Consider the following 54,907-nt stretch of genomic DNA (forward strand, 5'->3'; position numbering starts at 1 on the left):
AACGTCGTGCCCACCTCGCGCTGCAGGCGCTTGAGCTCCTCCTGCATCTGCAGGCGCAGCTTGAGGTCGAGCGAGCTGAGGGGTTCGTCCAGCAGGAGGACGCGCGGGCGGGTCACGAGGGCGCGGGCCAGCGCCACGCGCTGCTGCTGGCCGCCGGAGAGCTCCGTCACCCGGCGGGGCCCCAGCCCCTCCAGGCGCACGAGCTCCAGCGCCTCGCCCACCCGCCGCCGCACCTCCCGCTCGGGGACCCGCCGCATCCGCAGGCCAAAGGCGACGTTCTCGTAGACCGTGTAGTGGGGGAAGAGGGCCAGGCGCTGGAAGACCATGTTCGTCTCCCGGCGGTTGGGCGGGGTCCGGCCCATGGGCCGGCCGCCGATGCAGACCTCGCCGGCGTCGGGCAGCTCGAACCCGCCGATGAGGCGCAGGGTGGTCGTCTTGCCGCACCCGGAGGGCCCCAGCAGGGAGAAGAACTCCCCCTCGGCCACGGCGAACGAGACCTCGCACACGGCCACCAGGGCGCCGAAGCGCTTGGTGACCCCCCGCACCTCGACGGCCGGGACTCCCGCTCCCTGTGCGTCCACGCCTGCCTCCCCGCCGCGCCCCCGGGGGCGCGGCGCTCTGCTTCCCCACCGCGCCCCCGGGCGCGGCGCCCTGCCTCCGCCGGCCTACAGCCGGGACTTCACCTCGCGCTCCCAGCGCTGCCGCCACACGCTGGCCTGCTGCGCCATGGTCGCCCAGTCGAGCCAGATGGCCGTGTCGAGCAGGCGGGGGTTGAGGATCTTCTCCACGGTCGGCGACAGCGGCGCCCCGGGGATCGCCGGGATGCTGTAGGTCAGCCGGGCGTAGCGGGCGTTGTTCTCGGTGGCGAGCAGCTCGTTGATGATCTCCTCGGCCACCCGCACCTGCTCGGGGGTGCTGCCCTTGACGATCTGGAGGTAGATGGGGAAGGCGATCACACCCTCCTTGGGGTTGACGAAGCCGAGGGGGGCCCCCTCCGCCGCCCAGAAGGCCCAGATGCTGGTGAACCAGGGGGCCAGGAGGGCCTCGCCGCTCACCAGCATGTTCTTCAGCTGGTCGTTGCTGGTCACCAGGGCACGGATGTTCTTGGCGTTCTCGGCCCAGATCCGGAACCCGGGGTCGATGTTCCGCTCGGAGCCGCCGTTGAGCCGCGCCGCCAGCACCAGGGGGAAGAAGTTGTTGTCGAAGAAGGTGACCTTGCCCCGCCACTTCGGGTCCCACAGGGCGGTCCACGAGTCGGGCGGGTCCTTGACCAGGTCCTTGTTGTACATCAGCCCGAGGGCGCTGATCCCGTAGCCGATGCCCCGGTTCCCGGGGCGCCGCAGGCTGGCGTGCACCGCCCGCATGTTGGGGATGCGCGCCGGGTCGAGCGGCAGCCACATGTCGTCCACGTCCCCGCGGCTGCTGGCGTCGACGTTGAAGTAGCCGAAGTGGATCAGCGGGTTGTTGGGGTTGGCCTGCTTGGCCGCCACCATGCGCGGGTAGGTCACCGTGTTGTTGGACTCCCAGAACTCCACCTCGACGTGCGGGTGGGTCCGCACGTAGCGGGCGACCACCTCGCGGGGGACCACGCCCTGGTTGGCGCCGGCCCAGATGAACATCGTGAGCCGCACGCGGGGCGCCGCGACCGCCGCCGGCAGGACCAGCAGGCCGAGGAGGAGGACGCCGACCAGGCACAGGGCGGCTCCCCGCCAGAGGGTGGTGGATGTGACTCGAGCCATCTATCGTCCCTCCCTTCCCGGGCCCGGCGGTCCGGCCGGCACGCGCGCGCCCGCGGCGGCGACGCCGTCAGGGCGATAGCCGAGCCGCGCGGACAGGCGGCTGCCGGCGCGTACCAGGGCCTCGCGCACGGCGGCCATGTGCCCGGCGCTCCAGGCGCCGGTCGACCCGGAACTGCTGAGTGCGGCCACGACGCGCCCGCGGTGGTCGCGGACGGGGACGGCCAGGCAGCGGGCGCCCTGCACCGTCTCCTCGTCGTCGAGGGCGTAGCCGAGGTGGCGCACCTCTGCCAGGTGCTCCAGGAAGCGCCGCGGCGAGGTGATCGTGCGCGGGGTCAGCCGGGCCATCCCGCGCTGACCGAGGAGCCGCCGCACCTCCTCGTCGGGCAGGCCGGCGGCCAGCACCTTGCCGAGCGCCGTGCTGTGGAGCGGGGCCCGGCGGCCGATGTGCAGGAAGAGGCGCGGGGCGTCCACGCCGCGGACCTGCTCCAGGAGCACCACCTCGCCCTCCTGCAGGGTGGCCAGGGAGATCGCCTCGCCGGTCTCCCGCACGTACGCGTGCAGGACCGGCGCCGCCTCCCGCGTCAGGTCGGTCTGCTGCAGGACGTCGGCGGCGAAGGCCACCGTGCGCGGACCGATCCGGTAGCGCCGCGTCTCCGGCTCCTGCTCCACGACGCCCAGGCGGACCAGGGTGGCCAGCAGGCGGTGGGCCGTACTGGGCGGGAGCCCGCCGCGGAGGGCCAGCGCGGAGAGGGGCTGCGGGCCGTCGCGGGACGCCAGGAGCAGGAGGAGGCGCACGCCCTTCTCCAGGGCGCGAGCGCCGTTCAGTCGCGGGGCCGGGTGTCCATTTCGCATGGCGGAAGAGGATTCTGAATTTGGAGTATGGTAGCGAACCGCGCGGAGCTCGTCAAATGGTGCGTGAGCCGACCCGACGTGGCGTGAGGGCGCGGGTCGGCGGGGCTACTCCTGCTCGCGCGAGAGGGGGTGCTCCCGGAGGCGCCGGACCACCACTTCCAGCAGGCGCACCGCCAGGTCGGGGTGCTCCTTCAGCAGAGCGCGGAAGTCCCAGCGGACCAGCTGCAGGCAGCGGGTGCGCTCCCGCGCCGTGACCGTGGCCGTGCGGGCGCGCTCCTCCATGAGGGCCATCTCCCCGAAGAACTCCCCCGGGCCCAGCTCCCGGATGCGGTGGCCGTCGTGGGTGACCTCGACCCGCCCGTCGACGATGAGGTAGAACCCCACCCCCGGGTCCCCCTGGCGGACGATGACGGCCCCGGGCTCGTAGACCCGCTCCTTCACCGAGCGGGCGATGAGGCTCAGCTCCTCCGCGGTGAGCCCGGCGAAGAGCGGGACCTTCCGCAGCGACGCCACGTAGGCGGCCGTGTCGCTCACGCGCACCCTCCCTGGCCCCACTGCCGGGCGGCTGCGACGTCCGGCCCCGACGGGACCGTTCGCGACATTCGGCGGGTCCGCCAGGCGCCCCTGCCGGCCGCCTGGTGGCGGGTGGTCTCCTACCCCTGGCCGTCGAGCCAGACCGTCTTCTCCGTCGCCGGCGTGCGCCGCTTCTGCGGGACGTCGGCGGGGTAGCCGACGTAGAGCACGCCGGTGATGCGCCGGTCCGCCGGCAGGCCCAGCAGCTCCCGCAGCGGCGGGTAGTCGCGCAGCGGCCCCGTCCGGAAGTAGCTGCCCACGCCCTCGCTCCACAGCCCCAGCATCAGCGCGTACGTCGCCGCGAAGGTGGCCCAGAAGTCCTCCTCGCGCACCTCGGGGTCTTCGGCCACGTGCGCGGTGACGACGATCACGAGCGGGGTGGCCAGCGTGTCCGCGTAGAGCTTCTCCAGCGCCGGCTGGGCCTCCGGGGCGTCGGGGTTGGGCAGGGAGGCGCGCCGGAAGTCGCGGCGGATCTCCGCGAAGCGGCGCTTGGCCGCGCCCTGCAGGACGAAGAATTGCCAGGGCTCGGTGAGGCGGTGGTTCGGCACCCACACCGCGGCGTCCAGCGCCCGCTCTACCACCTCGCGGGGGACGGGGTCGGGGCGCAGCCGGGCGATGCTGCGGCGGGTGCGGATCGCCTCCAGGACGGACATCGAGGCCACGGGCATCCCTCCTTCCGGTGCCGGGATCGGGTGTGTCCGGCGGATGTGGGCGTCCCGACCCGCGGTGGCGGCGCGCACGGCAACCGCCACCACCCTGGACGAGGCCGGAACGGGCCGCCTCGGGCATTCTAGCGCCTGGAGGTCACACCGCGTCCAGGTCCGGGCGGCGTCCGCGCTTTCCGGGGCCCGTCGGCGCTCCGGGGCCCGTCGGGCGCTCCTGGGCGCGTCACCGCGCCAGGGCGTTAGCGCTCCAGGGGCGTCAGGGTTCCAGGAGCGTCAGCGCCCCAGGGCGGCGTAGATCCGCCGGCCCTGCAAGACCCGGTAGACGTACCCGCGGGTCTCCCGGATGGGGATGGTCTCGAGCGCGGCGGGGAGGTCGTCCAGCGGGAGGGTGCGGGCCAGGCGTGCCGCCACCCCCGGCCCCGCGTTGTAGGCGATGAGCGCCAGCACCTCGTTCCCGCGGAAGCGGCGGAGCTGGCGGGCCAGGTAGGTGGCGCCCAGGCGCAGGTTCACCGCCGGGCGCAGCAGCTCGTCCACCGGGAGCGGACGGCCGGCCAGACCTGCCGCCGTGCCCGGCGTGACCTGGGTGAGGCCTACCGCGCCCGCCGGCGAGACCGCCTGCGCGTCGAAGCGGCTCTCCTCCCGGACGAGCGCGAAGAGGAGCGCCGCCGGCAGGCCCGCGCGCCGGGCCTCCTCCGCCACCGCCTGCGCGAAGAGGCGGGGATAGGCCAGGTGGAGTGCGGCAAGGTCGTCGAAGAGGAGCTCCTCGGCGATGCGGATGGCCTCGGGGTGACGGCCGGCGGCGTGCAGGGCGGTGGCCTGCGTCACCCGGTCCCCCGCCCAGGCGGCGGCTTCCGCAGCCTCACCGGAGGCCCGCGCCTCCAGAAGAGCACGGGCCAGCGCCGTGCGCTCGGCGGCGCTGCCCGCAGGGGGGCTGGAGGAGCTGTCGGACAGCGCGCCCGGCGGCACCAGCGTCGTCCCCAGTCCCAGACGCTCCCTGGCCAGCGCCGCGTAGAGGCTCCAGGGAGGGGATTGCGCGGCGGATTGGAGGAGCCGGAGGCGTTCGCTGCGGTCGGGTGTGGCCCGCGCCGCCCAGTAGAGCGCGGCCGCCGCGCGGGCCACGCGCGGCTCGGTCTGCGCGGCCTGGACCCAGCGCGCCCGCGCCTCCTCCGACCGCCCGGCGCGCCACGCCACCCACCCCAGGCGCCAGCGCGCCTCCTCGGCGTTCAGGCCCTCCCGCGCCTGCGCAGCGACCCGCAGCCACCGCTCGGCAGTGGTGAGGTCGCCGCGCCGCTCCGCCGCCAGCGCGAGGTCGAGGGCGATGCGCGCGGCCTGGCGTGCGTCGCGACGCTGCAGCCCTTCGGCGACCCGCGCGGCCCCGGCCTCGTCGCCGCCGCGCAGCAGCGCCCGCGCCTGCCAGTAGGGTGCCGTGCCCGGGTCCATGCCCAGGCGACCGGCCAGCGCCACGGCACGGGCGATCGCCCCGGCGGCCGCGCGCGGGTCCGCGCCGAGGTGCTGCACGCCCCAGACGAACCACGCCTGGGCCGCTGCGGCCGGCGCGCGGGGCGGGCGGCGCACGGCACGGACGATGGCCGTGCGCGCCTCGGCGAAGCTCCCCCGTCCCCACAGCCACACCGCCCGCGCCAGGTGCGCCTCCGCGGGCAGGTCGGCGGGGCGTGGATGACGCCCGAGCCAGGCAGTGGCGGCCCGGCGGGCCTGAGGGGCGCGGGCCTGCTCGGGGAACCCCCATCCGGCCACCATCGCCGCCCGCGCCGCCGCACGCTGGTCCGGCCCCCGGAGGGCCCGGGCCAGCAGCCACCACGCCTCCGCCAGGTCAGCCCGCTCCGGCATGCGAGCCAGCGCGGTGTCGACGACGAGCGGGTAGTACTCGGGACGCGCCACCTCCGCCCGCAGCCCTGCGGCGGCCTCCGCGGTCCGCCCCAGCCGCAGCCGAGCCTCCGCCAGGCGCAGGCGGGCGCGACGTTGGAGCGCAGGAGGAGCCTGGTCCCGCGCCACCGCCGCCAGGTCCTCCGCTCCACCGCGGACGTCGCCCACGGCCAGCCGGGCCCTCCCGCGGTGGAACCGCGCATAGGGCAGCATCGAGCCCGCGCGCACGAGCCCGTCAAAGGCGGCGACGGCCACCTGCCACTCGCCGCGCGCCGCCGACTCCAGGCCCCGGGCGTAAGTGGCGGCGGGCTCTCCATCCGTCTGCGAGCCGGCGGCCGCGCCGGAGCGGGCAGGCGGAGGGGCAGAAACAAGCTGGAGCAGGAGCAGGCAGGCGAGCGGAAGCCGCAGGCGCGACGCCACGGTGGGCCGGTCAGGTGCGGTCGAGGGCGACGACCGTCTCCACGTGGTAGGTCTGCGGGAAGAGGTCGACCGGCTGGACGGCGGCGATGCGGTAGCCGAAGGCGGCCAGTTCCCGCAGGTCGGGGGCGAGCGTGGTGGGGTTGCAGGAGACGTAGACAACGCGCGACGCTCCTGCCCGGCCGATCTTGCGCATCACCCTGGCGCCGGCCCCCGCCCGCGGGGGGTCGAGCACGATGACCTGGGGCGTGCCGAACTGCTCCAGCAGGGCCGGCAGGACCAGGCGCACGTCCCCGGCGTGGAAGGTGGCGTTGCCGATGCCGTTGTGGGCCGCGTTCTGGCGGGCCGCCGCCACCGCCGCGGCGGCCACCTCCACCCCCGCCGCGTGCCGGGCCAGGCGCGCCAGCGCCAGCGTGAAGGTGCCCACCCCGCAGTACAGGTCGAAGACCAGGCCGCCCCGCGCCGGCTCGGCGAAGCGCAGGACCAGCTCGGTGAGCCGCTCCGCCCCCCACGTGCTGGTCTGAAAGAAGGTCTCCGGACCGATGCGGAAGGTGAGCTCCCCCACCCGTTCGGCGATGGCCTCGCGGCCGTGCAGGACTTCTACCGCCTCGAGGGGGGCGCCGTCGGAGGGGGCGTCGCTCGTCCCCCGCACGACGCTGACGACGCTGGGGTCCGTGACCGCCATCCGCTCGGCGAAGGCCTGCGCCTGCGGGAAGGGGCCGCTGCGCGTGACCAGCACCACCATGGTCTCCCCGGTCTGCCGCCCCTCCCGGACCACCAGCCGGCGCAGGAACCCCTGACGCGTGCGCGGGTCGTACAGGCTCAGCCCGTGCTCCAGCGCGAAGGCCCGGGCGGCGTGCACCAGGGCGACGGCGCGCGGGGACTGGAGGAAGCAGGTCTGCAGGGCGACGATGCGGTCCCAGGCCCCGTGCCGGTGGAGGCCGAGGACGCCGTCCGGATGGAAGCTGAACTCCATCTTGTTGCGGTAGTACCAGGGCTCGGGCGGGGTGAGGATCGGCGCCAGGGGGACGTCGCCGAAGCCGCCCAGGTGGGCCAGCGACTCGCGCACGATGGCCGCCTTGGCCTGCGCCTGGGCGGGATAGGCCACGTGCTGCCAGCGACACCCGCCGCAGTCGTCCCGGACGTGGGGGCAGCGCGGCTCGACCCGCACCGGGGAGGCCGCTTCCACCGCCGCCACCACGGCCTCGGCGTGGCGGCGGCGCACGCGGCGGATGCGGGCACGCACGGTCTCCTCGGGGGCGGCCCCCTCGACGAAGACAACGAAGCCGTCCAGCCGCCCCACCCCGGCGCCGCCGTAGGCGAGGCGGTCGACCCGCACCACCACCTCCTCGCCCGGGGCCGGGGGGCGGGCGGGTCGGGCCGACGCCACGCCGCGACCGGGGCGGGCCAGCGCTACTGCGCGGCGGCCGGGCCCTCGAAGAGGCGCAACCGCGTCCAGGTCATGTACCGGTCCGCCATCACCGCCAGCGGCTTGCGGACGAGCGGGAACTCCTCGGCCAGGCGGTCGAGGACGCGGTCCAGCCGCAGCGCGCGCGCCACGCTGTGGGCGGCGGCCAACCGGTAGAAGCGCCGCCCCTCCTCCTCGTACTCGTCCAGGCCCCGCAGCCGCCGCTCGTCCATCCACAGCCCCAGCGCCTGCGCCCCGGTGCGCACCGCCCCGCGGGTGACGTGGTCGGCGAAGATCCCGGAGGTGAAGAGGGCGATGTCGGCGATGCGCTTGTACAGGGGGAAGCGCGCCTCCTCGTCCAGCAGCGCGGCCAGCTCGATCATGTCGTCGATGCTGAGCGTGCTGAGCCGCCGCCGCTCCATCCGCCCGGCCCGCCGGCGCAGGACCGTGATCGTCTCGGTGCGGACGAAGGAGGCGAGCATGTCCACCAGGTAGTCCAGCAGCCGCCGGTCGGCCAGGACGTTGCGCACGGCCCCCGCGTCGAAGACCGGCACGCGCTCGGTCAGGCCCAGCCGCTCCAGGGTGTAGCGCTGCTGCTCCAAGTCGCGCCGCACCTGGCGCAGGAGGATGGCGAAGAGCAGGCGCGGGGAGATGCGCAGGATCTGCTCTTCGTCCTCCCGCAGCCGGTTGATCAGGCGCTCGTCCTCCAGGAGGCGGTCCTGGGCCTCGGGGTCGCGGCGCAGGTCGGCCAGGAGCCGGGACCGCTCGGTGGGCGTGGCGGCGAGCGTCTCGACGATGAAGCGATAGTCGGCGTCGGTCAGCATAACGCCCGTACTACCTCCATAATACCCGGACGGCCGCAAGGTTCCCTCCGCGCTCCCCGGGCGCGCCGGGCGGGCCACCGCTCCTCGCTGGCTATACTGGACGTGATGCGGGTGGAGTTCCTGTACTGGGAGGGGTGCCCCTCCCACCCGGAGGCGCTGGAGCGGCTGCGGCAGGCGCTGCGCGAGGAGGGGATCCTGGCCGCGGTCGAGGTCGTCCACGTGGCCAGCGAGGCGGAGGCCCGGGCGCGGGCCTTCCCCGGCTCGCCGACGATCCGCATCGAGGGCCGGGACATCCAGCCGGAGACGGCGGGACGACCGGCCCTCACCTGCCGGTTGTATATCCTGGAGGATGGTCGCCCCTCGCCGCTCCCCTCGGTGGAGATGATCCGCCGGGCCCTCCGGGCGGCGGCGGGGGTGTCCTGATCCCACATCCTCGCCACGGAGGTGAACGCCATGGCCATCGCCACCGATGAGCGCCTCATCCCCTTCCGTCTGCCCGCCACCGACGGCCGGACCTACGGGCCGGAGGACTTCGCCGACGCCCGGGCGCTGGCGGTCATCTTCTGGTGCAACCACTGCCCCTACGTCCGCGCCTGGGAGGACCGCATCATCGCCCTGCAGCGGGAGTACGCCGACCGCGGCGTGCGCTTCGTCCTCATCAACAGCAACGACGCCACCAAGTACCCGGAGGACTCCTTCGACCAGATGCGCGCCCGCGCCGAGGCCAAGGGGTACCCCTTCCCCTACCTGCACGACGAGTCGCAGGAGGTGGCCCGGCGCTACGGGGCCACCCGCACGCCGGAGATCTTCCTCTTCGACGGGGAGCGCCGGCTGGTCTACCACGGCGCGCCGGACGACAACGTCGAGGACCCCACCGCGGTCCGGCACCACTACCTGCGCGAGGCCCTCGAGGCGGTCCTGGCGGGCCGGCGTCCCGAGACCACGGAGACGCCGCCGCGAGGCTGCTCCATCAAGTGGCGGTAGGAGGCTCCATCAGGCCGCCGGCGGTGGAGCGGCAGGCGCTCACGCCGGGGTCGAGGCCACCTCCAGCACCGCGGCCCCCTGCACCGCCCGGGCTTTGAGGCGGCGCAGGGCGGCGTTGGCCTCGCGGAGCGGGTAGCGCTCCACCTCGGTGCGCACCGGGATCTCTGCGGCCAGGGCCAGGAACTCGCGGGCGTCGCGCGCCGTCAGGTTGGCCACGGACCGCAGGGTGCGCTCGCCGTAGAGCAGCGCGTAGGGCATCTCCGGCAGGCGGTCCAGGTGGACGGCGTTCACGGCCAGCGTGCCGCCGGGGCGCAGGGCGGCCAGCGCGCGCGGGATGACCTGACCGGCGGGCGCAAAGGAGACGGCGCTGTCCAGCGGCTCGGGCGGGGCGGCGTCCACCGGCCCGGTCCACACCGCGCCGAGGTCCTCGGCCAGGCGGCGGTGCGCCTCGCTGCGGGTGAAGACGTAGACCCGGCACCCCCAGTGGCGGGCCACCTGGATGGCCAGGTGGGCCGAGGCGCCGAACCCGTACAGGCCCACCGTCGAACCCGGGAGGACCTCCGCCCGGCGCAGCGACCGGTAGCCGATCACCCCCGCACACAGCAGCGGGGCGGCGGAGACGTCGTCGAAGCGCTCGGGCAGCGGGAAGACGAAGCGACGGTCGGCGACCATCCAGGTGCTGTAGCCGCCGTCCACGTCGTAGCCGGTGAACTGGGCGCTGGGGCAGAGGTTCTCCTCCCCGCGCCGGCAGGCCGCGCAGGCCCCGCAGGCCCGGAAGAGCCAGGTGACGCCTACCCGCTGCCCGGGGGCGAGCCCCGCAGCTGGCCCGTCCGGGCCCACCGCCTCGACGGTGCCCACCACCTGGTGGCCGGGGATCACCGGCAGGCGGTGCGGTACGAGCTCCCCTTCCACGATGTGCAGGTCGGTGTGGCAGACGCCGCAGGCCCGCACCCGCAGCAGGACCTCGCCCGGGCCGGGGTCCGGGCGCGGCGGGTCGGCGGCGGCCAGGGGGTCCGTCTCGACGGGGGCCGGCCGGGTGAGCACCATGGCGGGCATCGCTCCGTCCTCCCTCAGGCGTCCGCGTGGCGGTCCGCCGCCGCAGGCAGGACGGCCACCCCGACGGGCTCCCCGCCAGCGAACCGCCGCATCCGCTCGGCCGCGCGCGCCACGTGATCCTCCAACTGGCGGAGCGGGAACGCCGACGGCGCGTAGATCACCATGAGGACGCGGCGGGTCCGCCCGGTCACCATCGTGCGGCGGGAGTCGCTGGTGGGGGTGCCGCAGGGCCCGGCCCCATCCGCCAGGGTGAGGCGCCCCTCCACCGAATACCACCCCTTGCCGATCGCCTCGTACCCCTCGCCGGGGCGCCCACGCCGCAGGACCAGCGGGCCGACGGCGGCCTCCAGGTCGTGCAGGCCGATGGGGAGGAGGAAGTCCAGCGAGCAGAGGTTGCTCGTGTCGACGACGGCGTTGATCTCCGGGAGGTCCTGGCCACGCAGCACGCGGCGCAGGAGCGCTTCGGAGGAGGGACGGAGCTTGGTGGGGTCGATGCCGATGCGGTGGTACAGCTCCCGCGCCGGGGCGAGCGCCTCGATCTGGGCCGGCTCCCGGCCGGCGTAGCGCCGGCGCAATGCGCTGACCAGGACGGCGATCTCGGCGGCCAGCTCGGGACTGCGCGGGCCCACCTGCACCCCGTCCACCTCGACCAGGCCCACCCGCACCAGGGGGACCACCTCCGGGGCGATCGTCACCTCGCGCATCGTCCTCCGCCATCCGCTCCGAACACCGCCGCGACGGTCACCATTAAAGGGTGTGACCGGACCCGTGTACAACCACCCTGGTGGGGAGCGTGGTCGGGCATGGCACCGCTGTGGCTCGCCGTCCTGATGGCCCTGCTGAGTGTGGCGACCGCGCAGGTCCCCCCGCGGGCGGCTGCCGCGCCGGCCACAGGGCGGTCGGCCGTGACCCCGACCCCGACCCCCGGGAAGGACGCGGCCACCGCCGCATCGGCCAGAGTCACCCCGCCCGCGGCCCCGGCGGGGCACGAGGCCAGCACGGGTGTCGCCCTGGCGCGCGGGGGGTTCGTCACGGTCACGGCGGTGTGGGTGACGGCGGGACTTGCCGCCGATCCGTACTATGCAGCGTGGGTCCCGGACGAACGGGAGCGGACGGTGCACGCCCGTGCCGCAGGTCTCTACACCGTCATGCTGGTCGAGGTCGACAACGTCAGCCCGCTCACCCTGGAGGGGTACCTGTCGGTGAACGTGCGCCTGCGCGTCGAGGGGGTGCTGCGGCGGCCCATCGCCGATGCGGCGCTGGCCCGCCTCGCCCCCTCCCTCCTCCCTCCCCGCGAGGTCGAGCAGATCCCGCCGCGGAGCCGCTTCCTGCGTGCCTACGCCTTTCCGCGGGTCGAGCCGGCGGCGCGCGACGTCCAGCTGGTCGTCCGGCCGCTGTGGCTCTTCGAGCGGCGGCGGCAGGTGGGCGCGCTTCCGGAATTCGAACTGCGCTTCCGCCCCGAGGCGCTGGCCTTCCCGCCATGAACCCGGCCCGGTCCGTGCGCCATCCCCGCCGCGTCGCCGTGCACCGGGCCGCGCCCCGATACGGTTCTGCACCGCCCCGCCGCCTGAGCCCGATGCGCCCGCTGCTGTGCGGGCTCCTGCTCCTCCTGGCGCCCCTGGCCGGGTGCGGCCAGCGCGGCCCCGCCTACGAGACCTACACCCACCCGCAGCTGGGCTTCGCCATCGCCTACCCGCGGGGATGGGAGGTCGTCGAGCGCCCCGAGGAGGGCCGGGTGTGGTTCGTCCCGCCGGGGCTGGTCGGCGAGGGGGAGGTCCCGCATCTCGAGACGGCCAGCTTCCTTGCGGTCTTCACCCTGGACGTCCCGGGGCCGGTCAGCGACGACGAGGCGCGACGCCTGGGGTTGAGCCTGCTGCCTATCCACGGCGTCTCCGGCTTCCGCCGCTTCCGCAACGACGGTGGCGTGGCCTGGCACCGCTTCGAGGTGACCGGCGCGAGCCGGGGCGGCGAGTGGGCCTCCGTCGGCCTGCTCGTCTCGGGGCGGGAGCGCGTGCGCTACGTCGTCTGCGCGCGGCCGCTGGGCGAGTGGCGCCAGGCCCAGAAGAGTTGCGACGAGATCCTCACCACGTTCCGTCCTGGCTCCCTGTGAGGACCTCCGCCCCCGCCGCCGCACCGGTGACCAGGAACCGGCCGCTGCGGCCGGTGCGCCGGCGGTAGGCCGCTCCCGCCGCCGCGACGAACGCCGCCTCCCGCCCGCGCTCCACCAGCGCCAGCACGGCTCCGCCGAAGCCCGCGCCCACGAGCCGGGCGCCCACGCACCCGGGGGACTCCTGGGCGGCGGCCACCATCGCCTCGAGCTCGGGCGTGCTCACCTCGAAGTCGTCGCGCAGGCTGCGGTGGGAGGCCCGCAGCAGCGTCCCCACCGCCGCCAGGTCCCCCCGGCGCAGCGCCTGCACCGCCTCCAGCACCCGCGCGTTCTCGGTGACGACGTGGCGGGCCCGCCGGTCCAGCGGTGCCGGCAGCGCGTGGACGAGAGGCAGGTCGCGCAGCGCCAGGTCGCGCAGCGACCGCACCCCGGGCCGGGCGGCCGCCAGCGCCCGCGCGGCCGCCTCCACCTCCTCGCGCCGGGTGTTGTAACCCGACTCCTCCAGACGGCGCGGCACGGCGGTGTCACACACGACCAGGACCGCCTCCGCCGGCAGCGGCACGGGCTCGACCTCGAGACTCCGGCAGTCGATGAGGAGGAGGTGGCCCGCCCGGGCCAGAGTCACCGCCAGCTGGTCCATGATGCCGCAGCGGACCCCCACGTGCTCCACCTCGGCGCGCTGGGCCAGGCGGGCCAGGGACCGCCGGTCGAGGGGGTGGCCGGCGCAGGCCAGGAAGGCCAGCCCCGCGGCGATCTCCAGGGCGGCGGAACTGCTGAGCCCTGCCCCCACCGGCAGGTCACCGTCCAGGCCCAGGGCCAGCCCGCGCAGCGACACCCCCGCCTCCGCCAGCACCGCCGCCATCCCCTGGAGATAGCGCCCCCAGGACGGCACCGGCCCTTGGCGCGGGGCGGACGTGGGGAAGACCGTCTCCTCGGCCTCCGCGGCGGAGACGGCGCGCACCAGGGGCTCGGGCAGGGGAGCGGCGGCGGCCCACAGCGCCGCGTCCGTGGCCGCCGGGAGGACGAACCCCTCGCTGTAGTCGGTGTGCTCGCCGATCAGGTTGACCCGGCCGGGTGCGCGGACGACGACGGCGGGGGAGAGCCCGTATCGGGCCCGCAGGAGGGTCTCGGCCCCGGCCCGCGGTGTGGTGGGCCCCGCAGCGTCGTCCATCGCCCTTCCCTTCCTGTGCGGGCGGAGGCCCTCCTGCCCGCCGGCGCGATCGGGACCCCTCCGCTCCAGAGCAAGGGCGAGGACCTCCCGCCGCGCCGCAATCGCCTGTTGAGGAGGGGATCCGCTGCGGGCCGCAGAACCCGAGCGGTGGAGCCACCCGGGCGACAATCCACGGCCAGGTCCGCAGGGGTCGAATCCTGCGCGCGACAGCCCGGCAAAGGAGGTCGAGAGCGATGTCACGGCGAGGGCATGTGGCCATCCTCCTCGCGATCGCCCTGTTGCTGGCACCGACCCTGACCGTCCAGGGGGCGGGCGCCAACCAGCTGGAGATCTTCTCCTGGTGGACCGCCGGCGGCGAGGCCGACGGGCTCAACGCGCTCTTCCAGATCTACCGGCGCAAGTACCCCGGGGTCGAGATCATCAACGCCACCGTCGCCGGTGGTGCCGGCACCAACGCCAAGGCGGTGCTGAAGACCCGCATGCAAGGGGGCAATCCGCCCGACTCCTTCCAGGTGCACGGCGGTGCGGAGCTGATCGACACCTGGGTGAAGACGGGGTTCATGGAGCCGATCACGGCCATCGCCCGGGAGGAGGGCTGGCAGCGGGTCATGCCCAGGGACCTGGTGCAGATCGTCAGCTACCAGGGCGAGATGTACTCCGTCCCGGTGAACGTCCACCGCGGCAACGTCCTCTGGTACAACAAGAAGCTCTTCGACGACAACGGTCTGCGCGCGCCGACGACCTGGGAGCAGTTCTTCCAGGTGGCCCAGACGCTGCGCAGCAAGGGGATCACCCCGCTGGCGCTGGGCGACAAGAACAAGTGGGAGGCCGCCCACCTCTTCGAGGACGTCCTCCTGGCCAGCCTGGGTGCCAACGGCTACCGCGGGCTGTGGACCGGCCAGACCCCCTGGACCGGGGAGGGGGTGCGCCGCGCGCTGGAGACGATGGCCCGCATCCTCTCCTTCGCCAACACGGACCACGCCGCGCTGGTGTGGGACCAGGCGGTGCAGCTGCTCATCGACGGGAAGGCCGCCATGAACGTCATGGGGGACTGGGCGGCGGGCTACTTCACCTCCAAGGGGTGGAAGCCCAACGTCCACTATGGCTTTGCCCCGGCGCCGGGGACCGCCGGCACCTTCGTCGTCGTCACCGACACCTTCGGGCTGCCCAAGCGGGCGCCCCACCGGCAGAACGCCATCAACTGGCTGCGGGTGGCCGGGTCGAAGGAGGGGCAGGAGGCCTTCAACCCGCTCAAGGGCTCCATCTGCGCCCGCACCGACTGCGACATGAGCAAGTTCGACGCCTACCTGCAGTCCTCGGCCCGGGACTTCTCCCGCAACGCGCTGGTCCCGAGCGAAGTGCACGGCTCGGCGGCGCCGGAGACCTTCGCCACCGAGTTCAACGACATCGTGAACGTCTTCGTCACCCGGCGCGACGTGGCCGCGGCCCAGCGCGCCCTGCAGCAGGCCTGCGTGCGGGCCAAGATGTGCCGGTAGCTGCTGGCGGCGTCCGGCCTTGCCAAGGGCGGGAGCCGGCCACCGCTCCCGCCCCCCCACCGCTGCGGCCCCGATGCGTCGCCCCCGCCGACCGCTGGTGCTCGCCCTGAGCCGCCGCGGCTGCCCGAGCCTGCGCCCGCGGTGAGCCGCGCCCGCGACCGCCTCCCGGCCGTCCTGGTCCTGGTCCCCTCCGTGGTGGCAGTGGGGGTCTTCGTCTACGGGTTCATCGGCTGGACCGCCTACGTCTCGCTGAGCGGGTGGACCACCTTCATCCCCGACCTCTCCTTCGTCGGGCGGCGCAACTACGTCGAGCTCTTCCAGACCTTCCGCTTCCAGGCCGACCTGCGGAACACCGTGGTCTTCACGCTCACCTTCCTGGCCGCCTGCCTGGTGCTGGGGTTCCTGCTGGCCGTACTGCTCGACCAGCGGGTGCGGGGCGAGGCCCTCTTCCGCAACGTCTTCCTCTTCCCCATGTCCATCTCGTTCATCGTCACGGGCGTGGTGTGGCAGTGGCTCCTCAACCCCAGCACGGGCATCAACCTGCTCCTCGAGCACGTGGGGCTGGGGGTGCTGCGCTCCCCCTGGTACACCGAACCGCGCATCGCCATCTTCTCGGTGGTGCTGGCGGCCACGTGGCAGCTCTCCGGGTTCACCATGGCCATGTACCTGGCCGGCCTGCGGGGCATCCCCGAGGAGCTGCTCGAGGCCGCCCGGGTGGACGGCGCGAGCGAGTGGGCCCTCTACCGGTACGTCGTGGTACCGCTGCTGGCGCCGATCACGCTCAGCGCGGTCATCGTGCTCGGCCACATCTCCCTGAAGATCTTCGACCTGGTCTTCGCCATGACCGGCAGCGGCCCGGCCTTCTCCACCGACGTCCCCGGCGTCTTCATGTTCGAGACCACCTTCCGCGGCAACCGCTTCGCCGAGGGGGCGGCCATCGCCATCGTCATGCTCCTCCTCGTCGCCGTGCTCATCGTGCCCTACCTCTGGTCCACGACCCGCCAGGAGGCCCGGACGTGACGCTGGCGGAAGCTGCCCTCCCCCGGTCGGCCGCCCGCACCGTCACGCCGCGGGTACGCTGGGGCCGCGTGCTGGTCTACGGCGCCCTCCTCCTCTTCGCCGCCTTCTACCTCATGCCGGTCTACGTGCTGGTGGTGAACGGGCTGAAGTCCTTCCGGGAGGTCAGCCTGAGCCGCATGTGGGCGCTGCCGGCCGACCTCTCCTTCGACTCCTTCGCCGCCGCCTACGCCCGCCTGCGCCCCAACGTGCTGAACAGCGTGCGCCTCGTGGTGCCCGCCACGGTGCTGGCCGCGGTCGTCGGCTCCCTCAATGGCTACGTGCTGGCGCACTGGAAGTTCCGCGGGGCGGACCTCCTCTTCCCCCTGCTGCTCTTCGGGATGTTCATCCCCTACCAGTCGGTGCTCATCCCGCTGGTGCAGTTCCTGCAGTGGGCGGGCCAGACGCTGGGGGTGCAGCTCTACGGGACCATCGGCGGGCTCGTCCTGGTGCACGTCGTCTACGGGATCCCCATCACCACGCTCATCTTCCGCAACTACTACGCCACCATCCCCGCCGACCTGGTCGAGGCGGCCCGCATCGACGGGGCGGGCTTCGCCGGTATCTACCGCCACGTGGTCCTGCCGCTGTCGGCTCCGGCCTTCGTGGTCGTGGCCATCTGGGAGTTCACGGCGGTGTGGAACGAGTTCCTCTTCGCCGTGACGATCACCAGCCACCCGGCCCGGCAGCCGGTGACGGTAGCGCTGCAGAACCTGGCCGGGAGCCAGATCGTGGAGTGGAACGTGCAGATGGCGGGCGCCCTGCTGGCCGCCCTCCCCACCCTGCTGGTCTACATCTTCCTGGGCCGGTTCTTCCTGCGCGGCCTGCTGGCCGGGGCCCTGAAGGGCTGAGGTCGGAAGACCAAAGATCACTCGTTTGACAGAAGGGCCTCCTCCGCGCTTCGGGGAAAGCCCTGCGCTGACGCCGACAAGGGGGGCTCTTTCGGGACCTACAGGGCTTCGGGTGGCGCGGGCCTGGCTGCCTGATCCCCTGCCGGGGACCCACATTCCTAGCGTGGCCAACCCCACGGCCGGGAGGAGGGATGGGTGTGCGTACAGGCGTGTGGCCGGTGGCGGCTCTCTTGACGATCCTCACCTTACTCGGTTTGCCAAACGTTCCCGCCGCTGCTCACGACAAGGATGACGTCCCCAGAGGGTGCACGATCGGGTTCTGGAAGAATCACACGGAGCGCTGGCCGCGTCCATACATCGCTGAACAGCCCCTCAGTGAGGTCTTTGGTGGATCGACGTCGCACGGCCTCGGCAGTGCAACTCTGCTGGACGCGTTGCGCTTCCGCGGAGGCCCTGGCACGTTGGGCGGGGCCAGAATCCTGCTCCGCCAGGCCGTGGCGGCGCTGCTGAATGAGGCCCAGTTCGTCGGCGCCTACCAGGGGGCCGAATCCATCGGCGCCCTGCAGAGTGCGGTGAACACCGCCCTGGGCGGGTCCCGGTCAGCCATGCTCTCCCTGGCCGATCGGTTGGAAGAGGCCAACGATCAGAACTGCAGCTTCCTGCCCGTCAATGGCGGGAAGTAACGGCCAACACGCGAGGACGACAGGATCCTGCAACTGTCAGAGACCACGACGGGAGCGGCCGGGCGCGCAGGCCGCTCCCCCTCGTCTGTTCGGCGGCCTGGTACCGCTCCGGGACGGCGAGGAACGCTACGGGCCGAGGACGGCCATCGCCTGTTGCAGGTTCCGCGCCACCACGATGGCGAAGGGCTGCACCTCGTTCACGTCGTTGGACTTGAGCGCCTGCAGGGCCAGGGTGTGCGCCGCGCGCACGAAGACCATCGCCCGCTCCGCGCCCCGCGCGCCGGCCGACACCGCGCGCTGCAGGTCGGGGATGATGCCGTTCCCCTGTCCCTGGCACGGGTGCCCCGCCGCCGCGCTGAAGTTGGGGCCTTCCGGCCCCTCCAGACAGTTCACCGTATGCTGCATGTGCAGCCGTGAGGCGGCCACCGCCGTGCCGCGCTGCGCCAGCTCGCTGGAGTGGAAGATCGCCGTCCGCAGCTGCACTCGCACGGCCGCCACCGGATCCTGGGCCGCGGCCTGCTGAGCCGTCACCGACACCACGACGAGCGCGGCCGGCACCACCAGTGCGGCCAGTGTCGCGACCGTCCGCCAGGCGTCACGCATCCCCATCCCTCCCCTGTCTTACAGGCCCGGGGTCATGCTGGAGGGGATTTGTAACGCTCCTGTCACCTCAGCGCCCGAACACCACTGACCCCGGGTCCGCGCTGTTCGCTCGTCGGTCGGCATAGCCTCACCGCCGCCGGATGGCCGGACCGACCGGAGGATCGGGAGGTCTGGGCCTGAGGTCGGGTGTCGGGCGAGCCGCCGGCAACGGTGGAGGAGAGGGCGTGGAACCCCCGGGACGGCCGGCTGCTGAGGCGTTCCGCAGGAAGACCTCGACCGTAGCCCGCTGCCGCCCCGTCCCGGCGCCACCCGGCGACCCCTCGATGAGGATGGCCACCCGCCGCACCTCCTCGGCCCGGGCGGCCGGAGCGCCCGAGGCGGTGAAGTAGGCGAAGGCCAGCGCGTCGATGCCCCCCGCCACGTTGGTGACGCCCCTGCCCACCCGTCGCTCCACCTCACGCTCCCGTGCGTCCCGCCGGAAGGTGACCACGTACGGTGCACCCCGTAACGGGTTGCCCGCCGGCACCTGGGCGGTGAGGCGGTCGGCACACAGCCCGCCGCAGCCGGGGTCGGGCAGGACCGCCTCCGCCCAGCGCAGCTCCTCCGCCACCCGGTCGAGCGCCGTGCGCAGGGCCTGCTGAGTCTCCCGCGCGCGGTCCAGGGCCTGGACCGACGTCGAGGCCGTGGCGGTGAGGTAGACCGCGCTGGCCGTCAGCCCCAGGAGGGCCAGGCCTGCCGCCAGCTCCACCAGGGTGAACCCGCCCGCCTGCCGCGCCCCGACCATCCGCACGTCGCCCATCCCACGTGAAAGATCGGCAGGGAGCCGGGGGTTTCGGGGGGAGGGGGAAATTTTCGAGGCCAGGTCCGGCGGGACAGCAGGAGATGGCGAGCCCGCGTCGTATAGTGGGCCTGGCAAGCGTGCAGGACGAGACCCTTTAACTTCGTCCGGAGAGGCGGAGAAGGGATGCAGCAGGAGTACGCCATCGTGCAGCGCCGGGAGACGCCTCCCGGCGCTTTTCCTGTCCCCGCCCTCGCCGCCCCCGAACGGTGACACGGCCACCGACCGCATCGCCCACGGGCATCCGGACCGGAGGGGTTCCCCGTTCGTGCACGAGTCGGGCGCAGTGCGCCCACACACCGACGGGCCCGCGTGGCCTGCAGGGAGGGATGGGAATTGCGTGACCTGGTCGAGTTCCGGGCGGCGATGATGGACGCCGTCTTCCAGTTCTGCCGCAGCGAGGGCTTCATCGAGCTCGAGACGCCCGAGATCACCCCCGGCACCGGGGCGTGCGAGAACGTCCCGACGGTCTTCCGGCTGGACTTCCTCGGCCGCACCCAGTTCCTGCGGCAGACCGCCCAGCTCGACCTGGAGGTGGCCGTGGTGCGGTGGGACCTGCCGCGGGTGATCACGCGCGGCCGCTCCTTCCGGGCGGAGCCGCGCGCGGACGGACGCCACCTGTGTGAGTTCGTGCTGGTCGAGGCGGAGGCGCGCGACTGGGACCTGGAGGACCTGGTGGCCCACGAGCACCGGCTGGTGCGCCACGTCATCCACGCCGCCCTGGAGCACCCCGCCCTGCCCGCCCCGCGCCGCGACGCCCTGCTCCAGGACCTGACCACGTTCACCGTCGTCCCCTACGAGCAGGCCATCGGTGACCTGGGGCTGCCGTGGGGCACGGACCTGAGCGCGGCGGACGAAGCCCGGCTGACCGACCGGTACGGGATCGTCTCAGTGATCCGCTACCCGCGCGAGATCAAGTTCTTCAACATGCTGGACAGCCGGCACAACGGCGGGCGGACCGTCGAGTGCTGCGACCTGCTCCTGCCGCTGAGCGGCGAGACCTTCGGCTCGGCGGCGCGGGAGCACGACGTCGCCATCCTGCGGGAGAAGCTCTACACCTCCGTGATGTACCGGCAGCTCGTCGAGGCGGGCGGCGACCCGCAGGTCTTCGAGCCCTACCTGGCGCTCTTCGAGGGCAACCCGGTCCGCCGCGCCGGCTACGGGCTGGGGTTCGACCGGCTGATCCAGTACCTGTGGGGCGCCAGCGACGTCACCACGGTCATCCCCTTCCCCGTGGACGCCCGGTACGGATTGCGGGAGTACGCGATGGCCTGAGCGGTCTCTGTCACACCGGGCCGAGTGCCGGTCACGCCAGTCAGAGAGGAGGCGAACGGATGAACAACAACAACAACAACAACAACTAGCCGCGCCAGCGGCGGATCTGCGGCTCGGTGACCTCGACGGCTCCGACGCCGCGGCGAAGGCGGCCGGGGTCGTGCGGGGTTGCCGCCGCTGTGGGGCCCAGGCGTAGCCGGGACGTCGCAGGCACGCCGAAGGCGTTCCACCCACCCTGCCGCATCACCCCGCCAGGACGACCGCCGGTCCGACCGGCGAAGAGCTGCGCGCGCCTCAAGGCTCCCCGTTTTCAGGCATCACCCATGCCCCCGCGGCGAGTGATCGCCCGCGTGGTGACGGCCGTCGCGCCCTCTGTGAGTCCCTGGGGTGGGCACGCCGGGCTATGATCGAGACAGACCAGAGTGCGGGAGGTGACGTCCGTGGAGCGCACGCAGGCTCCCGTGGAGTACCGACTCTTCATCGGCGGCCGGTGGGTGGACGGCGGTGCGCCCGATGAGGTGCGGAACAAGTACACCGGCGAGGTGCTGGGCACCCTGCCCGTGGCCCGGCGGGAGGACGTCGAGGCCGCGGTGGAGGCGGCCCAGCGGGCGGCGCCCGTCATGGCGGAGATGCCGGTCCACCGCCGCGCCGCGATCCTCCGGCGCGCCGCCGAGCTGATCGCCGCCGACCGGGAGGGGTTCGCCCGCACCATCGCCGCCGAGGCGGGCAAGGCGCTGAAGTACGCCCGCATCGAGGTGGACCGGGGGATCACCACCTTCACCATCGCCGCCGAAGAAGCCCGCCGGCTGCACGGGGAGACGGTCCCCCTGGACGCCGTCCCCGCCGGCGAGGGCTACTTCGGCTTCTGGGTGCGCCGCCCGGTGGGGGTCATCGCCGCCATCACGCCCTTCAACTTCCCGCTGAACCTGGTGGCCCACAAGGTGGCCCCGGCCCTGGCGGCGGGCAACACGGTGGTGCTGAAGCCGGCCGGCGCCACGCCCCTCACCGCGGTCCGCCTCTGCCGGGTCCTGGAGGAGGCCGGGCTGCCCGCCGGGGCGCTCAACCTGGTGCACGGCCCCGGCGGGACGGTGGGGGAGTGGCTCGTCACCGACCCCCGGGTGGCCAAGGTGACCTTCACCGGCAGCCCCGCCGTGGGGGAGCGCATCACCCGGCTGGCCGGGCTGAAGAAGGTGACGCTGGAGCTCGGCAACACCTCGCCGGTGATCATCGCCCCGGACGCCGACCTGGAGTACGTGGCCCGGCGCTGCGCCGTGGGCGCCTACTACAACTCCGGTCAGGTGTGCATCTCCGTGCAGCGCATCTACACCGAGCGCCGTGTCTACGAGCCCTTCCTCGACCGCTTCGTCCAAGCCAGCGAGGCGATGGTGGTGGGCGACCCGCTGGACGAGCGGGTGGACGTGGGCCCGATGATCGACCGGCGCGAGGCCGAGCGCATCGAGGCCTGGATCACCGAAGCCCTGCAGGGCGGCGCCCGCGTCGTCACCGGCGGCCGGCGCGAGGGCGCCGTGGTCTGGCCCACCGTCCTCACCGACGTCCGGCCGGAGATGAAGGTGGTGGCCCAGGAGGCGTTCGCGCCCGTGGCCTCGGTCATCGCCGCCGACGACTTCGAGGAGGCGCTGCGCCAGGCCGACGCCACCGAGTACGGCCTCCAGGCGGCGGTCTTCACCCGCGACCTGGGGCGGGTCTTCCAGGCGATCCGGCGGCTCAACTTCGGCGGGGTGGTCGTGAACGACACCCCGGCCTTCCGCGCCGACCACATGCCCTACGGCGGCAACCGCCGCAGCGGCATCGGCCGCGAGGGCGTGCGCTACGCCATGGAGGAGATGACGAACATCCAGATGGTAGCCATCCGCCTGGAGCCGTAGCGGCGGCTCAGCAGCGCGAGCGGACGGGCGAGCAGAGCGGCCGAGGGGGGCTGGCTCCGCGGCAGGCGGTCGAGCCGGCCCGGGAGAGCGGGCTCAGTAGAGCACGTTCAGCATCACGTAGACGACGATGCCGAGCGTCAGGCTGACCGACCAGAGCAGGACGGCCAGCCGGCCCACCCGGACGTGCGCGGAACGGGGCACGTCGCGCAGGTCGAAGGTCAGGCCCACCAGCAGGTTGTAGATGACGAGCGGCACGGACAGGATGGAGAGCACGATGTGCACCGTCAGCACCGGGAGGTAGACGTAGGTGCGCACGGCCGCCGGGCCCGGGAAGGGCTTCACCCCGCCGAGCCCCACGCGGGCCACGTAGAGGACGAGGAAGGCGGTGATGCAGGCCGCGGCCGCCAGCATGGCGCGGCGGTGGGTGGCGACCCGGTGCGCCCGGATGGCCCGGTACCCTCGCAGCAGGCAGACCAGCGCGGTGGCGTTGACCAGGGCGATGACGGTGGGCGCCGCCGCCAGGAACGCGGCCACCGCCGGGCCCGGGGCGAGCGGCCGGTGCAGGGTGAGGGCGTAGCCCAGGACGGCGTAAAGGACCGCAGTGACGGCGGCAGTCGCCAGCAACGCGCGGCGGCCTGCGCGACGCAACTGCCGGTCGTCCGCGCTGAGCCGCGCCGTCCGGGCGGTCGCGTCGAGTGGTGCTCCCTGCATCTGACCCACGGCTGACAGGGTAGCAGAGGCGCGTAGCGGGAGCGACGGCTCACACGCGCGCGGCGATGGTCCGGGAGGGCCGCACCGGCGCCGCACCCGCGGGGCTGCCCTCGCCACGGCGCAGCCTCCCGGCAGGTGGTACTGTCATGGGGGAACCGATGCGTGCAAGAGCCTTCCTGATCGCGCTGGCCGTCACCGCCGTCGTCGGCGCTCTCTTCGCCTTCGGCTTTACGCGCGACCCGCGCGCCATCCCCTCGCCCCTCATCGGCCGGCCCGCGCCGGCGTTCACCCTGCGCCTCTTCGAGGGCGGGACACTGGAGACCCCACGCCTGCGAGGCCGGATCGTGGTGGTGAACTTCTGGGCGTCGTGGTGCTACCCCGCCTGCTACGAGGAGGCGCCCCGCCTGCAGCGCGTCTGGGAGCGGTACCGGGAGCGCGGGGTGGTGGTCGTGGGCGTGAACATCCAGGACCAGGAGGCCCCGGCCCGCCAGTTCATCCGCCGGTTCGGGCTGACCTTCCCCAACGGCCCCGACCCGCTCGGGCGGATCTCCATCGACTTCGGCGTCTACGGCGTGCCCGAGACCTTCGTCATCGACCCGCAGGGGGTCATCGTCGCCAAGCACGTGGGCGCCGTCACCGAGGAGTGGCTCACCGAGCACGTCGAGCGCCTGCTGAGGAAAGGCGCGACGCCATGAGGATCCTGCCTGCGACGCTGCTCATCCTCCTCCTGGACGCAGGTGCTGCAGGGCTGAGCTGATCCCTTCGGCTACCGGATCCTGAGCAGGACCCCGTCGCGGGGGTGGCCCACCGCGACGAGCGCCCGGCGCATCCCAGGTGGGAGGCTGAGGATGGCGATCCCGTGTGCCTCGTCGAGGTCCTGCCAGAGCAGCTGGTGCTCCCAGCGCTGGCCACGCCTGGCGAAGAGCGAAATCCGCCCCGGCCGGTGTGTCACCGGGCTCCAGGCCATGAGGATCTCCCGTCCCGGCACCGCCGGGTCGAAGTCCTCGATGGCCAGGGCGTGGAGGTGGTGGAGCGTCCAGGGCGTCCCCTCGCCGACCGCGAAGACCAGCTCGCTGCGCCAGCCTTCGGGATGACGGGCCAGGAGCCAGACACGTCCACGGACGTCCGTCGCGTGCCAGTTCAGGACCACTTCCTGGCCTGGGGACGTTGGGTCCGCGTCGCCCACCACGATCGCGTTCTGGGGCACTCCCGTCCCCACCGGCGCGATACGCCGGCGGACCCATCCGCGGCCGAACCAGAGCTGGTCGGTCCGCCCCGGGCCGCTGACGTACAGTTCCGGTCCGGTGAGGCCGTGGTCGGCGTCCCCCACGGCGATGTCCCCCGGAGCGCCAGGCAGGGTGTCGGTGCGCCAGGTCCGCCCGTTCCAGGAGAGCTGCACCAGGCCGCCCGCCGACACGTACACCTCGCTCCCCGGCCATCGCGGGTCGACATCACCGACCGCCGCCCTCACGCGCACGAGGGAGGCAGCCTCGTGCAGGACCAGAGGGGAGAGCCAGGATCCCCCGCGCCAAGCGAGCATGACCAGACGACGGCCGGCGCTGAGGTAGAGCTCCGGGATCGGGCCGTTGCCCGGCCAGGCGTCCCCGCAGGCGATGCGGGCACGGTCCCCCGCCACCCGCGCGATCAGCGTGTGCGTCCACTGAGCATGGATTGGGGTCAGGGCGTAGACCTCGCCGCGCCGGGTCACCAGGTAGGCCGCCTGCGAACGGCGCGGGTCGGCGGGGCAGGCCACGATGTCCTGCTTCTCTTCGTCGGGCAGATCCAGCTCCTCGATGGCGTAGCGAGCGTACACGAAGCCCGCTGACCCGCCCTGCCCGGTGGCGCAGGCCGCCATCAGGATGGCCACGAGGAGGGAGCAGATGACGAAGCGGTGGCGCATTGTAACCTCCTCCGACGACAAGTGAGGCTTCACGGGACGAACGGCCTCTCGGTCCTGCCGACGAACGATGCTACGATAGGTTTCATGATACCGCTCCGCCCCATGCACCCGCGCACCGCACTCGTCCTTCGGGATGGTGGAATGCGAACCGAAGCCGGGAAGGCACAAGGCGGTCTGTACGGTCCCTGGCCACGAGGACGCCGGGATGCGGGTCACCATTTCGGTGGTTCCGGCCGGGTAAGAACCTGAGCAGTGGACAACGACCTGCGCGGCAGACCGGACACGGTCCTGGTCACCGGCAGCAGCGGCTACCTGGGCTACGCCGTCGCCCGGCGCCTGAGCCGGCGCTACGCCGTGAGCTCGCCCGCCAGCTCGCCCGGGACGACGAGGCCCAGCGCCTGATGGAGACCGACCCGCGGGGGCACGTCGCCATGATGCGCCCGATGCAGGAGGACGAGGCGCTGGTGCGCGAGCTGCCCGAGCAGGTGCTGCGCCAGGAGGCCGCGCTGTACCGGGAGGTCGTGCGGCTGCGCGGGCCGCAGCCTTCGCCGCAGGCGCTCCCCGACCCGCTGATGACCGGCATGGTGGTGGGCGAGCGCTGGGTGCACGTCGCCGTGACGACCCTGGGCGCCTGGCTGCTCGCCGCCCCCTCCGCCCTGGCCTACCCGCGCGCGGCCCTGGCGTGGAGCGACATGCTGAGCGGCGCCCTGGTGATCGTCCTCGCCGTGCTCACGCTCACCGGCCGCCGCTGGGCGCCCTGGGCCAACGCCCTGGTGGGGCTGTGGGTGATGTTCGCGCCGCTCCTCTTCCGGACGCCCTCGCCCGCGGTGTACGCACTCTTCGCCCGCCTCCGCAGGTCTTCCTGGGTCGTGTGCCTAAGACTCCTCCTCGTCGCACATATCCCCACCCAGGAGGACCCCTGTCGCGATGCCCGACGACACCGCCACAAGCCACGACGCCGCAGCGCTGCTCGAAGCCGACCAGGCCCACCTGATCCACCCGCTCCACCACCCCCAGGAGCACGAGGCCCCGCTGCTCCTCACCGAGGGCAGCGGCGCCGTCCTGCGCGACGCCCAGGGGCGCGAGTACCTGGACGGCCTCTCCTCGCTGTGGAACGTCAACCTGGGGCACGGGCGGCCGGAGCTGGCCGAGGCGGCCTCTGAGCAGATGCGCCGCCTGGCCTACGCCTCCGCCTACGTCGGCCTGACGAACGCGCCGGCGGCGCGCCTGGCCGGGCGCCTGATCCGCCTGGCCTACCCCAACCTCTCCGGGGTGTACTTCACCACCGGCGGTGCGGAGTCCAACGAGAGCGCCTTCAAGATCGCCCGCTACTACTGGCGACGTCGGGGGCGGCCGGAGAAGACCAAGGTCATTGCGCGCTGGCACGCCTACCACGGCGTCACCCTGGCGGCGATGTCGGCCACCGGCATCCCCGCCTACCACACGATGTTCCGCCCCACCGTCCCGGGCTTCGTGCACGTCACCCCGCCCTACCCCTACCGCCACCCGGGGCAGGCGGCGGACGCCGTGGCCGAGGCCATCGAGCGCGAGGGGCCGGAGACCGTCGCCGCCGTCATCGCCGAGCCGGTCATGGGAGCGGGCGGGGTGATCGTCCCGCCGCCGGACTACTTCCCGCGCCTGCGCCAGGTGTGCGACCGCTACGAGGTCCTCCTCATCGCCGACGAGATCATCACCGGCTTCGGCCGCACGGGGCGCTGGTTCGCCCTCGACCACTGGGGCGTGCAGCCCGACCTCGTCACCTTCGCCAAGGGGGTGACGAGCGCGTACCTGCCGCTCGGTGGCGTGATGGTCTCGCGGGCCATTCACCGGGCGATCCTGGAAGCCCCGCCGGCGGAGCGGTTCATGCACGCCGCCACCTACTCCGCCCACCCGACGTGCTGTGCGGTGGGGGTGCGGGCGCTGGAGCTCTACGAGCGGGAGGGCCTGGTGGAGCGGGCGGCGGTGATGGGCCACCGCCTGCTGGAGGGCCTGCGCAGCGCGCTGGCGGACCTGCAGGCGGTGGGGGAGGTGCGCGGGCTCGGGCTCATGTGCGGGGTGGAATTCGTCGCCGACCGGGCCACCAAGGCGCCGGCGCTGGGCTACGGCACGCGCGTGCTGGCGGAAGCCCGCCGGCGGGGGCTGCTCACGCGCATCCGGGTGGGGAGCGCAGGGGAGTACCCCATCGGCGACACCCTGCTGCTGGCGCCGCCGCTGGTGGTCACCGAGGCGCAGGTGGACCGCATCGTCGAGATCGTCCGCGACGCCATCCGGGCGGCGGGTGCGCCGGCGCGGCCGGGGCCGTGACCGCCCGATCCCGCTAGCGGTAGGACTCCAGGACGATGAAGGACTCGAAGATCCGCAGCGGCTCGGGCGTCCGGAAGTAGTCCTCCGGGCCGAAGACCAGCCCTACCAGGACCGCACCGTCTTCGGGGTGCAGTCCGGCCCCCACGTAGACTTGGCCCCGCTCGCTCCCGGCCCCGTAGGCGTACCACCCCTTGGTGACGGCCCCGATCCCCAGGAAGTAAGAAGTGCGGCTAGGCCGGACGAACGCCGGCTGCGCCGGGAAGACGCCGGCAGCCGTGAGGATGCGCAGCGTCGCTGCCACGTGCGCCGCGGTGACCTGCGGCTGGCCCGCGCCAGCGGCGAGGGCGAGCGGCGGGTGGTAGCGGAAGAGCAGCGCCCCACGCGTCCCCTCCGGGCTCACGTACCCGCCGGCGAACCCGAACGTGGACCGTCTCCAGCGCTCCCACCCCACCGGGCGACAGAGGGCCAGGTTCAGGTCGGGCAGGGCCGCCCCCTCGAAAGTGGCATCCTCCGCCGCCGCCTCGGCCGTCCCGGCCAGACGGCCGTTGCCGTACAGTTCCACCCGGTAGCGCCCCGCTGGCAGACAGCGAGGCGGCGAGGTGGCCGGTAGGTAGTGCACCTCCCAAAAGTACTCCCCCCGGCGGTTGACGCGAGGGCGTACGGCGCCCGAGACGCGGTGCAGCCCCGACCAGCCCCGCCCACCGGGATCGAGGTGGTACCACTGCACGAAGAGCGTGTCCCGGTCCGGATCGTAGCCCTCGAGCCGGCCGATCCACTGCAGGGTGGCGGGGAAGAGGTGGACGCGCAGGTCGGCCACGCGCACCTCCGCCCCCCGGGCGGCGGCGTCGGGCGGCCACACCGAGCGCACGATGAACTCCTTCATCCGCCGCACCTCGACCCCCAGGTCGGGGCGCGCCCGCAGGAGGATCTCCAGGTCGGTGAGTGCTCCCGCCACGGCGGAGCGGCGGTAGCCGCTGCCGCGCGGCTCCTCGCGCGGACCGTCGGGTCCCTGGACGCGCAGGACGCGGGTGGCCTCCACCGCCGAGGTGTAGGCGGCCTCGGCCGCACCGGTGCGCCCGGCCGCCAGCAGTGCGACGCCCAGGTTGTAGTGGAGGATGGGGTCGTCGGGCGCCAGGCGCAGCGCCTCCTGCGCGAAGCGCACGCTGCGCGCCAGCAGCGCGGCCCGGTCGGCCCCGGGGAGGAGGGCCTGGAGGAAGAACTCGAACCCCAGGTTGTGCATGACCGGGGTCGACCGCAGGCCCAGGTCGTAGGCCCGCAGCAGGTCGGCTGTCGAGGCGCGCAACTCGTTCGGCCCCGTGACGCTCAGCATCCCCATCGTCTGCGGTGAGCCGCTCCGGAAGGACGCCCGCGCCCGGTCCAGGTAGGCGCGGGCGAAGGTGGGGCGCAGCCGGATGGCCTCGTCGAAGTGGGCCCGTGCCTCCAGGTAGGCGGCGGGGGTCGTGGCCAGGGCGTGGCCCACCATCCCCTCGGCGTAGGCACGGGCCGCGGCGGCCGGGGCGCGGCGCGGCGGCGCGGCCGCGGCCAGCCCGGCCAGCACCGTCCCCACGGCGACGAGCCCCACCGCCACCCCGGCCAGCAGGCGCGTCACGCCGGTGCGCAGGGTCAGGGAGAGGCCGGCCAGGTAGACGGCCACGGCGAAGGCCGTGAGCGCCGCCGCGTAGGTGTTGGCCTGACGGCGCCAGGCCGCGTCCTCCTCGTTGGCGGCGTCCTGGAGCGCCAGCAGCTCGTGCCGGCGGGCCAGGCGCTGCACGAAGAACCGGTGGGGGAACGCAGCGTCCCGGAGCGGGCCCTCCGGCCCGGTCAGGCGGATGTCGGTCAGCTCCGCCGTGCGGGCAGCCAGCGCGCGCGACCGGGCCATCGTCCGCAGGAACGTGTCACGCGGCTGGCCCGGGGTGGTGACGTCCTGCGCGACCATCTGCAGGCGGGCGTTCGCCTCCCGGGCGCGCTGCTCGTCCACGAGCGCGTAGGTCTCCAGGTGGACGTTGGCCAGGTCCTGCGCCCGCAGCAGCTCCCCCACCGCGCGCACGCCCAGGTCCTGCGCCTCCACCGCCGCCCGGTCGGCGCGCATCTCCGCATAGCTCTCCTGGAAGCCGACCAGGGCGCCGAGGAAGGTCGTGACGACGATGAAGATGGCCAGGAACCGGGCGAAGGGCTCGCGCACCTCGTCCGGGTCCGGCAGCTCGATGCGGTCCGGCGGGCGACTCACCGCGTCACCGTCCCCACCACGCCCCAGAGGACGAGCGCCACGCCGGCCAGCCCCGTCCCGGTCCGGGCGAAGAGGCCGCGCACCCGGGCGCCGCCCAGCTCGGCCAGGGTCAGCAGGACCAGGGCGGCGACGAAGAGGGTGACGACGCCGACCAGCCACCACGCCCGCAGATGGGCGCGCTCCGCCTGGACGCGGAGCGCGTCGGGGCGCAGTTCAGCCAGCACGCTGTCGTGCGCCAGGTTCTGGCGCAACACGTAGGCCCGGTCGTACGAGAAGGTCCCGTCGCCGTCGCCGAAGCTGACCTGCGCACCGCGGAAGTAGGGGCGCAGCGCGCGGGCCAGGGCCAGCTCGGCGTGGGCCTGGGTGTCGAGGGCCCGGGCCAACGGCGGGGTCGCCCGCGCCTCCGCCGCCGCCCGGCGGAGCAGCCGCCAGGCCTTCAGGTGCTCCTGGTAGCGGACGGCAAAGCGCAGGTCCTGGTTGACGATGCCCTCCTGCTCCAGCAGGCGCAGCTCGTAGCGCAGCCGCTCCTGCACCGCCTGCTGGTCCAGGTCCGTAGCGGCGCTGGCGGTGACCGCGGCGTGCCAGGCGGCCACGGCGCCGAGCACCGAGACGGCAGCGATGGCCAGGGCGATGCGTGTGCGGAATTCATGCCAGGGACGGGCCGGAGGAGTCGTCATCGGGCCTCCTGGGGGCGATGTCGTGGAGGAACGCTCGGCACTTCGCCCCGGGCGAGGCCGGTCCCTCTTGGATCGGCGGGGCGGCGGGGTGCCGCACCAAGTGGCCGGGGACCCGGCCAGGAGTGATGAGGGGCCGGCCCCCGGTGCGGCCGGCCCCTCCGTCATCGCCGCCTGCCGCCTGACTACGGCGGGCCGACGCTGAGCCAGTAGGGGATGCGCAGGGTGGTCGTGCCGGTGAGCACGATGTCCCCCTCGTACTGCCCGCGGGCCCCGATGGCCACCCGGGCGGTGACGCGCAGGTCGGCGAAGGCCCCGGGGGCCAGCGTGATGGACGCTGCCTGGACGCTCACCGTCACCCCCGCCGCGGGCGAGCCGTCGGGACGGAAGGGACCGGTGACCGTCACGCTCCACGACCCGCCCGCGCCGACGCCGGTGAGGGTTACCACCTCCTCGTGCTGCCCGATCGCCACCACGCCGAAGTTCACGTGGGCGGGCCGGGCGGTGGCCCGCGGGTCCCGCGCCCGGGCCAGGTCGATGCGCCCGCCGCCGCGGGTCATCACGCCGGTGGGCCGGGTGCCCAGGACGTGGTCGAAGACCGGCCGCTTCCCGGTGTTCACCAGGGCGGACTTGATCTGGTCGACGTGCCAGGTGGGAAACTTCTGGCGCAGCAGGGCCGACGCCCCGGCGACGTGGGGCGTGGCCATGCTCGTCCCCTGGAAGAAGGCGAAGCCGGCGGGCTGGTTGATCGCCGAGAGGATGTTCACGCCGGGGGCGGCCACGTCCGGCTTGATGTGCAAGTCGAAGGGTGTGGGGCCCCGCGAGCTGAAGCCGGCGATGATGTCGGCGTTGGGGGTGAGGAACTCCGCGAAGGTGGGGTCCACCCGTACCGCGGCTGTGTCCTGGTGGCTCTGGAACCACTCCCGCATCCCCACCCCCTTGTCCCGCGCCACCATCAGCGCGGGGATCGTGGGGAGCGGACCCCCGGCGTGCCCCATGGCCACGGGGTCGCCGGCGACGTTGTTGTAGATGAGCACCCCGACGGCGCCCGCGTTCTGCGCGTTGGTGATCTTCTCGGTGAAGGTGCACGCCCCACGGGCGATCAGCGCGATCTTCCCCCTGACGGAGACTGCCGGTGTGGGATCGGTGGCCGTGCAGGCCGTGCCGGGGCTGTCGGTGGTCCCGGCCCACCAGGCGTAGAGGGCTTCGGTCTGCGTGTCGTACGTCCGGAAGTCCCCCGCCGCCCCGCCGAAGTTCTGCAGGTCGGCGGGCGGGTTGGCCGGCGCCGTGACCGAGACCGGCTGGCCGACGAAGTGCGGGTTCGTGCTGGCGCCGGCCGTGATGGCCCCGGGGGCCGTCCCCGGCGAGGTGATGGTCTGCGCGCCCGGACCGGAGTTGCCGGCCGCCACCGCCGGCACCACGCCGGCACGCGCCGCGTTGTTGGTGGCCTCCACCAGCGGGTCGGCGACGTTGGGCAGGGCCGCGCCCCCCAGGCTCATGTTGATGACGTGCATGCCGTCGCGCACGGCGTCCTCGATGGCTGCGATGATCTGCTCGTCGCTCGCGGACTCCGCCTCGTTGGGGAAGACGTTGTAGTTGCCCAGGAAGGCGCGCGGGGCCACGCCGCTGATCTCGAAGCGCACCCCCTGGAAGGTCGCCCGGGTGCGGTGGTTGCACGCCGCCGTCCCGGCGACGTGGCTGCCGTGGCCGTGGGTGTCGCGCGCGCTGTCCGGCCCCTCGGCCGGGTAGGCGCGCGCCACGATGACCTTGTTGTTCACGAAGGCCGCGTTCTCCGGGTTGTCGGTGCGCGGGAACCCCGCCGGGGCCTGGTACCCCTTGTCGCCGAAGCAGGGGTTGCGGATGTCGATCCCGGTGTCGATGACGCCGATGCGGATGCCCTCGCCGGCGCGCCGGGCGCCCCCCAGGTCGTTCCACAGGGCGCTGGCGTTGATGAGCGGCAGGCTGACGTTCATCACCGGGCGGAACTCCCGGGCGACGGTGACCCCGGCCACCCCGGGCACGCGTCGCAGGGCGGGGATGGCGCTGCCCGGGACGACGAGCGCGAACCCGTTCAGCGTCAGGCTGAAGCGCTGGAGCACCCGCGCCCCGGGGGCGACCGCCTGGATGCGGCTCAGGACGACCTGCTGCCGGTCCGCCAGCTGGCGGGCGTAGGCCTGCACGTCGCCCCGCGCGAGGTCCAGCCGTGGCGTGGGGCCGAAGCGGGCGGCGACGGGCGCGTCGCTCAGCCGCACGACCACCTTGACCGGACCGCCGGAGGCGGCGGCCTGGCGCAACGCAGCCTCAGGGTCGATCGGGGCGGGCACCTGGACGGGACGGTCGGCGGCCGGACCGCCGGCCACCACCGGCAGGACCGACAGCGCCGCCGCGACCGCGACGGCCACGAAGGCAAGGAGCAACCGCGGGACGCGCATGCGCTCACCTCCTGGAGAGATGGCCGGGAGCCCACCCCGCCACCGGCAGTCTCACCCCCAGGCCCGCGCCTGGCGGCGCAGGCGCACCACGGTCGTCCTGTTGACGAGCAATTCTACCATGCTGGTATACCCGAATCGTCACCATTCCACGCCTGCAGGCCCGGTCGACAAGAGGGCCGCGCTGGCCACCGCCGAAGAGGGAAACAATGCTCTACGATGCCATCGTCCTGGGTTTGGGGGCCATGGGCAGCGCGGCGGCCTGGCAGCTGGCGCGCCGCGGCCGGCGGGTGCTGGGGCTCGACCGATACCCGCCCGCTCACGACCGCGGCGCCTCTCACGGCCGCTCGCGCATCATCCGGGAAGCCTACTTCGAACACCCCGCCTACGTCCCGCTGGTGCAGCGCGCCTACGAGCTGTGGGCCGAGTTGGAGCGCGCCTGCGGCCGCCTCCTCCTCCTGACCACCGGCGGCATCATGCTGGGGCGGCCCGAGAGCGTGCTGGTGCGGGGGGCCCTGGCCAGCGCCCGCACCCACGGGCTTGCCCACGAGCTCCTCGACGGCAGGGAGGTGCGGCGGCGCTTCCCCGTCTTCCAGCCGGACGACGAGATGGCGGGGGTGCTGGAACCGCGGGCCGGCGTGCTCTTCCCCGAGGAAGCCATCCTGGCCGCCCTGCAGGAGGCGGCGCGAGCCGGCGCGGAGCTGCACCACGAGGAGCCGGTGCTCACCTGGGCGGCCGGGCCCACCGGGGTGGCCGTGCGCACGGCGCGGGGGGACTACGAGGCCGGCCTCCTGGTCCTCACCCCGGGCCCGTGGGCGCCGCACCTGCTGGCCGAGCTGGGGCTCGAGCTCACCGTGCAGCGGCAGGTGGTGCCCTGGTTCCGCCCGGCGGCCCTGCCGGAGGCCTTCGCCCCGGAGCGCTGCCCGATCTACATCTGGATGGTGGGCGAGCGCCTCTACTACGGCTTTCCGCAACTCGGGGACAGCGGGGTGAAGATCGCCGAGCACGTCACCGCCGGGGCGCCGACGACGGCGGAGACGGTCCGCCGCGAGGTCGACCCCCGGGAGGTCGAGGCGCTGCGCGAGGCGTTCGTCCGCCGCTACATGCCGGCGGCGGACGGGCGGCTCCTCGACGTCACCACCTGCCTGTACACGATGACGCCGGACGCCCACTTCGTCATCGACTCCCACCCCGACCACCCGAACGTGGTGGTGGCCTGCGGGTTCTCCGGCCACGGCTTCAAGTTCGCGCCGGTGGTCGGCGAGATCCTGGCCGACCTGGCCCTGGAAGGCCGCACGGCGCACGACATCGGGCTCTTCCGCATCGCCCGCTTCGCCGCTGGCCCGCGCGCCCACGGCGGGGCCGCGGACGGCGAGGCCCGCGCATGAAGATCCACCGGGTGGAGCCGGCCGACCCGCAGGACCTCTCCCGGGCCGTCGAGTCGGACGTGGCCCGCATCACGCCGGACCTCTACATCGGCACCGCGCCCCGGTCCGCCACGGACCTGGCGTTGCTGAAGGACGCGACGGGCATCACCGCCGTCCTGAGCCTGCAGACCCCGCGCGACCTGGACGCGCTGGGGCTGCGCCGGGAGGAGGTGGAAGGCTGGGCCCGCGCCCTGGGTCTCGTCTGGCGCAACATCCCGGTGGAGGACTTCTCGCCGGAGGCCCTCATCGAGCGGCTCGACGAGGCGGTGGCGGAGCTCACCCGGCTGTTCCAAAGCGGCCACCGGGTCTACCTGCACTGCACTGCCGGAGTGAGCCGCTCCCCGTCGGTGGCGCTGGCCTACCTCCACTGGGTGCTGGGGGAACCCTTCGAGGGCGCCCTGGCCACCATCCGGCAGCGCCGGCCCCAGACAGACCCCTACGCGCAGGTCCTGGCGGCGATCCGCCGCCGGCGCCCGGCGCGTGAGCACCGTACCGGGCGGTAGCCGCCTCCCGCGGCGATCCGCCAGGACCCTGCGGTGCAGGCGGCGTACCTCGGCAGTAAGACGGTCCGGGGCGGGGGTGGAGCGCCGACCTCCGCCGGCGGGAGGTGACGACCTGGTCTCCACGCTGCACCTGCGGCCACCGCAGCGCCCCGGCTTCACGCCCGTCGTCACGGCGGGCAAGGACCTGCGCTTCCTCTCCCTGGGCCTGCTGCGCCTCGATGCCGGCAAAAGCTACCGCCTCGTCACCGAAGCGGAGGAAGCGGTCCTGGTGCTGCTCACCGGGACGCTGGCCCTCGGCGGTCCCTACGTGAGCGGACGCCAGATCGGGCCCCGGCGCAGCGTCTTCCAGGACCGGGCCAGCGCCGTCTACGTGCCGCCCCGGCGCATCCTGCAGGTGGAGGCGGTGGGGAGCGCCGAGGCGGTGGTCCTGCGCACTCCCGTCAAGGAGGAGGTGGCTGCGGAGCGCGAGGAGCCGCCGACGGTGGTGGTCACGCCCGAGGCGGTCCGGGTGGAGCAGCGCGGCGCCCCCGGCTACCGGCGGCAGGTGCACGACGTGGTGACCGACGGCGTGGCGGCGCGGCGGCTGCTGGTGGGCGAGACCTTCACCGACCCCGGGGAGTGGTCGAGCTACCCGCCCCACAAGCACGACGAGCGGGTGCCCGGCCGTGAGCTCCCGCTGGAGGAGCTCTACTACTTCAAGGTGGACCCGCCGCACGGGTTCGGGGTGCAGGTGGTCTACAGCGCCGAACGCAACCTGGACGTGGCCTACCGGGTGCAGGACGGGGACGTGGTCCTCATCCCCTTCGGCTACCACCCCTCGGCCGCCGCGCCGGGGTACCGGCTCTACTACCTGTGGGCGCTGGCGGGCGAGGAACGCGGCCTGGCCTACCGGGACGACCCCCTGCACGCCTGGGTGCGGGCCCGCTAGCTCCCTCCGTGTTCACAGCACGACCTGACGAGGGATCCGCCCTCAGGGCAGGGTCTCGAAGATGCCCGGCCTGCCCCGGCCCCGGACGGTCAGTGTGCCCACGGCACCCCGGTCGATGCGGAAGATGCTGTGGTCGACCAGCAGGTACGTCCCCGGGACCTCCACGGTGAACTCGACGATGGCCGCGCCCCCGGGCGGGATGAGCGTCGTCTGGACGTTGGCGGTGGGCGTCCCGCCGATCCCACCCTCGAGGTAGACCCGGTCGAAGATCTCGCCGATGACGTGGAAGGCGGAGACCAGGTTGGGGCCGCCGTTCCCCACGAAGAGGCGGAGGCGCTCGCCCACCCGCGCGGTCAAGGCTCCCTTGCCCGCCAGGGCCCCCACCCGACCGTTGAACACCACGTACTCGGCCTGGCCGGCTCTGGCCTTGTCCGAGGCGTAGGCCTGAAGGCCCTGCGTGCCGAAGACGCCCCGGGTGTAGAACTCACCCTGCATGACGTAGTACTCGCGGTCCACGCGCGGCAGCCCTCCCGCGGGCTCCACCAGGATCAGGCCGTACATGCCGTTGGCGACGTGCGTCGGGATGTGCGGCGACGCGCAGTGGTAGACGTACAGGCCCGGGTTGAGGGCCTTCCAGCGAAACGCCGCCTCCCGGCCGGGCGCGACCTGCGTCAGGACGGCGCCGCCTCCGGGGCCGGTGACCGCGTGCAGGTCGATGGAGTGGATCTGCTTGCTGCGTGGGCTGTTCCGGAGGCGGAGCTCGATCTCGTCGCCCACCCGGACCCGGATCATGGGACCGGGGACCGTGCCGCCGAAGGTCCAGAACGGGTACCGGACGCCGTCGGCCAGGACCCCGGTGACCTCGGTGGTCTCCAAGGTCACGAGGACCTTCGCCGGCCCCCGCCGCACCGGCGGGGGGACCGTCGGCGGCGAGGTCAGCACGGCCTGTACCACGGACGGTACCGCACCGCTGGCGGGGACATCCCAGGCCGACCCCGCCGCCGCCAGCGCCACGACCGCCGCGACGGCCAGAAGACGAATCCCCCGAGCGCGCTGTGTCATCGCTCCCTCCGACCTGCTCGCCAGCCGGGATGAGCCCCCGGCGGCAGCCCGCCTCACGCCTATCCATAGCCGTCGGGGCAGGCCCCGCGTCATCGGTTGGTGAGTGGATTGTCCATCGGCATCGGAACCGAGGCGGGCCTGGGTTCCCGTCTGAGGGCTTCCACCGACCGGCGCGGGAGGGCCGGGAGCGGGCGATCGGGTGGTCGCCCGATGGCGGGCGGCGGCGGAGTCCGACGGCGGGTCAGCGTCCGGGCATCACGTAGACGCTGCGCGCCACGCGCCGCGGGATGGCGATCTCCCCGTCGCCCACCGCCACGCGCACGCCGTCGGGCTCCGCCCTGACCAGCCGCACGCGCCGCCCCGGTACCAGCCCCGTCGCCTCGAGCAGCCGCAGCACCTCGGGGTCCTCGTCTTCCACGCGCGTCACCGTGCCCGCCTGCTCCGGCTGCAGCTCCGAGAGGAGGTGCTCCTCGGCCGGGCGGGCCACCTCGCCTTCGGCGGTGGGGATCGGCGCGCCATGCGGGTCGGTGGCCTGCGGCCCCACCGTGCGGGCCAGCTCCTCGGTCAGGCGCCGCGGGGCGACGTGCTCCAGCCGGTCCGCGGCCTGGTGCACCTGGTCCCAGGGCATGCCGGCGCGGTCCACCAGGAACCGCTCCCACAGGCGGTGGGTGCGCACGCGCTGGGCCGCGGCGCGGCGGCCCGCCGGCGTGAGCCGCACCCCTTCCGGCGTCTCCGTGACGAGCCCCAGACGGGCCAGCTGCCGCACCACGGCGATGGCGCCCTCGGCGGAGTCGCGCACCCGTGCCGCCAGGACGGCCACCGACGTGGCCCGGGCGTCTTCGGCGAAGAGGGCCTTGAGGTAGTCGTCCAGGCGGGCCTGGGCCGCGGCGCGCCGCCGCCGCAGCGCGCGCACCACCACACCGCGCCGCGGCGCGAAGAGAGCGGCCACTGCAAAGAGCCCGGCCCCCACCAGGACCATCGTCGCTCCGGAGGCGATGTCGAGGACGTAGGCGAGCCAGAACCCCGTCACCGCGGTGAGGACGCCGACCAGCACCGCCCCCAGGATCAGCCGGTGGAGCCGGTCGCTGAACATGGCCGCGGTGGCCGGCGGCGCGATGAGCATGGCCACCACCAGCACGATCCCCACCGCCTGGAGCGCGGCCACGATGGTCAGCGAGGTCAGCAGGAGCATGAGGTAGTGGAGGCGGCGCACCGGGAGCCCCACGCTCTCGGCCATCACCGGGTCGAAGGCCCACAGCAGCAGCTCCTTGTAGAGGAGGGCGATGGTGCCCACGACCACCGCCCCGCTCACCGCGGTGAGCACCAGGTCGCCGCGGCTGACCGCCAGGACGTTGCCGAAGAGGACGTGGAAGAGGTCGACCGGACTGCGGATGCGGCTGATGATGGCCAGACCGAGGGCGAAGGCGGTGATGAAGAGCAGCCCCATGGCCGCGTCCTGCTTCAGCCGGGTGTGGCGCTCCACCACCCCGATCCCCAGCGCCGTGAGCAGCCCGGTCACCAGCGCGCCCACGACGTACGGCCACCCCAGCAGGAAGGCGAGGGCCACGCCGGGGAGGACGGCGTGGGAGATGGCGTCGCCGAGCAGCGCCCACCGCCGCACCAGCAGGAAGCTGCCCATGACCGCACAGACGGTCCCCACCACCACCGCCGCCAGCAGCGCCTGCCGGACGAAGGCGTAGCCCAGCGCGGTGGCGAGCTCCTGCAGCACGCTCACGATCCGCTCCCCGTCCCCTCGGCGCCGACCATCGCCTCAAGCGGCGCCAGGCGGCCGCCGTAGGTGGCGCGCAGGAGGTCCTCGGTGAGGACCGCCCCCGGCGGTCCCGCCGCCACGAGGCGCTGGTTCAGCAGCAGGACGCGGTCGTACGTCTCCCGCACGCGCACCAGGTCGTGGTCCACCACCAGCACCGTGCGGCCCTCCGTGCGCAGGCGCGGCAGCAGCGCCAGGATCGTCGCCTCGGTGGCGGCGTCCACGCCGATGAAGGGCTCGTCCAGCAGCAGCACCCGGGCCTCCTGGGCCAGGGCCCGCGCCAGCAGGACGCGCTGCTGCTGGCCGCCCGAGAGCTCGCCGATGTGCCGGTCCCGCAGGTCGGCGATGCCCAGCGCCTCCAGGGCGCGCGCGGCCACGGCCCGGTCGGCCGCCCCCGGCCGCCGGCCCCAGGGCAGGTGCGGGAAGCGGCCCATCAGGACGGCGTCCCAGACCACCACGGGGAAGTCCCAGTCCAGCGCCTCGCGCTGGGGCAGGTAAGCCACCCAGCGCCGCCCCTGCTCCACGGGGCCGCCGAGCAACCGCACCGTCCCCGTGGTCAGCGGCACCAGCCCCACCAGCGCCCGGAAGAGGGTCGACTTCCCGGCCCCGTTGGGGCCGACCACGCCCACCACCTCTCCCGGCCCGACCTGCAGGCTGACCCCGAGCAACACCGGGTGGCTGTCGTAGGTCACGCTGAGGTTGGTGACCTCGACGGCCGGGGCGGCAGTCCCTGCGGGCGCCGTGGCTCCTGCCGGGGTCACGGCCGCCCACCGCCCAGCCCGGCGACGAGGAGCTCCACGTTGGCCCGCATCATCCCGACGTAGGTGTCCGCGCCGCTCCCCGGCCGTCCCAGGGAGTCGATGTAGAGCGCGCCGCGAATGGGCACGCCGGTCTCCTGACTCAGCCGCTCCATGAGCCGCGGGTTCAGGGTCAGATCGACGAAGAGCGCGGGGACGCGCTCGCGCCGGATCCGCTCCACCAGCTCTACGATACGCCGTGCCGGCGGCTCGGACTCCGGGGCCAGGGTGTAGATCCAGCCCACCACCTCGAAGCCGTAGCGGGCGGCGAAGTAGTGGAGGGCGTTCTCGGTGGTCACCAGCTTGCGTCGCTCCGGCGGGATCGCTGTCACCCGCTGGCGGATCCAGGCATCCAGCGCCCGCAGCTCGGCCAGGTAGCGCTCGGCCTGGGCGCGGTAGGCCGCTGCGCCCTGGGGGTCCGTGGCGATCAGGGCATCGCGAATGGTGGGCACGTAGTGGCGGATCACGTTCTGCACGTCCAGCCAGGCGTGGGGATCGGGAGCGCCCTGGAACCGGCTCAGCGGGTCCTGGATCAGGATGGGCGTCACGCGGTCGGAGGCGACGACGATGCGCGCCCGCGTGCCGGAGCCGCGCACGAACCGGTCGAACCACAGCTCCAGGTTCAGGCCGTTGTAGAGGACCAGGTCCGCCTCGGCCAGTCGGCGGGCGTCGCCTGGCCGCGGCTCGTAGGTGTGGGGGTCGGTGCCCACGGGCACCAGGGCGTGGACCTCCGCCCGGTCGCCGGCCACCTGGCGGGCCAGGTCGGCGATGACGGAGTAGGTGGCGACGACACTGACGCGGCGGGGCGTCGCGCCGGAGGGTGCGCAGCTCCACGACGTCAGCGCCGCCAGCCCGACCGCGAGGGCGGCCGCCGCCACCCCGCGGGCGCGGGCTCCTCGGGATCCCACGGTGCGGACGTGCGATTCACCAACCCGGAAACGCATCACGGCTCCTCGATCGCCGACCGGCCGCCTGCACAGGCCCAGGAGGCAGGCGCTCGCGCGAAGCCTTGCGGCGGCATGCAGCGGCCGCCGGTCCGGTTCCACGGTACACCACTAGCGCGGGGACGGGTCGTCCTGCGCAGGTGCGGTGGAGGGGGCCTCGGGGGGCGAGGGGCGCGGCCGCGGGCGAAGGCCGCGAGGCGAGGCGCCCCGCCGGTAGACCATTACGGTGCGCTCGAACTCGATGACCACCGTCCCTTCCTGGTTGTACCCGCGCGTCCGGAACCGCACGATGCCCGCGTGCGGGCGGGAGCGGGAGGGCCGCGTCTCCAGGACCTCGCTCTCAGCGTAGATGGTGTCGCCGACGAAGACCGGGTGGGGCAGGCGCACCCGGTCCCACCCGAGGTTGGCCACCGCGTTCTCGCTGATGTCCTCGACGGAGAGGCCGACCACCAGCGCCAGCGTGAAGGCGCTGTTCACCAGCGGCCGCCCGAACTCCGTCTGGGCGGCGTAGGCGTAGTCGATGTGGAGGGGGTTGGCGTTCAGGGTGAGGGCGCTGAACCAGATGTTGTCCGCCTCGGTGACGGTGCGGCCATAGGGGTGCTCGTAGACGTCCCCCACGGCGAAGTCCTCGAAGTAGCGCCCTTCCCGCCGCGCGCGCCGCGCCGCCATGCGCCGTCCCTCCTTCCCTGACAACGACATATCTCCGTTGTGATGCGGCTCAGTAGGACCGGGGCAGCCCGAGGACGTTGTGCCCCAGGTAGGCCAGGACCAGGTTGTCCGTCACCGGCGCCACCTTGTACAGCCGCGTCTCCCGGAACTTGCGCTCGACGTCGTAGTCTGCGGCGAACCCGTAGCCCCCGAACGTGTCCAGGCAGACGTTGGCCGCCTCCCAGGAGGCCTCCGCGGCCAGCAGCTTGGCCATGTTGGCCTCGGCGCCGCACCGCTCCCCGCGGTCGAACTTCGTCGCGGCCTGCCAGCGCATCAGGTCCGCCGCCGCCACCCGGGCGTAGGCGCGGGCCAGGGGGAACTGCACCCCCTGGTACGCCCCGATGGGCCGCCCGAAGACCACCCGCTCCCGCGCGTAAGCGGTCGCGCGGTCGATGAACCACCGCCCGTCGCCGATGCACTCCGCGGCCAGGAGGATGCGCTCGGCGTTCCACCCGTCGATGAGGTAGCGGAAGCCCATCCCCTCCTCCCCGACCAGGTGGTCGGCCGGCACCTCCAGGTCGGTGATGAAGAGCTCGGTGGTGTGGTGGTTGAGCATGGTGCGGATGGGCCGGATCTGGACCGTGCCCTGCGCCACCGCCGCCCGCAGGTCCACCAGGAAGAGGGAGAGCCCGCGCGTCTTGTCGGCCACCGCCTCGCAGGGGGTGGTGCGGGCGAGCAGCAGCATCAGGTCGGAGTGCTCGGCGCGGGAGATGAAGACCTTCTGGCCGTGCACGACGTAGCGGTCGCCGCGCCGTTCCGCGCGCGTCTGGATGCGGGTGGTCTCCGATCCGGCCGCCGGCTCGGTGACGGCGAAGGCCTGCAGCCGCAGCTCGCCGGAGGCGATGCGCGGCAGGTAGGTGCGCTGCAGGGCCTCGCTGCCGTGGCGCAGCAGCGTCCCCATGATGTACATCTGCGCGTGGCAGGCTGCGGCGTTGCCGCCGGAGCGGTTGATCTCCTCCAGGACGATGGAGGCTTCGGTGATGCCGAGCCCGCCCCCGCCGTAGCGCTCCGGGATGAGGATGGCCAGCCACCCCGCGCGGGTGAGGGCCTCGACGAAGGCCTCGGGGTAGGCCTGGGTGCGGTCGAGCTCCCGCCAGTAGGCGTCCGGGAACTGCTGGCAGAGGCGGCGCACCGAGTCGCGGATGAGTTGCTGCTCCTCGGTGAGGCGGAAGGGCTCGGCCACGGTCAGCCGCGGGTGGGCGACGTCACACCTGCGCCCTGGCCTGCGCCCCGGCCTGCGCCCCACAGCGCCCCGGGTCCCAGGCGCTCCACGGCGGCCAGCTGCCGCACCGCCTCGGGGACGGCCGCGTAGCGCTCGCGCAGCGCGTCGGCGGCGAGCGTCCCCCCGGGGTCCTCAGCCGGTTGCGCTCCCACCTGCCCGACGGCCCACGCGAGCAGGTCGCGGAACTTCGCCGCCAGCGCCTCGTAGGGCACCGCCGCGCCGTCCTCTCCCGGGGCCTGCTCCACGAGCGCGCTGTGGGTGGGCCCGCCCTTCAGGCGCACGGTGACGCGGGCCGGCCAGGCCGCCGGGTAGCGCGCGTCCAAGGCGGGGTCGACCGCCACACGCACGCGCCCCAGCAGACCGCGCACCTCCGGGTCCGCCAGCGCCGCCGGCTCGAACTCCCCGAGCCCCACCCGCCCCCAGCGCAGCGCCGCCGCCACCGTGTAGGGGAGGCTGAACTTCGCCTGGTAGGGCGTCTGCGGGTCGGGGTTGCCCGTAACCTGGAGGGCTGCACTGTAGGTTGCTACCCGCACCTCGTCGATCACCGGCAGGTCCACCCCGCCGCGCGACCGGACCTCAAGGGCGGCGACGATGGCGCCGTGCGTGTGGCCGCAGCAGGGAAAGAGCTTGAAGCTGTTTTCGGTGATGGCGAACCGCTCGCCCAGGCGGTCGGTGACGCGGCCGGGATCGGCCTCGGCGGCCATGGCCCGGAAGAACCCCTGCTCCCCCTCCAGGATGGCCCGCGCGCCCGTGAAGCCTTCGCGGGCCAGCAGCGCGGCCAGCAGGCCGTCGTGGGCCGCGTGCCCGGCGTGGAGGTGCTTGGACATGGCGCCGTCCCGCAGGAACTCCCACAGCCCCGCGGCCATCGTCCCCGCCGAACCGAGGGCCTGCGCGGTGTCCCGCGGGCCCAGCCCCAGGACCTTGGCCGCCGCGGCCGCCGCGCCGAAGGTCCCGCAGGTGGCCGTGGTGTGCCAGAAGCGATAGTGGGAAGGGTTCACGGCCTCGGCGACGCGCACCGCCACCTCGAATCCCGCCACCACCGCCTCCAGCAGGCGCGGTCCCGAGACTCCTGCGCGTTCCGCCGCCGCGAGCGCCGCGGCCACCACGGGCGCGCCGGCGTGGGTCGTGGAGGGACGGTGGAGGTCGTCGACTTCGACGATGTGGGCGGCCAGGCCGTTGAGCAGCGCGGCCCGCAGGGCATCGGTGCGTGCGGCCGTAGCCACCACCTCGGCCTCCGGTCGGCCGCCCAGCGGCAGCAGCGCCCGCCGCGCCATCGCCGCTGGCGGCTGAGCCGCCCCCGCCAGGACCGCCCCGGCCCAGTCGAGGACGGTCTTCTGCGCCATGGCCCGGACCGCGTCCGGCAGGGCGTCGTAGCGCACCGTCACCACGAACTCCGCCAGGTGTTCGGACAGCGTCGCCATACGGGAAGCCTCCGTCTCCAGCACCTTTCGCCCCCGGCGCCGCGTGGTCCCTGCTGCGGCCGACGGGTGCCGCAGCCGGCGCGCGTCTACTTCACGGGCGGGGCCACGGCGCTCCTCTACGGGTGGCGGGAGACCACCCTGGACGTCGACGTGAAGCTCGTCCCGGGAAACTCGACGCCCTGTCCGCAGGCCCCCGGCCCCTGGGCGGCGAAGAGCCTGGATGAAGCCAACCCCCAGGAGTGGTACGATGGCTCGAGTCTTCCGGTCCCGTGACGAGGAACTCGCCTACCTGCGACAGGTGAAGGCGGACCTGGACGCGGCCACCACGCGCGAGGAGGTGGCGGAGGTGTGGCGGCGCCACTACCTCACCGTCGGCCACCGCAAGCTCGGCCGCCTGCTGCTCGGCCAGACCCCGGAGCAGGTGATGCGCGTGCGCGGCGGGACGGAAGCGTCCGGCGCGGGCGGGAGCGCCGACCGGGACGACCGCCAGGGGTAGGCGAGCCCGTGCGCCTCGGGGCCATCTTCCCCCAGACCGAGATCGGCAACGATCCCGGTGCCATCGCCGACTTCGCCCGCGCCGCCGAAGCGGCCGGCTACGACCACCTGCTGGCCTTCGACCACGTGCTGGGCGCCGTCCCCCGTCCCGGCTGGCGCGGCCCCTACACCGTCGAGCACCCCTTCCACGAGCCCTTCGTCCTCTTCGGCTTCCTGGCCGGGCTGACGCGCCGCCTGGAGCTGACCACCGGGATCGTCATCCTCCCGCAGCGCCAGACCGCGCTGGTGGCCAAGCAGGCCGCCGAGGTGGACGTCCTCTCCGGCGGCCGCCTGCGCCTGGGCGTGGGCATCGGGTGGAACGAGGTGGAGTACGAGGCGCTGGGGATGGACTTCCACACGCGCGGCCGGCGCATGGCCGAGCAGGTGCGCGTCCTGCGGCTGCTCTGGACGCAGGAGGTCGTGACGTTCCAGGGGCGCTGGCACCGCATCACCCAGGCGGGGATCAACCCGCTGCCGGTGCAGCGGCCGATCCCGCTCTGGATGGGCGGGCACGCCGAGCCGGCGCTGCGCCGCGCCGCCCGACTGGCCGACGGGTGGATGGCCGGGGGGACGCTGCGCACCTCCACCGTCCAGGGACCGCCCGCCAACCTGGAGACCTACCGCGGCATCGTGGAGCGGCTGCGGACCCTCTTGCGCGAGGCGGGGCGCGACCCTGCGGCCTTCGGGATCGAAGGGCGCATCGCCTACCAGTCGGGCCCGGACGGGTGGCGCGCGGGGTACGAGGCCTGGCGCGCCATGGGGGGAACGCACCTCAGCGTGACGACCATGGGCGCCGGATTGGACTCGCCCGCGAAGCACATCCAGGCCATCCAGGACGTCGCCGCCACCCTGCGCGGGTGAAGGCGCGTGCCGGCCATGCGCAGGGGCGCCGGCGGGGGGCCCCAGGCCCCGTGATGCCCCCGACGTCGCCCCGGGGCGGTGGAGCGCGCTCGCCGTGCTGACCGCCACCCTGGTCCAGGGGATGTCCCCTGGTTCTCGGACCCCTTCCCCTTCCCTCGCGCCACCTTCGACCCCAGGCAGGGAGCCCCGAGGCGAGCGCCCCCTGACCCACCTCTGACAGGCTGCGGGACAAGACCCCAGGGCCAAGCCGGCACACGCATCGGAAACCCGGAGGAGGAATCGCCGGGCTGGTTGCTGAATGGAACTATTCCAGGATGCTCTCAGATTGAAGAGATGCATTCACGATGCCTGCCCGGCCTCATCTCACAGCTGCCCCGTCGACTACCCATCCGGTAGAGTCCGAGCGTTTCTCTGCGCTGCTCGCCCGCGCGTACCAACGGCTGCCCGCTGCCCAACGCCGCGTCGCCGACCTCCTCGCACGCCAGTACCGACGGCTGGCCTTCCTGTCCGCCGAGGAGGTCGCCGCCCTGGCCGGAGTCAGTGACTCCACCGTGGTACGCCTCGCCATGGCGCTGGGCTACCGGGGGTACGCAGACCTCCAGCGGGCCGTCCGGGAAGTGCTGGACGAGGACCTCCACCCCGTGGACCGGATCCGTCGCGACCTGCATGGCGTCCGGGCCGAGGGAGAACTGTTCGACCGCTTGATGGCCGTCGACGAGGCCAGCATCCGTGAGACCCGGTCGAGGCTCGCGGTCGCCAGCGTCGTGCGCGCGGCGCAGACGCTGGCGCAGGCGCGCGTCGTCTACATCATGGGGCTCCGCGGATCATACCCGCTGGCCTTCTTCCTCGCCTTGCACCTCGGCCAGGTCCGCCCGCACGTGCTCCTCCTTGAAGCCCGCGGGGGAACGGCTCTGGACCCGCTGGCCTCCGCCCAGGGCAGTGGCGTGCTCGTCGCCATCGCCATGTCGCGCTACTCCAGCCTCACTGTCCGGGCGGCCGAGTTCGCCCGCCAGCGAGGGCTCCACGTCCTGGCCATCACCGACAGCCCCGGCAGCCCGCTGGCCCCGCTCGCACACCAGCTCCTCCTGGTCAGTGCGGATGACGTACCCGCCGCGTGCGTGGCGGGCCTCAGTCTCTGCAACGTCCTGGCCTCGCTGGTCCGCCGGCGCCTGGGAGCCGAGGGGCGGCGAACCAGCCTGACTCTGGAGACCATGCTCCACCGGGCCGGTCTGCTGGAGAGGGGGTGAGGAGCCGACACACAGGCAACGGACTGGCCGCTGGCGTCCCCGGCCCGTCAGGGCTCGGGAACCATGATGCGCTTGAGAAGGGAGGCGGTACAGCGTGAACCGTACGTGGCTGGCGCTCTGGGTGGTGGCAGCGCTTCTCCTGGGGCCGAGCGGACTCGCTGGAGCGGCGGACGGGTCCCTCGCCCGTGTCAAGAAGGCCGGGGTCCTCACCGTCTGTGCCGTGGACGGCCTCCTTCCGTACTCGAGCTCCGACCAGCGCACGCCGGGGTTCGAGGTCGAAATCGCGCAGGCGATTGCGCGCGAGCTGGGCGTGGCCGTGCGCCATCACTGGACAACCTGGGACGGACTGATCCCCGCACTCACGAGCAAGCGTTGCGACGCCATCATCGACGGGATGTTCATCACGCCTGAACGCCAGAAGGTCATTGCTTTCTCCCGCCCGTACTACGGGTCGGGTGAGACCATCCTCGTGCGCAAGGACAATACGACGATCCGGGGGCTGGCAGATCTGAAGGGCAAGCGGGTCGGGGTGCTCTCCGGCTCGGTGACCGTCGAGTACCTGCGCAAGAAGGGCATCGCCACGCTGGTCGTCTACCCGGACCAGAACACGATCATCCTCGAGTTGAACAACGGGCGCATCGAGGCCGCGTACCTCGAAGCTCCCAGCGCGGCGTGGGCGCTGAAGAAGGACCCGACGCTCAACATCAAGATCGTCAAAGAGTACATCCCCGAGGAGCGCTTCAACGCTGGCGTCGGGCTCCGGAAGGCGGACCGAGAGCTGCTCGAAGCCATCAACACCGCCGTGACCAAACTGGTGCAGAACGGCACCATCGCCCGCATCCTGGGCAAGTACGGGGTCCCCTTCTACCCGGCGAAGTAGATGCTCGAGGTCATCCGTGATGCCCTCCCCTTCCTGATGGCGGGTGCCATCACGACGATCAACATCTCCATCGTCGCCATGGGGGTGGGCCTCGTCCTCGGGCTCGTGGCAGCCCTCTGCCGCATGAGCCGGGCGCGCGTCGTGCAGTGGGGTGCCGTCGGGTACATCGAGCTCATCCGCGGCACCCCGCTGCTGGCGCAGCTCTTCCTCCTGTACTACGGCCTGCCGCAGTTTGGGATTCGCCTCGAACCCTTCACGGCCGCTGTCCTCGGACTGGGCATCAACTACGGGGCCTACCTGGCCGAAGTGTATCGCGCGGGCATCCTCTCCATCGACCGGGGGCAGTGGGAAGCCGGGTTCTCCATCGGCATGTCGTGGTGGGTCCTGATGTACGTCATCATCCTGCCGCAAGCCATCCGCGTGATCCTCCCACCGGTCGGAAACTACTTCATCTCCATGCTCAAGGACTCGGCCTTGACCGCCACCATCGCCGTCTCCGAACTCCTGCGCCAGGCCCAGCTGCGGGTGGCCGTGACCTTCCGGAGTTTTGAGATCTACGCCCTGGCGGCCCTGATCTACTTCATCATGAGCTACCCCCTCTCGCTGGCGGTGGGTGCGCTGGAACGACGGACCACCCAAGGCACGAGGGCCTAGTCGTGGCTCCTCTCCTCGAACTGCAGGGACTCTCGAAGCGGTTCGGCGGGGTGCAGGCTGTCGAGGAGGTCTCCCTCAGGCTCGAGGCGGGGGAGGTGGTGGTCATCATCGGCCCGAGCGGATCGGGGAAGAGCACGCTCCTTCGGTGCGTGAACCTGCTGGAGCTGCCGGACGAGGGGGAGATCCGCCTCAACGGTGAGAGGGTGTTTCGGCGAGCCCGGGGAGAGACGTTGACGCACCGCCAGATCGACGAGGCGCAGCGGCAGCTTCGACGTGCCACGGGCATGGTCTTTCAACGCTTCAACCTCTTCCCGCATCTGACGGCCCTGCAGAACGTCACCGTCGGGCTGACCTGGGTGAAGGGCCTTGGCCGCGACGAAGCTCACCGTAAGGGACTGGAGCTGCTCGGCCAGGTCGGCCTGGAGGACAAGGTGGAAGCCTATCCCGCCCAGCTCAGTGGTGGGCAGCAGCAGCGGGTGGCCATCGCCCGGGCGCTGGGGATGAATCCCCGCATCATGCTCTTCGACGAACCCACGTCCGCCCTGGACCCCGAGCTGGTCGAGGAAGTCCTTCACGTGATCAAGCGCCTCACGAAGACCGGGATGGCCAAGATCATCGTCACCCATGAGATGGGATTCGCCCAGGACGTGGCCGACCGCGTCCTCTTCATGGACCTGGGACGCATCGTCGAGGAGGGCCCGCCGCATAGGATGTTCACCGCGCCGGCCAACCCTCGGACGCGTGCCTTTCTGCGTAAGATCATCCACCGGAATGTGATCCTCGAGGATCACGCGAACATCAGAGGCTAGGACCGCCGACGATGAGGATGACAGGTCTCGTGGACCCGGCGACGGTGACCATTCTCCAGCACGCCCTCCATCGCATTGCCGAGGAAATGGGCGTAAATCTCCTCCACGCCGCGCGGTCGACGGTGATCCGCGAAGCGCGCGACTGTTCTTGCGCCCTCCTGGACGCGCAAGGACGGATCATTGCCGAGGCGGAGCACATTCCCGTGCAGATGAGCTCCCTCTCCCTCCCACTGACGGCGTGTCTGCGGAAGTTCGGCACCATTACCCCGGGGGAAGTCTTCGTCATCAATGACCCCTTCCAGGGAGGCCAGCACCTGCAGGACATCATCATCTTCACCCCGGTCTTTGTCGACGGAGAGCTCCTGGGCTTCGCGGGAAGCATTGCCCATCACGTGGACATTGGAGGTGCGTCTGCCGGTTTGACCTTCGACGCCACCGAGACCTTCCAGGAAGGGTTGCGACTGCCGGGCTTGAGGCTCAACGCCGACCGGGACTTCGCCCCGGGCGGCATCTTCTACGATTTCGTCGCGGCCAACGTCCGTGCACCCCAGACGACCATCGGCGACCTTCGGGCCCAGTTGGCTGCCAACCACGTCGGTGCGACCCGGCTTCAGGAGCTGGCACGCCAGTATGGCCTCTCCACCCTGCGCCTCGGGATCGAGGCCACCCTGGACTATGCCGAGCGGCTGATCCGGCAGGGCATCGCCGGCATTCCGGATGGCGTGTACCGTGCGGAGGACGTCATTGACAGCGGAGTCTTCACCCGGCACCCGATCCCGATTCGGGTGACGCTGACCGTCCAGGGGTCCGACCTGCTCGTCGACTTCACGGGGACGCACCCCCAGGTCCCCGAGTTCATCAATGTGCCCCTGGGCTCCACCTACTCGACGACCTACAGCGTCATCAAGATGGCGCTGAGTTCAGGTGGCCGGCGCATTCCCGCCAATGCCGGATGCTATCGCCCTATCCAGATCCTCGTCCCGGAGGGCTCGTTGCTCAACCCCACGCCGCCCTTCGCCGTGCGCGCCCGGATGTGCGGAGCCTATCGCATCTTCGACGCGGTCCTGCTGGCGTTGGCCCAGGCGATGCCGGATCGGGTCCCGGCTCTCGGGTTCCACGTCAACACGACCAGCGGATTCTCACGATTTGCGGACGGACGCTACTGGATCTTCATCGAGGACCTGGGCGGCGGGTGGGGCGGAACGCCCGTGGGCGACGGGGCGGACGGTCTCGATGCCCCCCTCTCCAACTGCCGCGTGACGCCGGTGGAAGCCCTGGAGCTGGACCACCCATACCTGCGCGTGGAGCGTTACGCGCTGCTCCCCAATTCGGGAGGGGCGGGGAAGTTCCGCGGCGGGTTGGGGGCGGTGCGCGAGTACCGGGTGCTGGCCGACGGCGTCGAGTTCTTCGGATACGCGGACCGGCACCGCTTCCCTCCGAGGGGTCTGGCGGGAGGGGGAGATGGCACCTGCGGGGCCTTCCGGCTCATCCGCCGCGGACGCGGCCGACGGCTTCCGTCGAAGATCAAGTGCCCCGTCCAACCCGGCGACCTCGTGCAGGTACGCCTCGGGGGTGGCGGCGGCTACGGGCCTCCCCTGGAGCGGGACCCCGCGCGGGCCCAGGAGGATGTCCGGCTGGGGAAGGTCACCCGGCCCCGACTCCGCCGTCGAGGGGAGCCAGACCCGTGAAGGCGGGCGCGGAGCAGGTTCTGATCCTGGCCATCGATGTGGGCGGGACGTTTACGGATGTCGTCGGGCTCGATGCGGACGGCCAGCTTCGCGTGGAGAAGATCCTCACGACCCCCGACGATCAAGCCGCCGGCGCTGTCACCGGCGCGCGGACGCTGGCCGGTTCCCTCGAGGGTGTCACGACGATCGTGCACGGCACAACAGTGGCCACGAACGCGATTCTCGAGCGCAAGGGCGCCCGGACCGCCGTCGTCACCACGTGGGGGTTTCGGGACGTCCTGGAGTTCCAGACCCAGGAGCGCACCGACATCTGGGATCTCTTCTACCGCAAACCCGAGCCTCTCGTCCCTCGGGACCTGCGGTTCGAGGTCCGCGAGCGCATGGCCGCCGACGGCCGTGTCGTGCATCCCCTCGACCCCGCCTCCCTCGCCCGGGTCCTCAGAGCCCTCCGCCGGGCCAGGCCACAGTCCGTGGTCGTCGCGTTCCTCAACAGCTACCGCAACCCCGCCCACGAGCGGGCGGCCCGCGCCGCCATCGCTGACGCGCTGCCGGGGGTGTACGTCAGTGCCTCGGCCGACGTCCTCCCGCGCTTCCGCGAGTACGACCGGTTCAGCACCGCCGTGCTCAATGGGTACGTCGCTCCGGTCGTCCAAGGGTACCTCCAGAGCTTTGCCCACCTCTTCCGCGCGGCGGGCTTCCGGGGGGAGGTCCTCCTCATGCAGTCCAATGGCGGCGTGCTCCCCGCCAGGGCCGCCGCTGAGCTCGCCGTCTGGACCTGTCTCTCCGGCCCCGCCGGAGGCGTGCTGGGTGCGGTGGCTCTGGGACGGCTCCTCGGTGAGAGCCACCTGATCACCTTCGACATGGGCGGCACCAGCACGGATGTCTGCCTGATCACCGGGGGGCGACCTGAGGTGGCCATGCGCTCGAGCCTCAACGGCTACCCGGTCGCGCTGCCGATGTTCAACATCCTCACGATAGGCGCAGGGGGAGGGTCCCTGGCCTGGGTGGACCCGGGGGGGTTCCTGCAGGTCGGCCCCCAGAGTGCCGGGGCCCACCCCGGGCCCGCGTGCTATGGCCGTGGGGGAGAGCACCCCACCGTCACCGACGCGAACTGCGCCCTGGGCATCCTCCGCCCCGGTCGCCTGCTGGGCGGGCACCTCTCCCTCGACGGCGACGCAGCACGTCGAAGCCTGAGACCCATCGCTCAGCGTCTCGATCTGCCGGTCGAGGAGACCGCCGAGGCGGTGCGGCGGATTGCGGACGCCCGCATGGCGCAGGCCGTTCGCCTGGTGTCCGTCGACCAGGGATACGATCCGCGTCGCTACACCATGATGGCCTTCGGGGGAGCCGGCCCCTTGCACGCGGCAGCCGTCGCCGAGGACGTGGGGATCCGGCGCGTCGTCATCCCGGCCTTCCCCGGGGCGTTCTCGGCCTACGGGCTGCTCTGTGCGGACTTCCTACGGGAGTACGAACGCACCGTCCTGGCCGGCGACTCGCTGACCTCCGACGGTCTCAGGAGGATCCTGCAGGATCTCGCCCGGCAGGCGCAAGACGACTTTGCGCAGTGGGGGGTCGACGGGCGCCCGGAGGTCGCCTTCGCCCTCGACATGCGATACGAAGGCCAGGCCTACGAACTCCCGATCCTCGTCGACCCGGACCGGCTCGAGGACGCCGTCCAGCGCTTCCACCACGCCCACCAGACTCGCTTCGGCTTCGCCGAATCAGAGTCCCGGGTGGAGGTCGTGAACGCCCGGGTGCAGGCGCGCGTGCGCCGCCATCCCCCCAGACTGCAGGCCGACCTGGCCCACGACCGCCCCCCGGAGGCGGAAGGCGTGGTCCGACACCAGCGACCTCTGACGTGCCGGTTCCTCCCCAGAGCCGCCGTCCCCACGACGGGGTCGCTCGAGGGACCCGTGGTGGTCGAGGAACGGACCGCGACCACCTGGGTGCCCCCCGGGTGGGGCGCCCGGCGCCTCGAAGGCGGGCACCTCCTGCTGGAACGGAGGACGTAGGCATGTACGCTCGCGCGGGACGCCTGGGGCTGATCGTGCTCGAAAGCGATCAAGTCCTCGAACCGGAGATGCGCCGGGCGCTCCCCGAGGACGTCGACTACCATGTCGCCCGGGTCCGCTACACGGGGGTCCACGACGCCGGACTCGCCGCCGCCACCCGGGGGGTGGCGGGGGCGATCCGGACCCTGTTGCCTGTCCACCCCGACGTGATCGTGTGGGCGTGCACCAGTGCGAGCTTCTACCGGGGACGGCGGGGCCATGAGATCCTGCTCAAACGCCTCGCGCTGCTCGCTCGTGGGGTGCCCACCCTCACGGCCTCGGCGGCGGTGGTTCGCACGCTCCATCGCCTGCGGGCGGTCCGGCTGGGCGTCGTGGCCCCCTATCCACCGGAGATCAACGCACGCCTCACCACCTTCCTCCAGGAGGAAGGCTTCGTGGTCGAGCGCCTGCTCGGCCTGTATGACTCCGCCGTGGACGACGACACCCTCCAACGGACCCCCGGGCCGCGCCTTCGGGAGGCCATCGAGACCGCGGCTCGTGATGTCGACGCGGTGCTGGTGAGCTGCACGGGCCTGGTGACCCTCCCGCTGCTGGATGCCGTCACTGAAGCCGTGGGGCGGCCCGTGGTGAGCAGCAACGCGGCCATCCTGGCCGAGGCCCTGGCGGTGCTGCCCTCCCCCGGGCCGGTTCGCGGATTCCACGCCCTCTTACGGGCGCTGGCTCTGCCGGCCGCATGAGCGCCGGAACACCTGGCCGATCCCGCGCCGGCGTTGCCGGCCGCAGCGCCGAGAGTGCCCGACGGCGCCTCCTCCGCGACCTGGCCCAGCTGGTGCGTATTCCGAGCCCCTCCGGTGGCGAGGCACGGATCGGTCGGTGGATGGCCAGGCGGCTGCGGGAGATGGGGCTCGAGGTCCAGCTGCAACGCGTGGGCGAGCGCTTCAACGTCCTGGGCCGGCTGCCCGTCGGCACTGGCCGCGGTCCCACCGTCATGCTCAATGGTCACCTCGACACCCTGCCGCTCCCGCCGGGATGGCGGACCGCGCCCTACCGCCTCCGCGTGCGCCGGGACGAGCTCATCGGCGCCGGCGTGAACAACATGAAGGCGGCCCTGGCGGCCTACCTTGAGGCCATCCGCCGGCTCCACCGCGTCCCTCGTGGAGCCTCCGGGACGGTCCTGCTGGCTGCGGTGGTGAGCGAGTGCGATGCCCTCGGGCTGGGCACCCGTGCCCTCCTGGCTGCCGGCATCCGGGCGGATTGGGCCATCGTGGGTGAGCCCACCGCCCTGACCGTCTTGACGGCGCACGGAGGCGTGACGCAGGTCCGGGTGGTCGTGGAAGGGCGCTCGGCTCACGTCTCCCAGCGCGCGTCGGGCCGCAACGCCGTCGAGGCCATGGTCCGCATGCTGTCGGGGCTGGATGCGTCCGTGCTTCGGTATCGGCCGCACCCCTCGTTCCCCGGACTCCCGACCCTGAACATCGGTGTCCTCCGGGGGGGCACCCTGCCGTCCATGCTGGCAGAGCGGTGCGAAGCCCTGATCGACGTCCGGACGGTCCCAGGGATGACGCCGCACTCGGTGCGCCGAGACCTGCTGCACCACTTGAGGCCCGCCGCCCACCGTGCCCGGGTGCGCGTGGAGGTGGTCCTGAGCGAACCGCCCGCGTTCTGCCAGCAGTACCCCTTCCTCGTCCCGGCAACCTCGCCGGTCGTGCGCGCTGTCGTCGCGGCGCACCGCCATGTCGTCGGCCGCACCCCGCGCGTAGGGGCCTGGCAGCCGCTGGTCTTCTACGGCACGGACGGATCCCACCTCGCCCGGGCGGGCATCCCCGTGGCCATCTACGGCCCTGGGACCACGGCGCAGGTGAATCGCCCGGAAGAGTCGATGGCGCTCTCCGACGTCCTCGCAGCGGCAGAAGTCTACTACCTCGCCCTGCGAGGGCTCCTGGGCGGGGACCCGCCGGAGGCCGGTTGAACGCCATGGGGGTGGGGGCGGACCTCCGGGCCCGGCTCAGCAGCCTGCCGCGCCTGGGTCTCCTCCCGGGCCCCACGCTCCTGGAGCCCCTGCCGCGGCTGTCGGCGGAGCTCGGCCGCGAGGTGTGGATCAAGCGGGAAGACCTGACGCCGATCGGCCTGGGCGGCAACAAGGTCCGAAAGCTCGACCTCATCCTCGGCGAGGACCGCCGCGCCGACCTGGTGATCACCCGGGGAGGCCTCCAGTCCAACCATTGCCGCCTCACCGCGGCGGTGGCCGCCCGGCTCGGCATCGCGTGCGCGCTCGTCCTCACCGGCAGCCGCCCTCAGGACCTTCGGGGCAACCTCCTGCTCTCGCACCTGTTCGGCGCACGCGTCCACTACCTGGGCGAGGCCCCCGACGCCGAAGCGGACGAGGCCATGGAGGCCCTGGCCCGCGCCCACCGGGAGCACGGCGGTCGCCCCGCAGTCGTGCCGCTGGGAGGAGCAAACCCCCTTGGAGTCCTGGCCTACCTGGAGTGCGCGCTGGAGCTGGCGGACCAGTGCGCCGAGCGGGGGCTTCGTCCCTCCGCTGTCATCGTGGCGGTGGGCACCGGATCGACCTGTGCCGGTCTCGCCCTGGGCGTCGCGGCGGCGCTCCCCGACTGCCAGGTGGTGGGCATCAGCGTGAGCCGGTCTCGAGAGCGGCTGCTTCGAGAGATCCCCACACTCGCGGCCGCCGGGTGGGCCCGGTTGGGCGAGGAGACACCCGTCCAGGCGGCTGTGCAGGTCTACGACGACTACATCGGGCCCGGCTACGCCCGACCCTCGGATGCGGGGCTTGACGCGATCCGGCGTCTGGCGCGGCTCGACGGCCTCCTG

Annotated in this window: 53 protein-coding genes (1 of these 53 only partly in view); 28 read left to right on the top strand and 25 right to left on the bottom strand. The window is 73.1% G+C overall.

What is annotated here, in order from left to right:
* The 8 genes from RB146_03205 to RB146_03240 form a co-directional block, all read right to left on the bottom strand.
* Positions 1-581, bottom strand: partial view of an ABC transporter ATP-binding protein gene (locus RB146_03205; GenBank protein ID MDQ7827987.1) — the start only. 619 nt of this gene lie to the left of the window's left edge; 581 of the gene's 1,200 nt are visible here — the first part of the coding sequence; its start codon is at positions 579-581; its stop codon lies beyond the left edge, outside the window.
* An 84-nt stretch (positions 582-665) separates the two neighbouring features.
* Complete coding sequence (locus RB146_03210) at positions 666-1,739, bottom strand: extracellular solute-binding protein (GenBank protein MDQ7827988.1); 1,074 nt, start codon at positions 1,737-1,739, stop codon at positions 666-668.
* Complete coding sequence (locus tag RB146_03215; GenBank protein ID MDQ7827989.1) at positions 1,740-2,591, bottom strand: IclR family transcriptional regulator; 852 nt, start codon at positions 2,589-2,591, stop codon at positions 1,740-1,742.
* Positions 2,592-2,696: 105 nt separating this feature from the next.
* The gene (locus RB146_03220) at positions 2,697-3,125 is read right to left on the bottom strand and encodes a cyclic nucleotide-binding domain-containing protein (protein MDQ7827990.1); all 429 of its coding nucleotides are present in this window, start codon (positions 3,123-3,125) and stop codon (positions 2,697-2,699) included.
* A gap of 119 nt (positions 3,126-3,244) precedes the next feature.
* Positions 3,245-3,817 carry a nitroreductase gene (locus tag RB146_03225; protein ID MDQ7827991.1) on the bottom strand — a complete coding sequence of 191 codons (573 nt, stop codon included), beginning with the start codon at positions 3,815-3,817 and terminating at the stop codon, positions 3,245-3,247.
* 285 nt (positions 3,818-4,102) lie between these two features.
* Positions 4,103-5,968, bottom strand: coding sequence for a lytic transglycosylase domain-containing protein (locus RB146_03230; protein MDQ7827992.1), 1,866 nt, complete (start codon positions 5,966-5,968; stop codon positions 4,103-4,105).
* Positions 5,969-6,143: 175 nt separating this feature from the next.
* Positions 6,144-7,469, bottom strand: coding sequence for a 23S rRNA (uracil(1939)-C(5))-methyltransferase RlmD (rlmD, locus tag RB146_03235; protein MDQ7827993.1), 1,326 nt, complete (start codon positions 7,467-7,469; stop codon positions 6,144-6,146).
* Between the two features lie 74 nt (positions 7,470-7,543).
* Complete coding sequence (locus RB146_03240) at positions 7,544-8,362, bottom strand: hypothetical protein (GenBank protein ID MDQ7827994.1); 819 nt, start codon at positions 8,360-8,362, stop codon at positions 7,544-7,546.
* A 105-nt stretch (positions 8,363-8,467) separates the two neighbouring features.
* Here RB146_03240 and RB146_03245 point away from each other — a divergent pair, with 105 nt between their 5' ends.
* Positions 8,468-8,785: a hypothetical protein gene (locus RB146_03245; protein ID MDQ7827995.1), complete on the top strand. Its 318-nt coding sequence runs from the start codon at positions 8,468-8,470 to the stop codon at positions 8,783-8,785.
* Between the two features lie 30 nt (positions 8,786-8,815).
* On the top strand, positions 8,816-9,346 hold the full coding sequence (locus tag RB146_03250; GenBank protein ID MDQ7827996.1) for a thioredoxin family protein: 531 nt from the start codon (positions 8,816-8,818) through the stop codon (positions 9,344-9,346).
* 39 nt (positions 9,347-9,385) lie between these two features.
* Here RB146_03250 and RB146_03255 read toward each other — a convergent pair whose 3' ends face one another.
* The gene (locus RB146_03255) at positions 9,386-10,402 is read right to left on the bottom strand and encodes a zinc-dependent alcohol dehydrogenase family protein (protein ID MDQ7827997.1); all 1,017 of its coding nucleotides are present in this window, start codon (positions 10,400-10,402) and stop codon (positions 9,386-9,388) included.
* 14 nt (positions 10,403-10,416) lie between these two features.
* The gene (locus tag RB146_03260; protein ID MDQ7827998.1) at positions 10,417-11,106 is read right to left on the bottom strand and encodes a phenylalanine--tRNA ligase beta subunit-related protein; all 690 of its coding nucleotides are present in this window, start codon (positions 11,104-11,106) and stop codon (positions 10,417-10,419) included.
* Positions 11,107-11,205: 99 nt separating this feature from the next.
* Between RB146_03260 and RB146_03265 the strand changes: the two genes are divergently transcribed.
* Both RB146_03265 and RB146_03270 read left to right on the top strand, forming a co-directional pair.
* The gene (locus tag RB146_03265) at positions 11,206-11,886 is read left to right on the top strand and encodes a hypothetical protein (protein MDQ7827999.1); all 681 of its coding nucleotides are present in this window, start codon (positions 11,206-11,208) and stop codon (positions 11,884-11,886) included.
* 92 nt (positions 11,887-11,978) lie between these two features.
* The gene (locus tag RB146_03270) at positions 11,979-12,512 is read left to right on the top strand and encodes a hypothetical protein (protein ID MDQ7828000.1); all 534 of its coding nucleotides are present in this window, start codon (positions 11,979-11,981) and stop codon (positions 12,510-12,512) included.
* On the opposite strand, the gene galK is transcribed toward RB146_03270, so the two are convergent.
* Positions 12,484-13,680: a galactokinase gene (gene galK, locus RB146_03275; protein ID MDQ7828001.1), complete on the bottom strand. Its 1,197-nt coding sequence runs from the start codon at positions 13,678-13,680 to the stop codon at positions 12,484-12,486. The two genes, RB146_03270 and galK, sit on opposite strands and share 29 nt — an antisense overlap.
* Positions 13,681-13,913: 233 nt before the next feature.
* Between galK and RB146_03280 the strand changes: the two genes are divergently transcribed.
* From RB146_03280 to RB146_03295, 4 genes are all read left to right on the top strand, one after another.
* On the top strand, positions 13,914-15,176 hold the full coding sequence (locus RB146_03280; protein ID MDQ7828002.1) for an ABC transporter substrate-binding protein: 1,263 nt from the start codon (positions 13,914-13,916) through the stop codon (positions 15,174-15,176).
* Positions 15,177-15,317: 141 nt separating this feature from the next.
* Complete coding sequence (locus RB146_03285; GenBank protein ID MDQ7828003.1) at positions 15,318-16,196, top strand: sugar ABC transporter permease; 879 nt, start codon at positions 15,318-15,320, stop codon at positions 16,194-16,196.
* Positions 16,197-16,309: 113 nt separating this feature from the next.
* Complete coding sequence (locus RB146_03290) at positions 16,310-17,083, top strand: carbohydrate ABC transporter permease (protein MDQ7828004.1); 774 nt, start codon at positions 16,310-16,312, stop codon at positions 17,081-17,083.
* 461 nt (positions 17,084-17,544) lie between these two features.
* Positions 17,545-17,766, top strand: a complete 222-nt coding sequence (locus RB146_03295) for a hypothetical protein (GenBank protein ID MDQ7828005.1) — start codon at positions 17,545-17,547, stop codon at positions 17,764-17,766.
* A 126-nt stretch (positions 17,767-17,892) separates the two neighbouring features.
* On the opposite strand, the gene RB146_03300 is transcribed toward RB146_03295, so the two are convergent.
* Together RB146_03300 and RB146_03305 are read right to left on the bottom strand one after the other, a co-directional pair.
* The gene (locus tag RB146_03300) at positions 17,893-18,369 is read right to left on the bottom strand and encodes a hypothetical protein (GenBank protein MDQ7828006.1); all 477 of its coding nucleotides are present in this window, start codon (positions 18,367-18,369) and stop codon (positions 17,893-17,895) included.
* Positions 18,370-18,496: 127 nt separating this feature from the next.
* The gene (locus tag RB146_03305) at positions 18,497-19,159 is read right to left on the bottom strand and encodes a prepilin-type N-terminal cleavage/methylation domain-containing protein (protein MDQ7828007.1); all 663 of its coding nucleotides are present in this window, start codon (positions 19,157-19,159) and stop codon (positions 18,497-18,499) included.
* Positions 19,160-19,543: 384 nt separating this feature from the next.
* Here RB146_03305 and RB146_03310 point away from each other — a divergent pair, with 384 nt between their 5' ends.
* Both RB146_03310 and RB146_03315 read left to right on the top strand, forming a co-directional pair.
* Entirely contained in the window at positions 19,544-20,482 is a 939-nt protein-coding gene (locus RB146_03310; protein ID MDQ7828008.1) for an amino acid--tRNA ligase-related protein, read from the top strand.
* 440 nt (positions 20,483-20,922) lie between these two features.
* Positions 20,923-22,368: an aldehyde dehydrogenase family protein gene (locus tag RB146_03315; GenBank protein ID MDQ7828009.1), complete on the top strand. Its 1,446-nt coding sequence runs from the start codon at positions 20,923-20,925 to the stop codon at positions 22,366-22,368.
* A 93-nt stretch (positions 22,369-22,461) separates the two neighbouring features.
* Here the strand turns inward: RB146_03315 and RB146_03320 are convergent, their stop codons facing one another.
* Positions 22,462-23,016, bottom strand: a complete 555-nt coding sequence (locus RB146_03320; GenBank protein ID MDQ7828010.1) for a DUF420 domain-containing protein — start codon at positions 23,014-23,016, stop codon at positions 22,462-22,464.
* A gap of 221 nt (positions 23,017-23,237) precedes the next feature.
* On the opposite strand from RB146_03320, the gene RB146_03325 reads away from it, so the two are divergent.
* Positions 23,238-23,774, top strand: a complete 537-nt coding sequence (locus RB146_03325) for a redoxin domain-containing protein (protein MDQ7828011.1) — start codon at positions 23,238-23,240, stop codon at positions 23,772-23,774.
* 71 nt (positions 23,775-23,845) lie between these two features.
* On the opposite strand, the gene RB146_03330 is transcribed toward RB146_03325, so the two are convergent.
* The gene (locus tag RB146_03330; GenBank protein MDQ7828012.1) at positions 23,846-24,979 is read right to left on the bottom strand and encodes a hypothetical protein; all 1,134 of its coding nucleotides are present in this window, start codon (positions 24,977-24,979) and stop codon (positions 23,846-23,848) included.
* 252 nt (positions 24,980-25,231) lie between these two features.
* On the opposite strand from RB146_03330, the gene RB146_03335 reads away from it, so the two are divergent.
* Entirely contained in the window at positions 25,232-25,381 is a 150-nt protein-coding gene (locus tag RB146_03335) for a hypothetical protein (GenBank protein ID MDQ7828013.1), read from the top strand.
* Between the two features lie 525 nt (positions 25,382-25,906).
* On the top strand, positions 25,907-27,283 hold the full coding sequence (locus RB146_03340) for an aspartate aminotransferase family protein (GenBank protein MDQ7828014.1): 1,377 nt from the start codon (positions 25,907-25,909) through the stop codon (positions 27,281-27,283).
* Positions 27,284-27,296: 13 nt separating this feature from the next.
* Here the strand turns inward: RB146_03340 and RB146_03345 are convergent, their stop codons facing one another.
* From RB146_03345 to RB146_03355, 3 genes are all read right to left on the bottom strand, one after another.
* A complete protein-coding gene (locus RB146_03345) occupies positions 27,297-29,510 on the bottom strand; it encodes a tetratricopeptide repeat protein (protein MDQ7828015.1) in 2,214 nt (737 codons plus the stop codon).
* A complete protein-coding gene (locus tag RB146_03350; GenBank protein ID MDQ7828016.1) occupies positions 29,507-30,187 on the bottom strand; it encodes a hypothetical protein in 681 nt (226 codons plus the stop codon). Before RB146_03350 ends, RB146_03345 begins: the two co-directional genes overlap by 4 nt.
* Positions 30,188-30,369: 182 nt before the next feature.
* Entirely contained in the window at positions 30,370-32,616 is a 2,247-nt protein-coding gene (locus RB146_03355; protein MDQ7828017.1) for a S8 family serine peptidase, read from the bottom strand.
* A gap of 206 nt (positions 32,617-32,822) precedes the next feature.
* Between RB146_03355 and solA the strand changes: the two genes are divergently transcribed.
* The 3 genes from solA (at position 32,823) to iolB (ending at position 35,471) form a co-directional block, all read left to right on the top strand.
* Positions 32,823-34,001: an N-methyl-L-tryptophan oxidase gene (gene solA, locus RB146_03360; GenBank protein MDQ7828018.1), complete on the top strand. Its 1,179-nt coding sequence runs from the start codon at positions 32,823-32,825 to the stop codon at positions 33,999-34,001.
* Positions 33,998-34,543, top strand: a complete 546-nt coding sequence (locus RB146_03365) for a dual specificity protein phosphatase family protein (protein MDQ7828019.1) — start codon at positions 33,998-34,000, stop codon at positions 34,541-34,543. Before solA ends, RB146_03365 begins: the two co-directional genes overlap by 4 nt.
* Positions 34,544-34,619: 76 nt before the next feature.
* Complete coding sequence (gene iolB, locus RB146_03370) at positions 34,620-35,471, top strand: 5-deoxy-glucuronate isomerase (GenBank protein MDQ7828020.1); 852 nt, start codon at positions 34,620-34,622, stop codon at positions 35,469-35,471.
* Positions 35,472-35,513: 42 nt separating this feature from the next.
* Here iolB and nirK read toward each other — a convergent pair whose 3' ends face one another.
* The 7 genes from nirK to RB146_03405 all read right to left on the bottom strand — a co-directional run bounded on the left by nirK (position 35,514) and on the right by RB146_03405 (position 43,393).
* Complete coding sequence (gene nirK / locus RB146_03375; protein MDQ7828021.1) at positions 35,514-36,533, bottom strand: copper-containing nitrite reductase; 1,020 nt, start codon at positions 36,531-36,533, stop codon at positions 35,514-35,516.
* Between the two features lie 241 nt (positions 36,534-36,774).
* Positions 36,775-38,268 carry a metal ABC transporter permease gene (locus RB146_03380; GenBank protein MDQ7828022.1) on the bottom strand — a complete coding sequence of 498 codons (1,494 nt, stop codon included), beginning with the start codon at positions 38,266-38,268 and terminating at the stop codon, positions 36,775-36,777.
* A complete protein-coding gene (locus RB146_03385) occupies positions 38,265-39,062 on the bottom strand; it encodes a metal ABC transporter ATP-binding protein (GenBank protein ID MDQ7828023.1) in 798 nt (265 codons plus the stop codon). The genes RB146_03380 and RB146_03385 overlap by 4 nt, the downstream gene beginning before the upstream one ends.
* A complete protein-coding gene (locus RB146_03390; GenBank protein ID MDQ7828024.1) occupies positions 39,059-40,006 on the bottom strand; it encodes a metal ABC transporter substrate-binding protein in 948 nt (315 codons plus the stop codon). Before RB146_03390 ends, RB146_03385 begins: the two co-directional genes overlap by 4 nt.
* 147 nt (positions 40,007-40,153) lie before the next feature.
* Positions 40,154-40,711: a MaoC family dehydratase gene (locus RB146_03395; protein MDQ7828025.1), complete on the bottom strand. Its 558-nt coding sequence runs from the start codon at positions 40,709-40,711 to the stop codon at positions 40,154-40,156.
* Between the two features lie 49 nt (positions 40,712-40,760).
* On the bottom strand, positions 40,761-41,933 hold the full coding sequence (locus RB146_03400) for an acyl-CoA dehydrogenase family protein (GenBank protein MDQ7828026.1): 1,173 nt from the start codon (positions 41,931-41,933) through the stop codon (positions 40,761-40,763).
* A gap of 2 nt (positions 41,934-41,935) precedes the next feature.
* On the bottom strand, positions 41,936-43,393 hold the full coding sequence (locus RB146_03405) for an MmgE/PrpD family protein (GenBank protein MDQ7828027.1): 1,458 nt from the start codon (positions 43,391-43,393) through the stop codon (positions 41,936-41,938).
* A 66-nt stretch (positions 43,394-43,459) separates the two neighbouring features.
* On the opposite strand from RB146_03405, the gene RB146_03410 reads away from it, so the two are divergent.
* From RB146_03410 to RB146_03465, 12 genes are all read left to right on the top strand, one after another.
* Positions 43,460-43,666 (top strand): hypothetical protein, encoded by a 207-nt coding sequence (locus RB146_03410; GenBank protein MDQ7828028.1) that lies wholly within the window; start codon positions 43,460-43,462, stop codon positions 43,664-43,666.
* On the top strand, positions 43,641-43,889 hold the full coding sequence (locus RB146_03415; protein MDQ7828029.1) for a hypothetical protein: 249 nt from the start codon (positions 43,641-43,643) through the stop codon (positions 43,887-43,889). Before RB146_03410 ends, RB146_03415 begins: the two co-directional genes overlap by 26 nt.
* Positions 43,890-43,897: 8 nt before the next feature.
* Positions 43,898-44,788: an LLM class F420-dependent oxidoreductase gene (locus RB146_03420; GenBank protein MDQ7828030.1), complete on the top strand. Its 891-nt coding sequence runs from the start codon at positions 43,898-43,900 to the stop codon at positions 44,786-44,788.
* A gap of 344 nt (positions 44,789-45,132) precedes the next feature.
* Positions 45,133-46,035, top strand: a complete 903-nt coding sequence (locus RB146_03425; protein ID MDQ7828031.1) for a MurR/RpiR family transcriptional regulator — start codon at positions 45,133-45,135, stop codon at positions 46,033-46,035.
* 94 nt (positions 46,036-46,129) lie between these two features.
* Entirely contained in the window at positions 46,130-46,915 is a 786-nt protein-coding gene (locus tag RB146_03430; GenBank protein MDQ7828032.1) for an ABC transporter substrate-binding protein, read from the top strand.
* Positions 46,916-47,569 (top strand): amino acid ABC transporter permease, encoded by a 654-nt coding sequence (locus RB146_03435; GenBank protein ID MDQ7828033.1) that lies wholly within the window; start codon positions 46,916-46,918, stop codon positions 47,567-47,569.
* Between the two features lie 2 nt (positions 47,570-47,571).
* Positions 47,572-48,378 carry an amino acid ABC transporter ATP-binding protein gene (locus RB146_03440; protein ID MDQ7828034.1) on the top strand — a complete coding sequence of 269 codons (807 nt, stop codon included), beginning with the start codon at positions 47,572-47,574 and terminating at the stop codon, positions 48,376-48,378.
* An 11-nt stretch (positions 48,379-48,389) separates the two neighbouring features.
* Positions 48,390-50,066 (top strand): hydantoinase B/oxoprolinase family protein, encoded by a 1,677-nt coding sequence (locus RB146_03445; protein ID MDQ7828035.1) that lies wholly within the window; start codon positions 48,390-48,392, stop codon positions 50,064-50,066.
* Positions 50,063-52,078, top strand: coding sequence for a hydantoinase/oxoprolinase family protein (locus tag RB146_03450; protein ID MDQ7828036.1), 2,016 nt, complete (start codon positions 50,063-50,065; stop codon positions 52,076-52,078). The genes RB146_03445 and RB146_03450 overlap by 4 nt, the downstream gene beginning before the upstream one ends.
* 2 nt (positions 52,079-52,080) lie before the next feature.
* A complete protein-coding gene (locus RB146_03455; GenBank protein ID MDQ7828037.1) occupies positions 52,081-52,815 on the top strand; it encodes an aspartate/glutamate racemase family protein in 735 nt (244 codons plus the stop codon).
* Positions 52,816-52,955: 140 nt separating this feature from the next.
* Positions 52,956-54,047: a M20/M25/M40 family metallo-hydrolase gene (locus RB146_03460; protein MDQ7828038.1), complete on the top strand. Its 1,092-nt coding sequence runs from the start codon at positions 52,956-52,958 to the stop codon at positions 54,045-54,047.
* A gap of 5 nt (positions 54,048-54,052) precedes the next feature.
* Positions 54,053-54,907 (top strand): pyridoxal-phosphate dependent enzyme (locus RB146_03465; protein ID MDQ7828039.1); only part of this gene is annotated, 855 nt, incomplete at its 3' end.

This window comes from Armatimonadota bacterium (assembly GCA_031081585.1).
GTDB classification, from domain to species: Bacteria; Sysuimicrobiota; Sysuimicrobiia; order Sysuimicrobiales; family Humicultoraceae; genus Geohabitans; species Geohabitans tengchongensis.

Excerpts from the sequence above, each read along its gene's own strand:
- RB146_03355 (MDQ7828017.1), bottom strand. The coding sequence starts at position 32,616 with ATGCGCGTCCCGCGGTTGCTCCTTGCCTTCGTGGCCGTCGCGGTCGCG.
- RB146_03240 (MDQ7827994.1), bottom strand. The coding sequence starts at position 8,362 with ATGCTGACCGACGCCGACTATCGCTTCATCGTCGAGACGCTCGCCGCC.
- RB146_03330 (MDQ7828012.1), bottom strand. The coding sequence starts at position 24,979 with ATGCGCCACCGCTTCGTCATCTGCTCCCTCCTCGTGGCCATCCTGATG.
- RB146_03455 (MDQ7828037.1), top strand. The coding sequence starts at position 52,081 with ATGTACGCTCGCGCGGGACGCCTGGGGCTGATCGTGCTCGAAAGCGAT.
- RB146_03365 (MDQ7828019.1), top strand. The coding sequence starts at position 33,998 with ATGAAGATCCACCGGGTGGAGCCGGCCGACCCGCAGGACCTCTCCCGG.
- RB146_03415 (MDQ7828029.1), top strand. The coding sequence starts at position 43,641 with ATGGCTCGAGTCTTCCGGTCCCGTGACGAGGAACTCGCCTACCTGCGA.
- RB146_03445 (MDQ7828035.1), top strand. The coding sequence starts at position 48,390 with ATGAGGATGACAGGTCTCGTGGACCCGGCGACGGTGACCATTCTCCAG.
- RB146_03405 (MDQ7828027.1), bottom strand. The coding sequence starts at position 43,393 with ATGGCGACGCTGTCCGAACACCTGGCGGAGTTCGTGGTGACGGTGCGC.
- RB146_03215 (MDQ7827989.1), bottom strand. The coding sequence starts at position 2,591 with ATGCGAAATGGACACCCGGCCCCGCGACTGAACGGCGCTCGCGCCCTG.
- galK (MDQ7828001.1), bottom strand. The coding sequence starts at position 13,680 with ATGGACGACGCTGCGGGGCCCACCACACCGCGGGCCGGGGCCGAGACC.
- RB146_03435 (MDQ7828033.1), top strand. The coding sequence starts at position 46,916 with ATGCTCGAGGTCATCCGTGATGCCCTCCCCTTCCTGATGGCGGGTGCC.
- RB146_03280 (MDQ7828002.1), top strand. The coding sequence starts at position 13,914 with ATGTCACGGCGAGGGCATGTGGCCATCCTCCTCGCGATCGCCCTGTTG.
- RB146_03300 (MDQ7828006.1), bottom strand. The coding sequence starts at position 18,369 with ATGCGTGACGCCTGGCGGACGGTCGCGACACTGGCCGCACTGGTGGTG.
- solA (MDQ7828018.1), top strand. The coding sequence starts at position 32,823 with ATGCTCTACGATGCCATCGTCCTGGGTTTGGGGGCCATGGGCAGCGCG.
- RB146_03425 (MDQ7828031.1), top strand. The coding sequence starts at position 45,133 with ATGCCTGCCCGGCCTCATCTCACAGCTGCCCCGTCGACTACCCATCCG.
- RB146_03350 (MDQ7828016.1), bottom strand. The coding sequence starts at position 30,187 with ATGACGACTCCTCCGGCCCGTCCCTGGCATGAATTCCGCACACGCATC.
- nirK (MDQ7828021.1), bottom strand. The coding sequence starts at position 36,533 with ATGACACAGCGCGCTCGGGGGATTCGTCTTCTGGCCGTCGCGGCGGTC.
- RB146_03265 (MDQ7827999.1), top strand. The coding sequence starts at position 11,206 with ATGGCACCGCTGTGGCTCGCCGTCCTGATGGCCCTGCTGAGTGTGGCG.
- RB146_03325 (MDQ7828011.1), top strand. The coding sequence starts at position 23,238 with ATGCGTGCAAGAGCCTTCCTGATCGCGCTGGCCGTCACCGCCGTCGTC.
- RB146_03395 (MDQ7828025.1), bottom strand. The coding sequence starts at position 40,711 with ATGGCGGCGCGGCGCGCGCGGCGGGAAGGGCGCTACTTCGAGGACTTC.
- RB146_03210 (MDQ7827988.1), bottom strand. The coding sequence starts at position 1,739 with ATGGCTCGAGTCACATCCACCACCCTCTGGCGGGGAGCCGCCCTGTGC.
- RB146_03290 (MDQ7828004.1), top strand. The coding sequence starts at position 16,310 with ATGCCGGTCTACGTGCTGGTGGTGAACGGGCTGAAGTCCTTCCGGGAG.
- RB146_03255 (MDQ7827997.1), bottom strand. The coding sequence starts at position 10,402 with ATGCCCGCCATGGTGCTCACCCGGCCGGCCCCCGTCGAGACGGACCCC.
- RB146_03225 (MDQ7827991.1), bottom strand. The coding sequence starts at position 3,817 with ATGTCCGTCCTGGAGGCGATCCGCACCCGCCGCAGCATCGCCCGGCTG.
- RB146_03245 (MDQ7827995.1), top strand. The coding sequence starts at position 8,468 with ATGCGGGTGGAGTTCCTGTACTGGGAGGGGTGCCCCTCCCACCCGGAG.
- RB146_03260 (MDQ7827998.1), bottom strand. The coding sequence starts at position 11,106 with ATGCGCGAGGTGACGATCGCCCCGGAGGTGGTCCCCCTGGTGCGGGTG.
- RB146_03340 (MDQ7828014.1), top strand. The coding sequence starts at position 25,907 with ATGCCCGACGACACCGCCACAAGCCACGACGCCGCAGCGCTGCTCGAA.
- RB146_03460 (MDQ7828038.1), top strand. The coding sequence starts at position 52,956 with ATGGCCAGGCGGCTGCGGGAGATGGGGCTCGAGGTCCAGCTGCAACGC.
- RB146_03250 (MDQ7827996.1), top strand. The coding sequence starts at position 8,816 with ATGGCCATCGCCACCGATGAGCGCCTCATCCCCTTCCGTCTGCCCGCC.
- RB146_03270 (MDQ7828000.1), top strand. The coding sequence starts at position 11,979 with ATGCGCCCGCTGCTGTGCGGGCTCCTGCTCCTCCTGGCGCCCCTGGCC.